The sequence below is a fragment of the Microcoleus sp. B7-D4 genome (genome assembly GCF_036705125.1).
Classification (GTDB): domain Bacteria; phylum Cyanobacteriota; class Cyanobacteriia; order Cyanobacteriales; family Microcoleaceae; genus Microcoleus.
In genome coordinates this window covers 1-57,671 of record NZ_JAUBTT010000053.1, presented here as the reverse complement: position 1 = coordinate 57,671, position 57,671 = coordinate 1, and the positions used below count along the sequence as shown (strand labels likewise).

At 46.0% G+C, this 57,671-nt stretch carries 52 protein-coding genes (1 of these 52 running past the window's edge); 19 read left to right on the top strand and 33 right to left on the bottom strand.

Features of this window, described 5'->3' with window-relative positions; translation table 11 throughout:
* The 4 genes from QUB12_RS21210 to QUB12_RS21195 form a co-directional block, all read right to left on the bottom strand.
* Positions 1-1,398: the start of a tetratricopeptide repeat protein gene (locus tag QUB12_RS21210; protein ID WP_333308257.1), read on the bottom strand. 1,545 nt of this gene lie to the left of the window's left edge; the window shows 1,398 of its 2,943 coding nt (coding positions 1-1,398); it begins with the start codon at positions 1,396-1,398; its stop codon lies beyond the left edge, outside the window.
* A 109-nt stretch (positions 1,399-1,507) separates the two neighbouring features.
* A complete protein-coding gene (locus QUB12_RS21205) occupies positions 1,508-1,927 on the bottom strand; it encodes a type II toxin-antitoxin system VapC family toxin (protein WP_333308255.1) in 420 nt (139 codons plus the stop codon).
* On the bottom strand, positions 1,924-2,466 hold the full coding sequence (locus QUB12_RS21200; RefSeq protein WP_333308253.1) for a hypothetical protein: 543 nt from the start codon (positions 2,464-2,466) through the stop codon (positions 1,924-1,926). Before QUB12_RS21200 ends, QUB12_RS21205 begins: the two co-directional genes overlap by 4 nt.
* Before the next feature lie 222 nt (positions 2,467-2,688).
* Positions 2,689-3,291, bottom strand: coding sequence for a hypothetical protein (locus QUB12_RS21195; protein ID WP_333308251.1), 603 nt, complete (start codon positions 3,289-3,291; stop codon positions 2,689-2,691).
* Between the two features lie 83 nt (positions 3,292-3,374).
* Here QUB12_RS21195 and QUB12_RS21190 point away from each other — a divergent pair, with 83 nt between their 5' ends.
* A complete protein-coding gene (locus QUB12_RS21190) occupies positions 3,375-4,265 on the top strand; it encodes a hypothetical protein (RefSeq protein WP_333308249.1) in 891 nt (296 codons plus the stop codon).
* Positions 4,266-4,601: 336 nt separating this feature from the next.
* Here QUB12_RS21190 and QUB12_RS21185 read toward each other — a convergent pair whose 3' ends face one another.
* Positions 4,602-5,084, bottom strand: a complete 483-nt coding sequence (locus QUB12_RS21185) for a hypothetical protein (protein WP_333145374.1) — start codon at positions 5,082-5,084, stop codon at positions 4,602-4,604.
* Positions 5,085-5,279: 195 nt separating this feature from the next.
* Between QUB12_RS21185 and QUB12_RS21180 the strand changes: the two genes are divergently transcribed.
* Entirely contained in the window at positions 5,280-5,465 is a 186-nt protein-coding gene (locus QUB12_RS21180) for a ribbon-helix-helix domain-containing protein (RefSeq protein ID WP_333108588.1), read from the top strand.
* 314 nt (positions 5,466-5,779) lie between these two features.
* Here QUB12_RS21180 and QUB12_RS21175 read toward each other — a convergent pair whose 3' ends face one another.
* The 5 genes from QUB12_RS21175 to metK all read right to left on the bottom strand — a co-directional run bounded on the left by QUB12_RS21175 (position 5,780) and on the right by metK (position 13,583).
* Entirely contained in the window at positions 5,780-7,744 is a 1,965-nt protein-coding gene (locus tag QUB12_RS21175) for a HAMP domain-containing sensor histidine kinase (RefSeq protein WP_333308247.1), read from the bottom strand.
* A gap of 180 nt (positions 7,745-7,924) precedes the next feature.
* Positions 7,925-8,230 carry a hypothetical protein gene (locus QUB12_RS21170; protein ID WP_333145376.1) on the bottom strand — a complete coding sequence of 102 codons (306 nt, stop codon included), beginning with the start codon at positions 8,228-8,230 and terminating at the stop codon, positions 7,925-7,927.
* 238 nt (positions 8,231-8,468) lie between these two features.
* Complete coding sequence (locus QUB12_RS21165; RefSeq protein WP_333308245.1) at positions 8,469-10,385, bottom strand: HEAT repeat domain-containing protein; 1,917 nt, start codon at positions 10,383-10,385, stop codon at positions 8,469-8,471.
* A 559-nt stretch (positions 10,386-10,944) separates the two neighbouring features.
* On the bottom strand, positions 10,945-12,117 hold the full coding sequence (locus QUB12_RS21160) for a family 10 glycosylhydrolase (RefSeq protein WP_333145381.1): 1,173 nt from the start codon (positions 12,115-12,117) through the stop codon (positions 10,945-10,947).
* Positions 12,118-12,320: 203 nt separating this feature from the next.
* Positions 12,321-13,583, bottom strand: coding sequence for a methionine adenosyltransferase (gene metK, locus QUB12_RS21155; protein ID WP_333145382.1), 1,263 nt, complete (start codon positions 13,581-13,583; stop codon positions 12,321-12,323).
* Positions 13,584-13,885: 302 nt separating this feature from the next.
* On the opposite strand from metK, the gene QUB12_RS21150 reads away from it, so the two are divergent.
* Complete coding sequence (locus QUB12_RS21150) at positions 13,886-15,613, top strand: AAA-like domain-containing protein (RefSeq protein ID WP_333145384.1); 1,728 nt, start codon at positions 13,886-13,888, stop codon at positions 15,611-15,613.
* Positions 15,614-15,705: 92 nt separating this feature from the next.
* Here QUB12_RS21150 and QUB12_RS21145 read toward each other — a convergent pair whose 3' ends face one another.
* Both QUB12_RS21145 and QUB12_RS21140 read right to left on the bottom strand, forming a co-directional pair.
* Positions 15,706-16,053, bottom strand: coding sequence for a rhodanese-like domain-containing protein (locus QUB12_RS21145; protein WP_333145386.1), 348 nt, complete (start codon positions 16,051-16,053; stop codon positions 15,706-15,708).
* A 205-nt stretch (positions 16,054-16,258) separates the two neighbouring features.
* A complete protein-coding gene (locus QUB12_RS21140; protein WP_333145387.1) occupies positions 16,259-16,888 on the bottom strand; it encodes a hypothetical protein in 630 nt (209 codons plus the stop codon).
* Positions 16,889-17,081: 193 nt separating this feature from the next.
* On the opposite strand from QUB12_RS21140, the gene rpsD reads away from it, so the two are divergent.
* Entirely contained in the window at positions 17,082-17,690 is a 609-nt protein-coding gene (gene rpsD / locus QUB12_RS21135; RefSeq protein ID WP_193975783.1) for a 30S ribosomal protein S4, read from the top strand.
* A gap of 272 nt (positions 17,691-17,962) precedes the next feature.
* Here the strand turns inward: rpsD and QUB12_RS21130 are convergent, their stop codons facing one another.
* The 5 genes from QUB12_RS21130 to QUB12_RS21110 all read right to left on the bottom strand — a co-directional run bounded on the left by QUB12_RS21130 (position 17,963) and on the right by QUB12_RS21110 (position 22,390).
* Positions 17,963-18,187 (bottom strand): hypothetical protein, encoded by a 225-nt coding sequence (locus QUB12_RS21130; protein ID WP_333145388.1) that lies wholly within the window; start codon positions 18,185-18,187, stop codon positions 17,963-17,965.
* Between the two features lie 34 nt (positions 18,188-18,221).
* A complete protein-coding gene (locus tag QUB12_RS21125) occupies positions 18,222-19,265 on the bottom strand; it encodes a CBS domain-containing protein (RefSeq protein WP_333145390.1) in 1,044 nt (347 codons plus the stop codon).
* Positions 19,266-19,287: 22 nt separating this feature from the next.
* The gene (locus tag QUB12_RS21120) at positions 19,288-20,217 is read right to left on the bottom strand and encodes a CBS domain-containing protein (RefSeq protein ID WP_333145391.1); all 930 of its coding nucleotides are present in this window, start codon (positions 20,215-20,217) and stop codon (positions 19,288-19,290) included.
* 13 nt (positions 20,218-20,230) lie between these two features.
* A complete protein-coding gene (locus QUB12_RS21115; protein WP_333145392.1) occupies positions 20,231-21,682 on the bottom strand; it encodes a P-loop NTPase fold protein in 1,452 nt (483 codons plus the stop codon).
* A 120-nt stretch (positions 21,683-21,802) separates the two neighbouring features.
* Positions 21,803-22,390, bottom strand: a complete 588-nt coding sequence (locus tag QUB12_RS21110; protein ID WP_333145393.1) for an adenylate kinase — start codon at positions 22,388-22,390, stop codon at positions 21,803-21,805.
* Positions 22,391-22,647: 257 nt separating this feature from the next.
* Here QUB12_RS21110 and QUB12_RS21105 point away from each other — a divergent pair, with 257 nt between their 5' ends.
* Positions 22,648-23,070, top strand: a complete 423-nt coding sequence (locus QUB12_RS21105) for a DNA-binding response regulator (RefSeq protein ID WP_333308243.1) — start codon at positions 22,648-22,650, stop codon at positions 23,068-23,070.
* 437 nt (positions 23,071-23,507) lie between these two features.
* Here the strand turns inward: QUB12_RS21105 and QUB12_RS21100 are convergent, their stop codons facing one another.
* Positions 23,508-24,941: an MFS transporter gene (locus tag QUB12_RS21100; protein WP_333145395.1), complete on the bottom strand. Its 1,434-nt coding sequence runs from the start codon at positions 24,939-24,941 to the stop codon at positions 23,508-23,510.
* Positions 24,942-25,820: 879 nt separating this feature from the next.
* Positions 25,821-25,961: a hypothetical protein gene (locus QUB12_RS21095; protein WP_333108289.1), complete on the bottom strand. Its 141-nt coding sequence runs from the start codon at positions 25,959-25,961 to the stop codon at positions 25,821-25,823.
* Between the two features lie 125 nt (positions 25,962-26,086).
* On the opposite strand from QUB12_RS21095, the gene cbiD reads away from it, so the two are divergent.
* The 6 genes from cbiD to QUB12_RS21065 all read left to right on the top strand — a co-directional run bounded on the left by cbiD (position 26,087) and on the right by QUB12_RS21065 (position 31,394).
* Complete coding sequence (gene cbiD / locus QUB12_RS21090; protein ID WP_333145404.1) at positions 26,087-27,244, top strand: cobalt-precorrin-5B (C(1))-methyltransferase CbiD; 1,158 nt, start codon at positions 26,087-26,089, stop codon at positions 27,242-27,244.
* A gap of 335 nt (positions 27,245-27,579) precedes the next feature.
* Positions 27,580-29,193 carry a glutamine-hydrolyzing GMP synthase gene (gene guaA, locus QUB12_RS21085; protein WP_333145396.1) on the top strand — a complete coding sequence of 538 codons (1,614 nt, stop codon included), beginning with the start codon at positions 27,580-27,582 and terminating at the stop codon, positions 29,191-29,193.
* A gap of 360 nt (positions 29,194-29,553) precedes the next feature.
* A complete protein-coding gene (locus tag QUB12_RS21080; RefSeq protein ID WP_333054638.1) occupies positions 29,554-29,769 on the top strand; it encodes a hypothetical protein in 216 nt (71 codons plus the stop codon).
* 244 nt (positions 29,770-30,013) lie between these two features.
* On the top strand, positions 30,014-30,562 hold the full coding sequence (locus tag QUB12_RS21075; RefSeq protein ID WP_333145397.1) for a hypothetical protein: 549 nt from the start codon (positions 30,014-30,016) through the stop codon (positions 30,560-30,562).
* The gene (locus QUB12_RS21070; protein ID WP_333308263.1) at positions 30,552-30,665 is read left to right on the top strand and encodes a hypothetical protein; all 114 of its coding nucleotides are present in this window, start codon (positions 30,552-30,554) and stop codon (positions 30,663-30,665) included. The genes QUB12_RS21075 and QUB12_RS21070 overlap by 11 nt, the downstream gene beginning before the upstream one ends.
* A gap of 330 nt (positions 30,666-30,995) precedes the next feature.
* Positions 30,996-31,394 carry a hypothetical protein gene (locus QUB12_RS21065; RefSeq protein ID WP_333308241.1) on the top strand — a complete coding sequence of 133 codons (399 nt, stop codon included), beginning with the start codon at positions 30,996-30,998 and terminating at the stop codon, positions 31,392-31,394.
* A 548-nt stretch (positions 31,395-31,942) separates the two neighbouring features.
* Here QUB12_RS21065 and QUB12_RS21060 read toward each other — a convergent pair.
* Both QUB12_RS21060 and QUB12_RS21055 read right to left on the bottom strand, forming a co-directional pair.
* Positions 31,943-32,878 (bottom strand): isoaspartyl peptidase/L-asparaginase, encoded by a 936-nt coding sequence (locus tag QUB12_RS21060; RefSeq protein WP_333308239.1) that lies wholly within the window; start codon positions 32,876-32,878, stop codon positions 31,943-31,945.
* 64 nt (positions 32,879-32,942) lie between these two features.
* Positions 32,943-33,059 (bottom strand): DUF2256 domain-containing protein, encoded by a 117-nt coding sequence (locus QUB12_RS21055; protein ID WP_445300673.1) that lies wholly within the window; start codon positions 33,057-33,059, stop codon positions 32,943-32,945.
* Positions 33,060-33,188: 129 nt separating this feature from the next.
* Here QUB12_RS21055 and QUB12_RS21050 point away from each other — a divergent pair, with 129 nt between their 5' ends.
* The 4 genes from QUB12_RS21050 (at position 33,189) to QUB12_RS21035 (ending at position 37,695) form a co-directional block, all read left to right on the top strand.
* Positions 33,189-33,977, top strand: a complete 789-nt coding sequence (locus tag QUB12_RS21050; RefSeq protein WP_333308237.1) for an RNA methyltransferase — start codon at positions 33,189-33,191, stop codon at positions 33,975-33,977.
* A gap of 262 nt (positions 33,978-34,239) precedes the next feature.
* Positions 34,240-35,862, top strand: coding sequence for a serine hydrolase (locus QUB12_RS21045; RefSeq protein ID WP_333300423.1), 1,623 nt, complete (start codon positions 34,240-34,242; stop codon positions 35,860-35,862).
* Positions 35,863-35,927: 65 nt separating this feature from the next.
* A complete protein-coding gene (locus QUB12_RS21040) occupies positions 35,928-36,323 on the top strand; it encodes a hypothetical protein (RefSeq protein WP_333145403.1) in 396 nt (131 codons plus the stop codon).
* Between the two features lie 706 nt (positions 36,324-37,029).
* Entirely contained in the window at positions 37,030-37,695 is a 666-nt protein-coding gene (locus QUB12_RS21035; protein ID WP_333143517.1) for a DUF1295 domain-containing protein, read from the top strand.
* Between the two features lie 119 nt (positions 37,696-37,814).
* On the opposite strand, the gene QUB12_RS21030 is transcribed toward QUB12_RS21035, so the two are convergent.
* The 5 genes from QUB12_RS21030 to QUB12_RS21010 form a co-directional block, all read right to left on the bottom strand.
* Positions 37,815-38,054 carry a hypothetical protein gene (locus tag QUB12_RS21030; protein WP_333143516.1) on the bottom strand — a complete coding sequence of 80 codons (240 nt, stop codon included), beginning with the start codon at positions 38,052-38,054 and terminating at the stop codon, positions 37,815-37,817.
* 185 nt (positions 38,055-38,239) lie between these two features.
* Complete coding sequence (gene obgE, locus QUB12_RS21025) at positions 38,240-39,280, bottom strand: GTPase ObgE (RefSeq protein WP_333143515.1); 1,041 nt, start codon at positions 39,278-39,280, stop codon at positions 38,240-38,242.
* 623 nt (positions 39,281-39,903) lie between these two features.
* A complete protein-coding gene (locus QUB12_RS21020; RefSeq protein ID WP_333143514.1) occupies positions 39,904-40,797 on the bottom strand; it encodes a Mo-dependent nitrogenase C-terminal domain-containing protein in 894 nt (297 codons plus the stop codon).
* 418 nt (positions 40,798-41,215) lie between these two features.
* The gene (locus QUB12_RS21015; protein WP_333143513.1) at positions 41,216-42,289 is read right to left on the bottom strand and encodes a class I SAM-dependent methyltransferase; all 1,074 of its coding nucleotides are present in this window, start codon (positions 42,287-42,289) and stop codon (positions 41,216-41,218) included.
* Positions 42,290-42,797: 508 nt separating this feature from the next.
* On the bottom strand, positions 42,798-43,109 hold the full coding sequence (locus QUB12_RS21010) for a 30S ribosomal protein PSRP-3 (RefSeq protein ID WP_278187374.1): 312 nt from the start codon (positions 43,107-43,109) through the stop codon (positions 42,798-42,800).
* A gap of 348 nt (positions 43,110-43,457) precedes the next feature.
* Between QUB12_RS21010 and QUB12_RS21005 the strand changes: the two genes are divergently transcribed.
* Positions 43,458-44,246: a TIGR01548 family HAD-type hydrolase gene (locus tag QUB12_RS21005; RefSeq protein ID WP_333143512.1), complete on the top strand. Its 789-nt coding sequence runs from the start codon at positions 43,458-43,460 to the stop codon at positions 44,244-44,246.
* Between the two features lie 256 nt (positions 44,247-44,502).
* Positions 44,503-44,739: a hypothetical protein gene (locus QUB12_RS21000; protein ID WP_333143511.1), complete on the top strand. Its 237-nt coding sequence runs from the start codon at positions 44,503-44,505 to the stop codon at positions 44,737-44,739.
* Positions 44,740-45,470: 731 nt separating this feature from the next.
* On the opposite strand, the gene QUB12_RS20995 is transcribed toward QUB12_RS21000, so the two are convergent.
* On the bottom strand, positions 45,471-46,289 hold the full coding sequence (locus QUB12_RS20995; RefSeq protein ID WP_333143510.1) for a tetratricopeptide repeat protein: 819 nt from the start codon (positions 46,287-46,289) through the stop codon (positions 45,471-45,473).
* Between the two features lie 81 nt (positions 46,290-46,370).
* Between QUB12_RS20995 and QUB12_RS20990 the strand changes: the two genes are divergently transcribed.
* Entirely contained in the window at positions 46,371-47,138 is a 768-nt protein-coding gene (locus QUB12_RS20990; RefSeq protein ID WP_333143509.1) for a cobalt-precorrin-6A reductase, read from the top strand.
* A 250-nt stretch (positions 47,139-47,388) separates the two neighbouring features.
* On the opposite strand, the gene QUB12_RS20985 is transcribed toward QUB12_RS20990, so the two are convergent.
* The 6 genes from QUB12_RS20985 to QUB12_RS20960 form a co-directional block, all read right to left on the bottom strand.
* On the bottom strand, positions 47,389-48,027 hold the full coding sequence (locus QUB12_RS20985) for a Uma2 family endonuclease (RefSeq protein ID WP_333308235.1): 639 nt from the start codon (positions 48,025-48,027) through the stop codon (positions 47,389-47,391).
* A gap of 110 nt (positions 48,028-48,137) precedes the next feature.
* Positions 48,138-48,764 (bottom strand): prepilin-type N-terminal cleavage/methylation domain-containing protein, encoded by a 627-nt coding sequence (locus QUB12_RS20980; RefSeq protein WP_333308233.1) that lies wholly within the window; start codon positions 48,762-48,764, stop codon positions 48,138-48,140.
* Between the two features lie 58 nt (positions 48,765-48,822).
* Positions 48,823-49,905: a hormogonium polysaccharide secretion pseudopilin HpsC gene (gene hpsC, locus QUB12_RS20975; RefSeq protein WP_333308231.1), complete on the bottom strand. Its 1,083-nt coding sequence runs from the start codon at positions 49,903-49,905 to the stop codon at positions 48,823-48,825.
* Between the two features lie 55 nt (positions 49,906-49,960).
* Entirely contained in the window at positions 49,961-50,662 is a 702-nt protein-coding gene (locus QUB12_RS20970; RefSeq protein ID WP_333308229.1) for a prepilin-type N-terminal cleavage/methylation domain-containing protein, read from the bottom strand.
* A 2-nt stretch (positions 50,663-50,664) separates the two neighbouring features.
* Positions 50,665-55,725: a hormogonium polysaccharide biosynthesis protein HpsA gene (hpsA, locus tag QUB12_RS20965; RefSeq protein ID WP_333308228.1), complete on the bottom strand. Its 5,061-nt coding sequence runs from the start codon at positions 55,723-55,725 to the stop codon at positions 50,665-50,667.
* A 399-nt stretch (positions 55,726-56,124) separates the two neighbouring features.
* Entirely contained in the window at positions 56,125-56,424 is a 300-nt protein-coding gene (locus tag QUB12_RS20960; protein WP_333308226.1) for a hypothetical protein, read from the bottom strand.
* A gap of 297 nt (positions 56,425-56,721) precedes the next feature.
* Between QUB12_RS20960 and QUB12_RS20955 the strand changes: the two genes are divergently transcribed.
* A complete protein-coding gene (locus QUB12_RS20955; RefSeq protein ID WP_333308224.1) occupies positions 56,722-57,486 on the top strand; it encodes a sulfotransferase domain-containing protein in 765 nt (254 codons plus the stop codon).
* Positions 57,487-57,671 lie beyond the last annotated feature (185 nt).

Sequence of the window (57,671 nt, the reverse complement as noted above, 5' to 3'; positions counted from 1 at the left end):
TAAAGCTTGGCTATAGTATTTCAAAGCTTCTTGGGGTTGAGAGATGCTGTTATAGACTGCACCGATATTATTCAAAATAGTAGCAACGCCTGCGAGATCGCCCACTTCCCGCATAATCGGTAAAGCTTGGTTATAGTATTTCAAAGCTTCTTGTGGTTGAGAGATTCTGTGGTATACTGCACCGATATTAGTCAAAGTAGCAGCAACGCCTGCGAGATCGCCCACTTCCCGCGTAATTGGTAAAGCTTGGTTGAAGTATTTTAATGCCTCTTGGGGCTGAGAAATGCTGTTGTAGACTGCACCAATATTACTCAAAGTAGTAGCTTCCCCAGAGCGATCACCTACTTTCCGCTTAATTGGCAAAGCTTGGTTATAGTGTTTCAATGCCTCTTGCGGCTGTCCGAGCTCGTTGTAGACTGCACCGATATTATTCAAAGTAACAGATTCCCCAAAGAGATCGCCTACTTCCCGCCTAATTGGTAAAGCTTCGTTATAGAATTTTAATGCTTCTTGCGGTTGGGAGGTGCTATCGTACACTCTACCAATATTACTCAAAGTAGCAGCTTCCCCAGAGCGATCACCTACTTCCCGCCTAATTGGTAAAGCTTCATTATAGAATTTTAATGCTTCTTGCGGTTGGGAGATGCTATCGTACACTGCACCAATATTATTCAAAATAGCAGCTTCTCCCGCCCGATCGCCGACTTCCCGCATAATCGGTAAAGCTTGGTTATAGTGTTTCAAAGCTTCTTGCGGTTGGGAGATGCTCTGATACACTGCACCAATATTACTCAAAGTAGTAGCAACGCCTGCGCGATCCCTGACTTCTCGGCTAATCGGTAAAGCTTGGTTATAGTATTTCAAAGCTTCTTGCGGTTGGGAGATGCTCTGATACACTGCACCAATATTATTCAAAGTAGTAGAAACGCCTGCGAGATCGCCGACTTCCCGCTTAATTGGCAAAGCTTGGTTGAAGTATTTCAAAGCTTCTTGCGGCTGTCCGATCTCGTTGTAGACTGCACCGATATTATTCAAAGTAACAGATTCCCCAGAGCGATCGCCCATTTCCTGCCTAATCGGTAAAGCTTGTCTATAGTATTTCAAAGCTTCTTGTAGTTGTCCGATGCTGTTGTAGTTAAAACCAATGCTATTGAGTGCTGGGGCTTCAAGTTCTCTAATTTTAAATAGTCGCGCAATGGTTAGAAGCTGCTGCCATGTTTCTATTGCCTGTAGTGGTTGTCCTTGTTGTTGCTGGCGCCTTGCTTGCTGTATAAGTCTCTCTATTTCTTCAACCTGTGAATTTTGACTTTGCCCCCAACTCGGTTGAACCATCACCGGCACAGTCAGAGGAGTCAAACACACACCCAAAGTCAAAACACTGCTAATAAATCGTTTCATCACTTTCATAATTCACCAAATTCGATTAATAGAATAGACATCAAACGCATAATTTTTACTTAATATGGGTATTCCTTCCACCATTGCTTATGCTATGATAAGGCGATATTTACACATACCAATTTTCTATTGATAAGTCGAGAAAATCTGCAAAGTCTGAAACATTGTTCGTTACGAGTATCAATTCGTTAACTTTAGCGATCGCCGCAATTTGACCGTCTGCAAATGCTGGGGTTTTGCCAATACTGGAGAGACGCGCTCTTTCTGTCGCGTGCCAGATGGCAGCATTAGCATCATAAGGCAGCAGAGGAATTTGAACTCGAACTGTCTCATAGAGATAACTTTCTAGAATTCGACGTTTCTTTGATTCAGGAAGTCGCTTACACCCAAATAAAAGTTCGTGAAATACAACTGTTGCCGTCGCAACTTCTTCTTTGTGTCGCTCTAACATTTTGACCACATTTGCATTCGGAATTGGTCGAGTTGGTTCCGAAAGTACGTTAGTATCTAATAAAAATCGAAAACTCACAAAATAACCTCGCGCCCTGGTGATGAATCTCTCAGACCCTCAAAAACTTCTGCCTCAATTCCTGCTTCTTCTAGATTGTTTTCTTGACGAAACTTTTGGATTGCTTCCCAAAAATTTTGAGGTTGCTCAATCTGGCGTTCTTTCTCAATCTTAGCAATGATTTCAGTTAACTCAGCAGATACTTTAGTCAATTCTTTAGCTTTTTCCAGCAAGCTATTGACTAACGGTGATGGCAATAACTCCAGCGGTTCATCAAAGTCATCAGAAGTTGTAATTAGTCCTCGATCGCTCCCAAATCGGCTAAATGTAGGTGAAGATTCTTCAACTTCATGCAAAGTTTCTGCTTCAACTGTTTCTGTGATACCTTTAACTTTAATTGATTGAGATGGCATCCTTTTTCTGAGATAAATTGCAGATATCAGGTCTGACCAAGTAAAGTTTTCAGGTAATTTATCGATTATGCTGCGGACTTCTTCTTTAAGATTGATGGTTTCCATCGGTTTTAGTAAAGAGAGTTTGTATTTGAATTCTAGTGCCACTGATATTTTACATTTGTTGCAACAGTCCGGCAAGGGTTAAAACCCCTGCCTCAAAGCTTAAGTCCTCGGTCGAGGACTGCAAGATCGAGAATCATGCAAGATTTGAATTGAAATAGACAGGAATTACGCACTCCGACCAAAGAAACCGGGTTTTTTAGCGAATCTGCGCGCTAAAACAAAATATTTTCCTAAAAAAACCCGGTTTCTGACCTCCCGACGGACTCAATACGGAGTCGCTGCAATTGTCATCGTCTTTTTCTGCACATCAAATTGCATTTCATCCACGACAAATTGCCGTTTATTTTTCCCATCTCCAATCATAACTGACCTGATACTGTCCAACTTGTCAAGAGAAAGAACAGACTCTAGCTTCACATCCGCTTGACCTTTATTCGGATCTAGCAAGCGAAAAGCGTTCATGGGAATACCGCGCCAAGTCTCTGGACGGCCTTTCGCTGGAGTGCCATCGCCCCGAATAAACTGCACCTCATTACTGCGATAAACCACCGCACTTTTGGAAAACACGATTTTATCAATTTGACCCAAGGGGATAGATCGCTTTTCCTGTCCTAGCTGTATCCATAATTGTTGCACTTTCTCGTCAATCTGCACAACTCGACCGTCTCTTTTTCCGCCCCCTTTCATCACAATTTCCGCTTGCGTCGGCAACGCTAGGGGTATCTGCCCGCTAGCGTTAGCCTGTGCTTGTACGGATGGCAAATTCTGTTTCTGGACTTCCTGACTGGCGGCATTAACGTGTGCTGCCATACCCGCTGTTACGGTAAAAAGTGCTACAACTAGAAAAGAAAGTGTTTTGCGTTTCATAGTCCTCTAGACCCCCTTCAAGGATAAGCGTTACCCGTGCTACTGTCCTAAAATTGTACTCCACATCCCTTGAAGGTGATTCCGTGACCGCTTCTCCCCAACCTACTCCCGAATCGAATATTTTAGGCAACTTTGCCAGTGTTGTTGGCTTACTCGGTGCCGCTTTGTTTTTCACGGGCTGGATTTATCGCTGGTCTTATTTTTACTGCTTTCAGCTAAATGTAATTACCCTCGATTTACCAGTAGAATCGTTTTTCCTAGTACCGCTTCAGGTATTTTTAGGCGATGGCTGGACAATACTCAGAAGTGCGATCGCCCTTCTGCTGACAGCCCTGGCGATTTACCTCAGTTTGTGGCTGGTTAATAGTATAAACAAGACAGTTGCTGTTAAAATTAATCGCAGAGCTAGACGTTGGCGTTTCTCTGCTCGCAGAAGAAGATTAGGGTTGCTTCATCGCTTCCTGAAGTCTTGGCAGCGATTTAATATCAATAGATTGAACTCAATCAAATTATTGCGATCGCTCGTTGACGAAATTATCATCGTCGGTTGGGTATTGCTAGTGTTGTTTTGGTCAGCATACCACCAAGGTATTGCCGATGCCCGACGCGATGCCGGGGAAAATTCATCTTTACCCGCCGTTGCCTTAATCGCCAAGCAAGACAACATTGCTTTAGGCAGAAAACTCGACGATCCAACACTCCGACTAGACCCCAAAGGATTTAAGGCGATCGGCGATGCAGGTCTATTTGCAGATTTGAGCAAAAGAGATTATACTGATATCAATAATCCCAAAGAACCTAGAGTTTGGCGGTTGCTTTTGGAGAGAGGAAACTGGATTTATCTGTTTCCGGCTTTAACAAAAGAACAGCAAAAAGACCCTAACGCTCGCCCGCCAGTGATTGCCATTCAACAAAGTCAATCCGGCGATCAATTGTTAATTGTAAGTCCCGAAGCTTCTAAACAGTCTAAATAAATTTGGGGCTGGTTTTCATCCATGATTATACACAGGTGGCCAGAAACCTTGGTTAGTCCGATAGTCCGCCAGTCCGCCAGTCCGCCAGTCCGCCAGGGGTTGAAACCCCTGTCTCATAGCTGAAGTCGTCTGAAGACGACTGAAAGAGTGATTTGTCATTTATAGTCCTCATAGCGAGGACTTTCGCTATGAGGCGGGGGTTTCAACCCCCGACGGACTTAATGCGGAGTCGCTACAATTGTCACCGTCATTTGTGTTTATTAGACATTTCCAGAAAAGCCAGTCTTGAACAGGCAAGATGCCTGTTCCACAATGATTATTCGAGAGGTTTATTGATTAGGTGCGATCGCACACAACTTCAAACACACCCCCTGGAATAAACCGACACAAAGCCCTCCGCCGATCGTCCGCATCTTGGCGATTGACAAAACGCGCAATTGTATAGTGCTCAGCATTCGGTAAAATTCGGACGATCGCCCAAGAAGTGCGATCGCCCTGCTTTGACTTTTCAGGTGTTTTCCCTCGCGAATTTGAGTTGAGTTCGATCGCGGGGCGATCGGCGATCGTCGGAGAATTTGCTTTTCTGAGAGTGTTGAGGTAGCGGGCGATCGTACTTCCTTTGAGATTCGCCCCGACGCGCAGAATCAGAAACACCGCAAAGCTTTCGATCTCTGGCCCAGTCATGCGCGCGCGATCGGCCTCAAAATCCTCATCAGAGTAGCTGCGGATACCCGACAGCAGTTGCGTGATGCCAAAGTCATCTAAAGCTTGTTGATAGCCGCGAGTATATTCGCTGCCGTCGCTTCCAGGCTGTACCATAGAAATTGTCTCCTTGCTTATTTAGGGGCCATCAGCCAGCGAAGAACTTTCCTAGGGCTCGCGCTGGCTTTTGACTTGTTCAGCTTATAGCATGAATATAGCATACATATATGCTTTAAATGAGCCATATTCGACAGGATGGTCTAGATACAGCACAATGACGATCGGCTTAAACTAAAAAATAATGAATCTTTTATGACCAAACGCTTAGCGACCTATTTAGCCGATGGAATCTATGACATCCTTGAAGAGTGGGCAAGTCAAGAACGCCGTTCAGTCAGCAGCTTATCAGCATTCATTTTGGAGCAAGCAGCCAGAGAACGCCAAAAGGAAATGAAACAACAGCCCCAGCCATCGGATGACAAGCAGGAGAAGAGTTGAGTGGACGCATCAAAGCCCAAGAAACCGGGTTTTTTGCAGTTTTTGCCGGCTGTAACGAAGTATTTGGCAAAAAAACCCGGTTTCTGACCATCCGTGCGTCCAGAACTATATGAAATTTATCGGCATAGACTTAGGTTGGAGTTCAGCAGCAAGCGGTTTGTGCTGTTTAAATTGGCACAATAACCAGTTAGAATTTATAGAGTCCGATCGCCCCCACTGACAAGACTAAAGCATTTCGACATACAGCCAGAGGTTTGAAACATACATTTTCGCCCCTCTGCCTACCCCCTACATCTCTCGCCCCAAAAATTACATCACCCGTTTCCTGCTGGTATACGGACAGTGAAAATAGACCCTTTCCCCTCTTGGCTTTCTACCAAAATTTCCCCACCCATTATCTGACAGTAGTAGCGGCTAAGTGTCAGCCCTAACCCGGCGCCGTCGTAAGGTCGCGCTGCTGAAGAGTCAGCTTGCACAAAAGCTTCAAACAATTTGTGCTGTTGTTCTTCCGACATTCCAATTCCGGTATCTTTAACCGATAAACAAATCCAATCGGTGTCTTGAACATTCAGCAGGGGACAAGCAATTGCCCCAGAAGAAATTTCATCGGCAGCCATTGAATCGTCAATCGCCTCACGCCCTGCTGCATTCAATTTTCCACTTCCTGCAATGCGCTTCACAGTCACTTTCACCCTACCGTTTTTGGTGAACTTCGCAGCATTACTAAGCAGATGTATCAAAACCTGTCGCACTTTTTTGAAATCTGCGTGCATTATGCCCACAGTTCGATCGCACTCAATCTCCAAAACATTGCCATTTTTCTCTACCAACGGTTTCGCGGCACTCGCAACATTATCAACCAGGGATTCGATGTCAAACTCCTGGATTTCGAGTTTCATACCCCCCGCTTCAATTTTTGACAAATCAAGGATATCGTTAATCAAAGATAGCAGATGCGCGCCTGCTTTTTCAATCTTCTGCAAATCGGGTACAAACTCATCAAATCCCGCATCCTGGGCATCTTCTGAAAGTAGTTGACTGTAGCCGATAATCGCATTTAGAGGCGTCCGCAATTCGTGGCTCATAGTTGCTAAAAACTGGCTTTTAGCAGTGTTAGCGGCGACGGCGACTTCCTTCGCTTGTTCTAATTCTTTTGTATGTCCCGAAACTCGCTCTATTAGGTGATTGAGAGAGGCAGCCAGAGAGCCGATTTCGCCTTGTCCGGTGACGGGTGCTCGCAAGTCAAAATTAGACTCAGCGGCTACTTGTTGGGCCACCTGAGTGACGCTGATAACAGGTTGGGCGATCGCCCGACTCGTCCGGTAAGCCACAATTCCCGCCACCACTACCGACAGCAGCATACTAATAATAATTATGGCTTTTTCCATGCCTTGGGCGTCTTCCATCACTTCACCACCTTGGCCCTCTTGCCGCTGGGCAATCTCAAGGATTTTGCTCAATTCTTCAAGGCTGCTGTTGAGCTGTTTTACACCTTCTCCGCTTTCGATTGCGAGCAATTTTCTCGCCGACTCTATCTCCCCAGGCGACAGTTGCGATTGCTGGATTTCCTGCAAAGTTGACTTGAGACTATCGGCGTATGCTTCTAAATTTTTCGTGCAATCTTGCACTAAAAACTTGATAACTTCCGGTTTTGCTGCCAGCCAAGCGGGTTGGCTGTCGGCAAACTTTTCTATATGCAAACGCAGATTTTTTGCCTTAACAATACTCTTAACCAACTGCTCTTCTTGCTGTTTTAGCTTGACCGAATTATCTACAAAAGAATCAAGCTGTGAACCCTGCAATTGGGCCGCCAGCGCTGCCTCTTTAAAATTGCCGAGCAATTGCGCTTGTAGGTGAGCATCATTGAATTGCTTTAATCCTTGTCCTTGGTAGTAATCGGCAATCACCAGTCCGCTCAGCGAACCCAAAAAGCCGATTCCTATTGCCAGCAAATACCCGTAGCCAATTTTTTGATGGATAGGCAAACCGCCAATTTTCGATGGCAAACTTTTGCGGACTTTCCAGGATACTTTTTCTAGAAAATTATGGGTAATTTTTTTTGTTTTCACGGTTTCTACAGCACCCACTTCTTCCGAAATAAAAACTGGCATCTGTTTACCTAAATTCGTATCTTTTGGGTTAACATTTCGCGTTTTCACGTTTTTTTTCGGCGGGTTCAATGGTTCTAAGTCTGGATTCAATTCCCCCTGGTCTTCCCAAACGGCAACCGAGAAACTTGCTTCGTGTCCTGTTTTTTTTAGCAAGTTAATTTTTGACATATGCAACCCCTGTATTCTGTTAAAATCTATCACTATCTTAAGTTCTCCAAACGGAAAAGCTTGTCTATTTGACGGTAGACATCTGCGAAAAAGCATCTGAAACTCTGGTCGAGTCAGAGGAGAAACTTAAATTCGGTTGATGTCTAAGAGATAATTAGGCTGTTGAGGACTGTTGCCAAATTACTTTTTCGACTCGTAAAAGTCTGCAGCAGGCAAAAGAAATAAAAATTTATCCCCGCAGTGAATTATCCCCGCGTGGAATGTTACAGGCAGAAAATTCTCTCTGACCTGTTTTGCCTGTGAGTAGCCCAAAGCTGATATTGTCTGTTGACAATGCACCCGATTCCTTCGCTTTGGACTTTGGCTACCAGCAATGCGACGATTGCTTGACGGTTTTTGTTGAGCATCCGACAACTTCATAGCACAGAATGTCACAAATGCAGCAGCCGATCGAACTTTTGCACCCTGGCGATCGACTTTTGGCATCGTTGCCCCGCAAAGACAAGTCTGAGGTGAAGTGTCGTTAATTGAGTATAACTGTAGGGCTTGCGAAAAGAAACCCGGTTTCCGCGAGTCAATCGATTTTAGATTTTAGATTTTAGATTTTAGATTTTAGATTTTAGAATTGACCCCACGGATAAATACGTTCGGCAAGTTTTATCGGATACAGGTTTTTTATTTCTGGACGGATGAATCACGTGGCGGGTATCCTGGATGCTTTATGTCAATTTTTGGCAATTGCGAGTTCTGCAGTTACGGTAGTCAATTCGATCGCCAGTCCTAGCTTACCGTCTCTACCCAAAGCTTCATCGGCCAAGTGTACCATCCAGCGATTCGGCTTGGCTTGGGGTCTGGCAGCGAGCACCAACGCCCAAGCTTCCCGTTCTTTGCCACGACCCAACAGCGCAGCACAAACAGTCAAAGCTGTGGCCGTTGAACGGCTGATCCCACTTTGGCAGCAGATGAGCAAACTGCCTCCCTGCGACGATATTTTAAGGGCGAAATCAATAATTTTCAGTATATCCTCAAGGGTAGGCAAAATTTGATCGGGGTCGTCAACGGGGGTGTCGAGGTCGTTAAACTCCAGGCACATTCGGTTCGGGATTTGATGAAAATTTTTGGGTTCGGGCACACCCGGACTGCCGATCGAGATCAGGTATTTAATCTCGCGCCCCGCAGCGCGATCGACAATGTATTCACTGGCTTCTACTTGCGAAGCAATCAGGATTTTCGGCAGTTTTTCACCCGATAAATCTGGGGAAACAGAGGGATCAAAATCAACTGTTTCTGCCTCAATCCTGACATCCGCCAAGTATTGGGCAGCCAGCGCACGAACGTCAGCAAATTCGCGATTTAAAGCTGTTTCCAGAGCCAAAATAGCAGCCGTTGAGCCAATTTGACCGAGGGATTTAACAGCCTTTTGGCGCACTCCAGAAGCTTCGTCCCCCAGCAGCCGTACCAAACCTGCCACAGCTTCCTCTGTCCCAATTTCCCCCAAAGCAGCAGCAACTCTCCACCGCACATAAGATTCGCTGTCGCCAATTGCGCTCGCCAGTCCCGCAACCACCATTTTTGGCAATTTCGCATCTCCCTCTGTATTGATGTTCCCAAGGGCAACCGCCGCCCTGCCGCGCACGAAAATATCTCGATCCGAGAGCGACCCGATTACGGCCACCATAGCCACCTCGCTGCTGATTTCTCCCAACGCAGAAACTGCACTGCCGCGCACGTCTGAATCGTCATGGTTGAGGGCTTCCACCAATCCCGCCACAGCCGTTTCCGTGCCAATTTGTCCCAAGGCCTCGGCGGCCCTCAAAGAAACTGCATAGGAGTCGGGATCATCGTGAAGCAATTCTACTAAGCCTGGTACTGCCTCAGAATCGCCGATTTTCCCCAAAGCCGCCGCCGCCCTAGCGCGGACGATGTGATTTTCGTCTCTGAGGGCATTCAGCAGCCCGGGAACTACCTCAGAAACACCGATTTTCCCGCAGTTGACGGCGGCCCGCCAGCGCACCTCGGAGTCTTGGTGTTTGAGGGCTTTCAGCAGCGCGGGGACGGCTATTTTCGGGTTAATTTTGCCCAAGGCCCAAACAGCCCAGGCGCGCACCCTGGAATCTGGGTGTTTGACGGCTTTGAGCAGTGCTACGGCGGCTGGTTTAGAGTCAATTTCTCCTAAAGCCCAAGCCGCCCAAGCTTGGATTTGGGAATCTTTGGATTCGAGCGATCGGGCTAATTCAATTACTGCTGCTTCGGAGCCGATTTTCCCGATCGCTCGAATCCCATCCAGGCGCACTGCACTTTCTTTGTGGTTCAATGCGGCCACCAACATCGGAATTGCCATATCGGAACTTGTGAGGGCCAGCAGTTTAATTTTGAGCAGCGGTGAAGTGGGGATTTTGTCGATTAATTTTATTGTGGCTATTTGAAATTCTGGCTTTACCGTTCCTGCTAGCTTCGAGCCGAGTTTTAAATTTACTTTTAGAGCTAACTTTACTGCCCGCAAAGCCAGACTTTGCTGTTCTACTTGCGGCAATATAGTCGCCAAGGTGTGCATCCCTTGTTTTTGTTTCAAATATTTTTGATGGAATTGAGCATCGCTGAGTTCGGGTAGCTGTTGGATGAGGCTTGCTGCTGATGTCACTGATTTATCCTAATATTGTGGCGAGCGGTTGAGATTGCTCTTTTAAACTGTCTTTAAAAAATATGCCGTCTACAAAACGCTACTTCTAAAAAAAAGCTTGCACCACTTCTAAAATATGTCTTATTCCACTATTTTTGCAACTCCCCAATTATTAATTATTGGGTTTGTTTGGGCGATCACCTTGACAATGAGTAGCGCTTGCTGCTTGGCATCGCTGTGCTATTAACGGGCATAGCTCTGCTATATCATTTTATACTCACATCTTGAACCATTGTCAGCAACAGGCAAGATGCCTGTTCCACAAAGAGTGAATTTTCTTGTGGAACAGGCATCTTGCCTGTTCATAAAAGCTTACTGAGAATGGTGCCACATCCTAAGTTTATACCAACTTGGCTGGAAATAGCGATCGGCACGGTTGACAATCAAGCATCCAGGATACAAGCCCCCGGATTCATCCGTGGGGTCAATACTTCAATTCTAAAATCTAAAATCTAAAATCTAAAATCTAAAATCGATTGACCGCAGCCAACCGCCAACTCCTTGATTCCGGGACAATCTCTCAACGAGCATAGGGCCCTTTTTTTAAAACCTTAGCCAAAGCATTATCGTTATCTCGCAAACCTTCGTAAAAAAACATCACTTCTCCTTGAATCCCGCAAGACCGGTTGTAAGCAATTACTTGCAACAACAGTTCGGGAGTTATGCTATATTTACTGCCTCGATTCGTCAACAAAATACCGGGCGACACGCACTTTACTTGCTGCCCGCTAAGCTGTCCCGAAATCATTTTATCGACCAATTGTTTGTAAGCATTAAAATCGCGGCGATAAAACTGCGGGTGAAGCAGATCCACCAAATTTTTGTCAACCCAAGCTTTAGAATCTTGCAAATATTCCACCAGCCCCCAGTCATAAGGACTCGGCGACATCGATAGCAACAAATCAGGATTAATCGCTTTCACTTCTCGGTATAAACGAGCTACAAACTCAGTAATAATATTAGCACGCCACTGCACCCAATGTTGCTCTTTACAATCCGATGGTGCTGCTCTACCGCACTCTTCTCGATAGCGTTTAACCGTTTTTTCGTCGTAACCGCCTTCTACCGGGAACGCAATGCGATCGTCTCCTTGAACGCCGTTTACCGGATAATTCTTAGCAACTTCCAGCATCAACCCCAGCACAAAGTCTTGCACTTCCAGGTCAAGAGAATTCATCCATTCAAAGTTATTTTTTTTAAGTAAATTGCCGCTGGCATCACGGGCAATCCACTCAGGTTTTTTCGCCAGCAAATGACCGCCCTTGCGATTGTAAGAACTCACAAATCCGTATTCAAACCAAGGAATCACTTTTAAACCAACTCTCTTGGCCTCAACAATTAATTCTGCCAAGGGGTCGCGACCGCGATACCGCACGTCAATTTCCGCCCCAAATTGTTGCCACATAATTTGAGAAGGATAAGCCGTAAAACCCCCGTTCCAAACTACAGGAAAAACGGTATTAAATCCCGTATCGGCGAGAAAGTCCATTGCCTCAGCAATTCGCTGTTTTGAGGTGAGAACTTTGCAGTCAGTGCTGGGTATCCAAACGCCGCGAATCCCACCAGGATTGTCAGCCGGTAACGAACTTGGCAGCCCTGGTGGATTTGGTGCAAAAAATCCAGTCGCCAACCGCTGTTGGAACGAAGAGACCAAACTGCGAATTCCAGATTGGAAAGGTGTGAAAAATCGCATTTATTTATTCTTTTTTTTTGTAAGGTGCGGAGTACGCACGCTACGTTATTAATTTGTAGCACCCGATATTATTTATGGATAAGGTGCGCCGAAGAACACCCGATATTATTTATGAATAAGGTGCGGAGTACGCACCCTATATTGATTGGTAGCACCCAATATTATTTATGGATAAGGGGCGCCGTACACGCCCCAAAATTGTACTATCCAGCTACTCCCGACAACTTCTGGCTCAAAGCTTCTTTCAAAAGTTCCGCCTTATCGGTTTCCTCCCAAGGCAGATCTAAATCAGTGCGTCCGAAGTGACCGTAAGCCGCCACATCTTGATAGAAACGGCCGCCTCTTTCAGCAGGCAAATTCTGCAAGTTAAATGCCTGAATGATGCCCGCAGGACGCAGTTCAAAATGCTGCTTCACAACTTCTAAAAGGCGATCGTCATCAACTTTTCCAGTGCCAAAAGTTTCGATCATCATGCTAACAGGCCGCGCAACGCCGATCGCATAACTCAACTGCACTTCGCACTTTTGGGCCAAACCAGCCGCTACGATATTTTTAGCAACGTAGCGACAAGCATAAGCCGCGCTGCGGTCTACCTTAGTGGGGTCTTTCCCAGAAAAAGCGCCGCCGCCGTGGCGGGAATAGCCGCCGTAGGTATCCACAATAATTTTGCGGCCCGTCAAACCCGAATCTCCTTGAGGCCCGCCGACCACAAATTTGCCAGTGGGGTTGACAAGGAAGCGAGTTTCTGCATCCGGCTTCACGCTAATATCGGCAAACACGGGTTGGACGACTGCAGCCCACAGGTCTTCTTTGATTTTGGCTTGAACTGCGGCTGTTTCTGTGATGTCGCCGATCGTCTCGGTGTGCTGCGTAGAAATTAAAATCGTATCTATGCCAACAGGTTTGCCGTCCTCGTAAATCACCGTAACTTGGCTTTTGCCGTCGGGACGCAGGTAAGATAACTGACCGGTTTTGCGGACTGCGGCCAGTTGACGGCAAATCCGGTGCGCTAAACTGATCGGCAGAGGCATCAATTCCGGCGTTTCGTTGCAAGCAAAGCCGAACATCAAGCCTTGGTCGCCTGCTCCAATGGCGTCTAATTCCTCTTCACTCGATTGTTCCCGGCTTTCGTGGGCTGTATTCACCCCTTGAGCAATATCGGGAGACTGAGAATCAAGAGCCACCAACACTGAGCAACTATTGGCCGAAAAGCCGTTGTCAGCGTGGATGTAGCCAATATCGGCTATTTTTTTCCGGGCTAATTCTATGTAATTTACCTGAGCTTTAGTGGTAATTTCGCCCGTCAGCAGCATTAAGCCGGTGTTGACGACAACTTCGGCTGCGACGCGGCTTTTGGGGTCTTCAGTCAGTAAGGCATCTAAAATCGTATCTGAAATTTGATCGCAGATTTTATCGGGATGGCCTTCAGTGACCGATTCAGAGGTAAACAGGTAGCGGCGTGACAATGATTATTTCTCCTTAGATAGGGGCTCTTCCTGCGCGACCTCGACGACCGACGAGTTATTTTTCCGGTAAAGGCCAAGAACGATCGCGTCTGGGCTACCGTCTAATTTTTGTCGATCTGCAGAGCCGTGTTGAAGCAGGGTTTGAGATTGGGTAAAGTGACACTACTATAGCAAAGTGAGTTCCGGGAAGTCCCTAAAAACTTAGATTTTGTAGGATTGTAGATCGATCTCGGACACCGCTCCTCTACCCCGTAACCTGACAAAGGTAAGATACAGTCAGGGTATCGCCTTGTGCAAGAACTATGGCAGGACTCCAAAAATCACCAAACTTGATGATCCAAACAGTTGCCGACCTAGAATTTCCCGGCGGCCCCATACCGCTTGACTCTCGATTTTATATTGAGCGCTCAGGGGCCGAAGCCCTCGCCTGTGCAGAAATTAGCAAACCCGGAGGCCTTGTTCGCATTAAAGCTCCCAAAAAAATGGGCAAAAGTTCGCTGATGCTGCGGATAATTCACGCGGCAGTCGATCGTGGATACCGCACAGTAACTGTAGACTTTAAGCAAGCCGACGCAGCGGTTTTTGCTAGTTTAGATAAATTTTTGCGCTGGTTTTGTGTCAATGTCGCTCGGCAACTCAAACTCGAACCAAATATTGATGAATTCTGGGATGAAGATATGGGCAGCAAAGTAAGCTGCACTATTTACTTTGACAACTATTTGCTCAAACAAATTGACAGTCCCATTGTCTTGGTTATCAACGAAATAAATCGCGTATTTGAACGCACCAACATTGCTCAAGATTTTCTTTCGATGCTCCGTTTTTGGTACGAACAAGCTCGCGCTAGCAAAACTTGGCAAAAACTCCGCACCGTTGTCATTCATTCGAGAGAAAATTATATTGCTTTGAATGTTAATCAATCTCCATTTAATGTAGGAATGCCGATTAAACTATCAGAATTTACTGCTGAACAAGTTCAAGATTTGGCGTGCAGACACGGACTGAACTGGAGCAATAGCGATCCGATAGAGCAATTAATGAACATGGTAGGCGGGCATCCTTATCTAGTACATTTAGCGCTGTATCACCTGGCAATTTTGCAACAAAATCGCCAGTCGGGCGATCGGGATGAGCCTGGGGAGGAACTGGGGCGAGCCGAGTTGGCAGAACTGTTAACAGCAGCTCCTACTCACAGCGGAATTTATAGCGACTACTTGCAAAATCAGTCGATCGCCATTCAACAGCAGCCCGAACTCGCCTCCGCATTCCAACAAGTTGTCGATGCTAAAAATAGCATTTACCTCGAACCTTTGATGGCTTATCAGTTAGACAGCATGGGACTTGTCAAATTAGAGGGAAATAACTGTAGTTTGTCTTGCGAATTATATCGCCTGTATTTTCAAGGGCAAAATTTGTGCGAGGAGAAGTTGTCGGTGGTTGGTTTTGAGGAGTTGCTGCAGGAAAATCAAAGGCTGCAAACTTTGGTGAATGTGGACGAACTTACTCAAATTGGTAACAGACGGCATTTTGATAGTTGCTTGCGAGCGGAATGGAAACAGATGGCTCGTGAGGGGTGTCCGATATCTTTGATTTTGTGCGACCTGGATTATTTCAAAATATATAACGATACCTACGGACATCAAGCAGGAGATGAGTGTTTGCGAGCGGTAGCTCAGACAATTCGCCGATCGCTCCAGCGTCCTGCTGATGTAGCTGCTCGCTACGGGGGCGAGGAATTTGCTGTGATTTTACCGGAAACTGATGCGTCGGCTGCTCTGGTTGTTGCCGAACAAATTAGAGCGAAAGTGAAAGCTTTGAATATTGTTTTTAACCCGGAGACTGTTGACGGTCTACCTAATTCTGTGGTAACGATTAGTTTGGGAATTGCCAGCGTTGTTCCGGGGCCGGAAAATGATGCGACAACGCTGCTACTGGCGGCTGATGAGGCTCTTTATGACTCGAAAAGGCACGGGCGCGATCGGCTCACTATGAGTACGCTTTTAAATTTTCGATTTGCTGCTGTTAATTAGCTAATTCCGGGGAAATATAATTCGTTTCTACACATACAAAGTCCGCCCGCGCGGACTCTGAAAAAAATGATAGTTAAGAACTGGATTTGATGTTAATAGCGGGGGACGGTTCGATCGACCACCATTGAGTAAGCATCGATACCACCAACGATATTTTTAACGTTAGTAAATCCTTGAGTGGCTAACCAGTGGCACATTTGAGCCGATCGCACTCCGTGATGGCACAGAACGAGGGTTTCTGTGTCGCGATCGAGTCTAGCGTCAATTTCACCAGACCATTCGGCAAACTCGCTCAACGGAAAAGCTACAAATCCCGGCAGCGCCGCGAGTTCAATTTCGTAAGGTTCCCGCACATCTACAAGCTGCAATTTCTCAGCATTGGTTTCTGCTAATTGGCGAGCTAATTCTTCGACTGTAATTTGAGCAAAAATTTCTGACATTTGATTAAAAAAAAGTAGTCATTAGTCATATCATGTCCGGTCGAGCGACCGCGATTTTTGTAGGGGCGGGTTCACCAACAATACCTGCCAATAATGGACAATCTCAAAAACCCGCCCCGACCAGGATATTATTGTTAATCGATCGGACATCAGTCATCAGTCAACAGTCATCAGTCAACAGTCAACAGTCAACTGTTAACAGTAATTAATTGAGAGGCGCAGGCGGTGAAATTAGCTCCACAGGAGGGGTAGGTGCAGGGCGCCCGTCCAACTGGCTCACGCTGCCCCTCGGATCGAGACAAGTTGCGATTAAGCTGTCAGTGGGAAAGTCGAGCCTGCCGCTCAAACCGACTACGCATTCAGCAAACTCTTGTGGCAATAAACTGCGGCGGCATCCATCGAGCACTAGCAGGGGATCTGCCGGTTGAGTTCGAGTTTTGCCGTTAATATTCACTACGCAAGTAGCCAATTCTTGGGGACGCCTCACCCGCCGACAGCTAGAGAGCGCTTCGACACCCGAAATATTGGTTTTGCGGTTGATTTGGAGGGCACATTTAGATATGTCACGGGGGTGGAGGGCGTCAGCACAAGCGGCGGCGGCGGCCTCTGCCCCCACTCCGGCTTCGATTAGTTCCAGGGCGCAGACGCGATAGGGATTCCTAGAGCGAGGGATTCTAATAGTAATGGCTGATGCTGGTGAGATTGGCAGTGCTGCTGCCAACAAACCTAGTGCTGCTAGCTGCGTGCCGAGAGCCAATATCCAGCGCGCGGTAGGCTTTGAGCCTGTCGGTGCTGGCTTTGGGGAAGAAGTGCGGGAAAAATTGCGGTTGTGCATGGCAGATCGAGTAGTGAGTTTTTTTGGCTGATTGGGGCGATCGATCGGCTTTTCCTTCAGAATTTACCGCACATTATGGATCGCGCTGCGGTCGATCGTTTTTTTATCGATCTTTATTTTAATTTTGACCGTTACCAACATATAATATAGAGTCTGCATAAATATTGCATACAGATATTAGAGAGGAAAATAAATGTCTCGATATCGAGGCCCCCGATTGAGAATCGTCCGTCGCCTGAAAGAGTTGCCGGGTCTAACCCGCAAAACCCCCAGACGAGATTATCCGCCTGGACAGCACGGTCAAAACCGCAAAAAGCTCTCTGAGTATGCGGTTCGCTTGCAAGAAAAGCAAAAACTCCGTTTCAATTACGGTGTGACGGAACGCCAACTGCTCCGTTACGTCCGCAAAGCCCGCCGTGTCACGGGCTCCACAGGTCAAGTGTTACTGCAATTTTTGGAAATGCGCTTGGACAATACTGTGTTTCGGATGGGAATGGCTCCAACCATTCCGTCCGCTAGACAATTGGTAAATCACGGTCACATAACTGTCAATGACCGTGAAGTCAATATCGCCAGCTATCAGTGCAAGCCTGGTGATGTGGTTGCTGTGAAAAATAGAGAGCGCTCGCGCACAATGGTAGAAGCTAATCTCAAAGACCCAGGCTTGGCTCACTTGCCAAATCACTTGGAATTTGATAAGCAAAAACTAATTGGCAAAGTTAACGGCGTTATCGAACGCGAGTGGATAGCTCTACAGATTAACGAACTGCTAGTCGTGGAATACTACTCACGGCAAGCTTAAGTTATTAGTCATCAGTCGTTGGTCATTAGTCATCAGTTGGTTGCTAGCAGAATAATTAATAATTGGGTAGGAACCCAGTTATTGATTAATTGCTACTGAATAATGAGGACTAAGGACTGAGGACTAAGAATTAAAAATTTTCAACACTCCCACCCCCTAAAAAGGGATGGGATTTTTTGAAGGTTTCGCTTGTTAAGTTCTTTGAGTTGCCATTTGCTCAGACGACACCTGGCTGATGGCATTAAATGATGTCCCCACCTCAAATTATTTCCTTAAAATGTTTCTTCTCCGGTTGGTTCTTGGTGGACAAGACCTCGCTTTTGAAGGCGATAATTCGCTACAACCGGGTAAACAACACCGCGTATCCGATTGATCGCACCTACTGGACGATGAACTGCTAAGCCGTTCCAAGGAGAATATCTAAGGTTTTCGTTGAAATCAGATTGTTTTTCATAATCAATAATCTGATGCTTGACGGTGAGACGACCTACAATCATTTTTGGAGTTGGTTTGCGTCAATTCGTTTGCGGTTTATTGGGGATTTTCAGGAGTTGGCGAGCCTGGATTTATAAACATTAGGAAGCCTCGAAAAATATCAGTATAGCTGATTATTCCATCGAAGGTAAATTTACCACTATCAGAGTCTTTTGTGCAAACTACAAGAGCAGTAGGTCTATCCTTAGAATTATCTGGAACAAATGTTTCAATCACTTCAGAGGTACGATCTCCAGGACTTACGCTGTTTCTCTCATTCACCGGAAGCATAATATATTTTAACGGCAATTTTGAGTATTGAGTCAAAGTTATATCGTGTAAAAAAGTATTAACAATTACATCATCAACTATTCCTGTCACAAATCTACCATCTGCTGTTGTGATAGGAATATGAGTAAAGGAATTTTCCTTCAAAATTCTTCGGGCACGCAACAAATTGTCATCCTCAGTTAATACAGTAAGATCCTCTCTTTTCTTAAATAGGCTATTTTGACCTATAGTTGCCCTTAAGAACTGTGTATGACTTGTTGGATCGTTGATTTTACGCAATACATCGGTGTAGGATATTGTTCCTACGATAAGCTTATTATCTCCATATACACATAGAGTCCGATATCGTCGAGTAAAATTTTCTCCTTCGGGTTTTACAGGATTCATTAAATCCTTAAAAACATCTTTAACTTTACTATTTTTGAGAGAAAGAGTCTTGACAGGTATCGTCATAAGTTTTGCAAAATCCTCAATTTCATTAAGACATTTTGCACTAATTTCTTGATTGAATTTTCGCAGTTGTAATTTTTGTTGAGGTGTCAGAGGGAATTCTGGCGGATATAGTTCGTTGGGAGGAGTTAAAATTTTCACTAGGTCTGTCTTGCTAATGACAGTTTTTAACTCCCCTTTTGGTTCATCACTTTTAGGATCAATAGGCTCAATAATTGGGACGTGCCTGATTTTAAATTCATCCATCATAGCGTCTAAATAGTCCACTGTGTCAGTTGGCTGTAACCACCATAAGGGTCTATTCTGTTGGAGTGCAGGGAACTCCTGATCGATACGTGCTTCCATATTATTAATAGACATGATTAAAATCCTCCTTTATTGTTTAATTTTGACGGTAAACTTGTACGCGGAATTGTAAAATATCAATAGGTGTTACTACCATTTTTGGGTAAATATTGCCTAGCAATTGTTCAACAATAACTACTTCCTTAAATTCCAAATTTAAGTAAGCATTAATACACTCTTGCAAGGTTTTACTTTTCTCAACCAAACATAATTTAGTTACAGGTTTCATTATTTCCGATAAAGATATACCCATTAAACTAAAATACATGGGATGAGTCAGTGTTGTCACCTGCTTTTTATCAACCATTCCTAGCAAATTGCCATCGCGATCGCAGATAGTTATATGCTCTATCGGCAAATATTTCATCGCAAATCGGGCTTGAGCTAGGGTATCTGATGGTAGTAGAGTATATGGTTGTTCCATACCACTCGCTTCCGGTAACGCTAAAAAGCGTTCGGCTTTCAATTGACAAAATTTTTGATTAGATTTAATGTGACTTAAGATGCTTTCGGGAGAAGCTACGCCATAAACTGTTTCGTCCTCATTGATAATAGGTAAAACTCTGATTGCTGAAGTTGATTTATAGGATTCCACTAATTTATCGATCGCATAAATGAGCCTCTGATTTTTAGAAGTATAAGGCTGGATTTTTTCTAGTTTAAATACCTCTTTTATCTGCTTTTTTAAACTATTAACCACTTCCTCATTTAACTGTTTGCGAAGTTTAGGGGGTTTAATTCTAAACTTAACAGGTACATCTAAAGCTGGCGGTGGTAATGATCGTAAAATTGATAAGTCAGTTAGGATACCCGCAAATTTTTTATCCTCATCTACAATAACAATTTCACTCGCATTTTGCAGAGTAACTAAAGCTAATGCTTCTGCTACTGTATCTGTATCTTTTAAGATACAAAAATCATTGGTTATGACCTTCGTATCTTCTATACTTCCATCGCTATTTTCCATGATTTTTCAACGATTACATATAAGTTACAGATTGAGATAATTTTTGAATCGCTTTCCAGTCATCACTATTTGTGATTTTACCATCATTATAGTAGGTAACTATAAAGTCTATTAAATTTCGATTTTCTAAGAATTGTGCAAATATTGGATGTTTGTTCGTAGACTTGATTAAATTATCTATGCCAATATCTATGCTATCATCTGTTCCACATTCCTTTTGCCAAGCACTGTATATTTGATCCATAAGTTGATGATTGTTAGCTAAACGATCGTAAAAATCAGGAAAATTTAACTGAAGTAAAATTATTTTGCAAAATTTATACTTGTCATCAGTATTCCAGTCTATTTTTTTATTTTCAAGTATGCTTCGATGATCGTCGGTTAATCGGGGTTGTGCGAGCTTATCAGCAATCGTCGAGTTGTGTTTTTTTACAATCTCTTGAATCATATAAAAAGCCGTAATAAATTGTTGCATTTTACGGATATTTGAATTAGTCGCTTTAGAAATCATCCCCCATATTTTTTCATCATTACTATACTGAGCAGTTAAAGAACCTTGAAGCAGTCTATCTTTAACTTCATCTCGATTTTTATCAGATAGAAAAAAGTTAAGATTGATTATTTTTTCTATATATTCCCTACCAGTAATACCAAGCTCTTTAGGGTATCTTTGTCCCACCGCTTGCTCAATAATTCTTTTATCAAGTCCAATGACAAAGATACAGTTAGACTGATCTAAATGCAATTTCAAGCATTCTAGGACAGATAAAGCATTTTCTGGTAAGCAACGATCCAAATCATCAATAAATATCATCAATCTACCATCGTTACCCACATAACTTTGCACTGCATTTTTAAAGACATTTTCAAAGTTGTTGATAAATTGATAAGGATTAATGAGGTGAGGTTTTCCATCGGGATTAGCCCACATTTCTAATTCTTTAGCTATGTCTTGTGTATTAACAAGACCTGCTGTTTGAACATTAATATATCCTCTGGCTAAAATGCCAGCTAATTTTAAAGCGCAAACTGAATAGGTTAAAGCCGCTTTTGTAATATTCTTGCGCTCTTCTACATTAATACTTGTGTCTTCACATATTTGACTGAGAATAGTCTGGATTATGGCATTTTTAATGTCCTGTTTATCGTCATATTTCCAAGCATTAAACCAAACCGTTTTATATTTTTGGGCAGAACGAGTTCCTAATTGTTCAAAGTCACTTCTCATTCGTGCCATGAGGCTGGTTTTGCCGCTCCCCCAAGAACCAAAAATACCAATGGTAAAAGCACTTTCTTTATGATATTGATTTTGCATCAAAATACGATGTCGTTCTTGTTCCGAAAGTGGTTGTGTAGCCTCGATCGCCATATTACACAGTAATTCTGCGTAAATATCATAATTAAGCTCACTGCTACTTCCTGGGCCACCACGAATGATATTTCTATCAACTTGATTAAAAGACATAACTTGTGTACTCCTTGATTTATCAATTAAAGGACTTACCCAGTACGAAAAACATGGGTTTGAGATGGCGACGCACAGCGAACAATGACAGAATTACGCTAGGTATGCGTAAGTCTTGAATTAGGACTTAGTGGGCTTTTTTACTTCTGACAAAACTTCTTTAATTGCTGATGTAACTGCCTCTTTAGACATAAACCCGTTGATGGTTTCTAGCAACAACCACTCACTATATAAGTTGATTAAAGGTGCAGTTTCTTCCTGAAAAATTTGGATGCGTCGCCGAATAACTTCTGGAGTATCATCTGTACGATTTTCCTTAATGGCCCTCTTTCTCAGTCGCTGAACTAAAACTGAGTCTGGTACATCAAAATTGATAACACAATCACAACTTGGCCGATCTAAATCCCTTAATAATTTGTCTAAAGCTCCTACTTGAGCGACGTTCCGAGGAAATCCGTCTAATATCCAACCTGGTGTTGCTTCTTTTTTAGTTAATTGTTCTTTTACAATATCTAGCACAATGCTATCAGGGACTAATGATCCTTTATCTATATAAGATTGTGCTTTTTGGCCTATCTCAGTTTTGTTTTTTCGCTCCTCGCGCAGTAGTTCGCCGGTTGAAATGTGATGAATCCCGAAGTTCTTGGCTACGATCGCAGCTTGAGTGCCTTTGCCTGCGCCATTCGGGCCTAAAAATATAATTCGCATACTTTTTATGATTCAACTGTTGGATAAGCTAGGATTGTTTTGTTGATAACGAACTTAAAGCTAACAAAGACTACCAAATTACCCTATCATTACATTAGCATTTTCCCAAAGCACTAGAAACGGTCACAAAAAAATATGACCAGAAGCATGAAAGACCAATGTAATATCTACCTTAAAACAAAAAATAATCATCCGCAACTATGGAACATTATCAATTTATGCTACCATTACGTTAGCAATTTCCACCAAGACTAAAAATGGTTACACGAAAACCTACTAGAAAGGATCTATTTGCCGAAGCTGCCCAAACTTGGGACTTGAATCGCATCTATGAACTATTTACCGAAGCTAAACGCCGCATTTTCCCCAACGCCCGCCAAGGGCTCACTGATACAGAAAAATTATATTTGCGTGGTCTTTTGTGCAATTTCAGCCCTAGTGATATTGCGCGTCAATTGTCGAAAAGTGCTAGGGGGGCTGAGGTTTATATGTGCAAAACTCTCTATCAATATTTTAAGGGTATTCCTGAAACTCCTAGTGATGATGTTGGTAATTGGCGCAATGTTCATCAATGGTTGGATAAAGCTGGTTATAAAGTAGATTTATCGGGTGATTCTACTGTCGGTAGGTCTTTACCAAAAGACGCTAAAATACATATAACTGATATTAATTTTTTTTAATGACAATAATAATGCAACAATTTCTATAGATATCAATATTAAGTTATCGTTTCCTTCAGATGTGACAAATCAAGGTGAGGATAAAATAGCAAATGATTAAAGATAAATTTAGGAAAACAACGTGAAACAGGCTACATTTAAAGGGTTTGGGGAACGCCAAAAATGAGAATGATACCAAATCCGGTCTTGTTACCCCCTGTATGATTCGGCGGTTGAAACCGCTACTACAAAAACGAAGTCCGCCTCCGCAGACTAAGAAATAAACGGGGTTTTTAACTCGGATTTGATATGAAACAGCCTTGGAGTAAAAAAGGGGATTTGGTATAACTAATCCGACTTTTCCCCAGACACCAAAATTCCGATCGTGAAATCGTAATTTTTTTAACAATGTGTGGGCTTTTCTGGTTTCTCGATCGGCAAATTTGTGCGAAAATTTCCTAGCCCCGGTTAAATTTGAAACGTCCAAAAGTGGGGACGATCGACCGCAGCGACTGGCTACGAGGTTCTCGCACCAAAACCAAAGGCAGCAAGCCTACCAACCGCACAGCAGCCGAGAGGGCAAACAGTGAACCCAAACTCATGCCCGGAAGTTCGGCAAGAAAGCCGCCGACGGTAGTTCCCAAAGCCCCAGCTACTCCCGCAACCGCTGCGGCGATCGCAAAATAAGTCGAAGGTTGCTCGATCGACGCTATCTCCATTTGAATATTGTTAGTACACAGCCCGATCGCCCCTAAAGTCGTTCCCCCCAGCAAGTGCAGCAGCGGCAGCCACACCCACACCGCAAACGGGTAATTCCCCGTACCCAACCACAGCAAAGGCGTTAGGGCCACCACCAGCCCAACCGCAATTAGCAGGGGGCGATTTCCCCAGCGATCGGCCAACTTACCCCAAAACATCAGCAGCAGTAGATTTGCGCCGGAACTCAAGCTGGTGTAAATCGTTACCAAACTCACATCCAAGCTTAAATCTTTCAGCAGGTAGATATTAAAAAAAGGCGCGCTGAGATTAATAGCAAATGTCCACACACTGAAGTAAAGAATAAACATTAAAAAATTATAATCTTTCAGCACAGAAGGCACAAAATCTGTTATTTTTTTTGCTTTTTTCTCTGTAAGTCGATCGCTCTGTGTATCTTTTTTGTATACCTGGGGATTCACATCAACCATGAAGGATTGACAGCCCAAACTAATCATTCCCGCCAAAACACCCACCAATAAAACAATACCGTAGCCCACAATTGGACCGCCGTCCCAAGTTGACACTCCCAATCCCATCAACGGCACTCCCAGCAAAGTGATGAGGCTGACAGCACTGTTGCGAAAGCCAAAATAGCGTCCCCGCAAGCGCTGAGGAACCACAGCAGCCATCCAACTGAACCAGCTAGAATTGGCAAAAGCTGCCAGCACGCTAGCTGCTACGACTGTTACCAGTGTCCAGTGCAGCAGTTGGTGGGGATCTGCGTGCTGGGAACCCCAAACAATTGCCACCGCCAGTACCAGCCACAGCAGCCGCGAAACGCCGAAGACAAATAGGTTGTACCAGCGGCGGCTGGTTGTCTGATCAGCGATGTAGGCTCCTAATGGTTGCAGGAGATTTACCACCATCGGAATAGCAGAGAATATACCTATTTCCACGCTACTCGCACCGAGTTGCAGCAAGAAGTTGCTCAGCAGCACGCCGGTGGTCGCCGACTCGAAGATAGTGGCAAAAACGCCGTCTAGAGTTGAGGCTTTCAGGGTCGATCGAACGTCTTTTTTGGAAAATTTGATATCTGTTTTTGGAGATAAAACGAGCTGAGATATTTGATTGTCTAGTATTTCAGGAGTCGGAAGAGATAGAGGTTCATTTAACTCTGCAACTGGTTCAAACATAAGTAATAGGATTTTAGTCGTAGATTAAAGAATTGCCCAATCCTGGTGTGGCAAGGGTTTGAGGCTGGCCGATCGTTAAATTATTTTTCACGCGCAGGTGTCAATAAAATTTAATCTTTATGCTCAAAATTTCTGAGCTAGCCTCTTAAGATAAAACCAGCCCAGCCTTCAAGGTGTGAGCTTGAAAGCTAGACTGGCACTTCCGGGTAATGGTTATTAATATAGATGGCAAGCGATCGCTGGGACATCAACCGCTTGGGAGATTTGACACTCCCCAGCCTAAAGGCGTAGGGATTCTTAATTCATCGACTGACCTTTAAGCGCTATGTCCTTTCGGCACTTCTTAAACCTTTCAACCGTACAAAATACCAATTGACGAGTTCAACTCACAGCAACCCCAGAGGGTCTATCTCCAAAAGCGTACTAGGATATTTACCTAGAGTTGGGGTATGCCCTACCCTACTTAACAACACTAAATAGTTTGTTTCTGTGGTTAAAGGAACTGTGTTAAGCCCCTAGCTGTTTAGAGAGTTTTCGCCGCTCTTTGTCCCCCGGTTTACGCCTGAAAGTGTGTCGTTAACTGTTTTTATGCACTCCGGGCGCAGGAGTCTAACCTTGACAACTCTAGTATACTAGAAATTTCCTGACTTTTAGGAAGGGATTTAAGAAATTAAAGCCGTCCTAGAAGGACAGGGTTTTAGACCCAATTTCCTTGATAAATTTGCCAGTTGTAAAAAAGTAGGTTTTAGGGCTTAACAAGGAAGCGATCGCAGCATTTCGCCTGCCAAAAATAGCTCGAGTTCGGCCTCAAACAACTCCTCCCAAGGGCCAAAACAATTTTCGCCCCAGATCCTCGACTCGGCTCTCAAACCTTTACGGCTAGCTAAATATTGTGAAAAGCGCCCGCACCGGCCCGTAAGCCTTCGGAGTCGGTTGTTGGCGATCCTCTAGGAGAGTTCCGCTAACGCACCTCAACAAAAGTGTGGCTGCGATCGGCAACTGGCAGGACAAAATTATCACTTGACAAAATTTACGCTAACTGATAATAATAGCAAACCCTAGAATTAAACTTAAATGTTTGAGGGCTATCAGTGCTAAGGCGTGATGTCGATCGCCCGCAAACTTACAGATTTCTGCATTTGATCGTGACTAAAACTCAACCTTTATCGGGGTATACGTTGCCAGTATTTGCCTGTGCGGCTGCACTTGCAGCTTTGCGGTGCTTGCGTGAGGGTATTCAGTCTCTAGATAGCGTATCAGTAAATTTACTGGAACCGCAAATAACGGCAGAAATTCCGATCGAACAGGCGTCTGTACTCAAAACTGGTACGGCTTTAGGCGTGACTCGCTCCGATCCGGGGGACAATCTCGATCTGACTCGCAATACCCCCGTTTGGGCAATGGTGGAATTGGGGAATTGGGAAGAGGGAGAGAGGGAGAGAGAGGGAGAGAATCGGGGAGAGGGAGAGCAGATTGTGATTCTCGGCGGTGAAGGTATAGGGCGTCACACAGTCGGTGGAGGGGCGGCGATCTATGATTACGCAATGCGGCTGCTGCGATCGAATCTGAGCCTAGACCTCGCACCGTCCGAAAAAATTACTGTCACCCTGATTCTGCCGTCAGGGCGCCAACTAGCCACCCGCACTTCTAACGAAGCTTTCGGCGTGGTAGAAGGACTTTCGCTGCTGGGTACAACTGGCATTTCTCAACCGCTGAGTGCCCCTGGACAGTTGGAAGTTTACCGCGAACAACTGCAACAAAAAGCCGAACTGTTTGACTGTTTGGTTTTTTGCATCGGCGAAAACGGCTTGGATTTAGCGCGACAACTGGGGATTAATCCTGATAGGCTCGTCAAAACCGCTAACTGGCTCGGCCCGCTGCTGGTAGAAGCAGGATATCAGGGCGTGCAGTCAATTTTGCTGTTTGGCTATCACGGGAAACTGATGAAATTGGCGGCGGGGATTTTTCACACTCACCACCACCTCGCTGACGGGCGCAGGGAAATTCTCACAGCTTACTGTGCTAAAGCTGGAATGCCCGCCGATGCGTGTTCCGCAATTTTTGCCGCAGCGACAGCCGAAGAGGCTCTTGGGCAACTGCGGGCTTTAGACGCCGAGTTTGGGAGCAATTGGGTCGATCGAATTTACGGCGACATCGCCCGACAAATAGACTTGCGCTCATCGGATTGCATTTTTACTCACACTAACTTGCAAATCCCCGTGGGCTCGGTCATGTTCGGGCGCGATCGCAAAATTATTGTTAAAAGTGATATAGGAGATACATTTTTGACTCAAATTTGTTAATCTAGTGTGAATATCCCTGAATTCTGTTTAAAACATCGCTCAGGGATAATATTTAACAAGTAATAATTCTTTGTCCCTAGACCTTAATTATACTAGGTTGCTTCGGGAAGTTATTTCTGAAGCAATAATTCTATTAATTAGGGTAAGGCTCGAAGTAAATCTATGCTTGCCCTGTACCCGATTAATCGACTAACATCGCTGACTGCAATCTAGTATGAATAAGATTTATTCCTAGCGACTAATGGTTCCTCGCCTTCCTTAGAATTGTACTGAGACCGCGACAGATACCTCCGCTACTTTCGACCCAATTAGCAATTAGCAATTACGCAATAACCGTGACTACTCAAATAAAAACTGAATCAGACCTCACAAACTCTTCTCTGGGGAAGATCGATCGCCAGATGATCGTGATTCTCGACTTCGGTTCGCAATATTCCGAACTGATTGCTCGTCGCATTCGCGAAACTCAAGTATATTCCGAAGTTATTTCTTACCGGACTACGGCAGAACAGTTAAAAGCTATCAATCCTAAAGGAATTATTCTTTCAGGAGGCCCGAGTTCTGTATACGATGAAAAAGCACCCCAATGCGACCCAGAAATTTGGAATTTGGGAATACCGGTGTTGGGAGTGTGTTACGGGATGCAGTTGATGGTAAAGCAGCTCGGAGGCACGGTTGAGCGCTCTAAATTAGCGGAATACGGCAAGGCATCGCTATTTATTGACGATCCTACGGACTTGCTGACAAATGTCGAAGAGGGCAGCACGATGTGGATGAGCCACGGAGACTCCTGTACTCAACTGCCGACGGGTTTTGAGATCCTCGCTCACACGGACAATACTCCGTCTGCTGCTGTTGCTAACCACGAGAAAAATTTGTACGGGGTTCAGTTTCACCCAGAAGTAGTTCACTCGATCGGGGGAATAGCTTTAATTCGCAATTTTGTTTACCACATTTGCGAGTGCGAACCGACTTGGACGACTGCTACTTTTGTGGAGGAATCGATTCGGGAAATTCGAGAGCTAGTCGGAGAGAAACGAGTTTTGCTGGCTCTATCCGGTGGTGTAGATTCTTCTACTTTGGCTTTCTTGCTGCACAAGGCGATCGGCGACCAACTTACCTGTATGTTTATCGACCAAGGGTTTATGCGGAAGTATGAACCAGAACGGTTGGTAAAATTATTTAAAGAGCAATTCCACATTGACGTTGAGTATGTGAATGCTCGCGAACGCTTTTTAGCTCAACTTGAAGGGATTACTGATCCTGAAGTAAAACGCAAGCGGATTGGTCACGAGTTTATCAACGTATTTGAAGAAGAATCGAAGCGTCTAGGCCCCTTCGACTACCTGGCACAAGGTACTCTTTATCCTGATGTGATTGAGTCGGCTGACACTAATGTAGACCCGAAAAGTGGCGAGCGAGTTGCTGTTAAAATTAAAAGCCACCACAACGTCGGCGGTTTGCCGAAAGATTTGCGATTTAAGCTGATTGAACCGCTGCGAAAACTGTTTAAGGATGAGGTGCGAAAAGTCGGCCGGTCGATCGGGCTTCCCGAAGAAATCGTCAACCGACAACCTTTCCCCGGCCCGGGATTGGCGATTCGGATCATAGGAGAAGTTACCGCAGAGAGACTAAATATTTTGCGGGATGCTGACTTCATTGTTCGCCAAGAAATTAATCGGCACGGATTGTACGGTGAACTTTGGCAAGCTTTTGCAGTTTTGCTGCCGATTCGCAGTGTAGGCGTGATGGGCGATCAGCGCACTTATGCTTACCCGATCGTCTTGCGATTTATTAAGAGTGAAGACGGGATGACGGCTGATTGGGCGCGGGTTCCTTACGATTTGTTGGAACTGATCTCGAATCGGATTGTGAATGAGGTTAAGGGGGTCAACCGGGTGGTTTACGATATTACTTCTAAGCCACCGGGAACGATCGAGTGGGAGTGATTTGTAGTTAGCGATTAGGTAGGCGGACTAATTTTTTGTCTGTCTACTTATTTTGATTTTGGATAAAAGGGCGATTCCCCATATTCCGCCCTTTGACTCTCACATTTAGGTATTTTTGACCAAGCCATGAGGTTTGCGTCAATTTTGAGGGAATTCCCAGTCAACAGTGGCTCAAAGGGCAGAATGTGGGTTCTAATTGTTCCAGCGCTGCATTGGTTTCAATGTTGTGACTTCGATCACTGGTAAGACGGACTTGGTTCACCGAAGATTTTCAGTATTATCACGGAAAAAAACCAGCACCATCACTTGCTCTTAGGAGAAACCACGAGATGATTAAGGTGTCGAGTTCAAAACAATCCCATGTATCCAGTTAATCTTCTCCCCGGCGCTATCAACGAATTAATCGCCACTGTCACCGATACTCACCGCGTTACCAAAGCTGACCGCTACGGCATGATGGCGGCCATCCTTGATGAGTCTATCAGTGAAGAAGAACGTGGCTCACTCGATCGTCTGATTCGCTCCCTGGTCAAAGGTAGGATTCAAGTCAGTGATGAACTCTCCATCGTCTCGTAAGCAGAAAGCTCGTTAAGAACTCGACACTCTACAAGAGCTTTCGATTGGGAAAGTTTAAAGAAGTCACTGATACAATTTTCTAGAAAGAGCTTTTTGTATAATGCAGTTTTGACATAGACAATTAGCCCTTCCCGATGAATACGAAGAAACCGACCCCTGGTTTCGGCATCATCCGGCAACTGAACTTCCTGTTTGGGAGGATGCAGGAGGGCTGACACCCGTAGAAAAGCGGCATCTCTGTGGCTTGCTGTGCGGCTACAGCCCAGCCGAAATTGCGGTTTTTCTCAACAAACAAATCAAAGGTGTAGAAGTTGATTTGTCAAAAACTTTGTACAGATATATAGAATTATTGACAAATCGGCCCCGAAATGCTCTAAAAAATTGGAGAGATGCGATCGACTGGCTGGAAATAGCCGGATATAAAACGCAGCCAAAAACCTCAACCGGCGCCATATTAAAAGCTACTCTCCACCATTCAGACAGGATTTTGTCTGCGGCTATCAGTCCCGACGGACAATTCCTCGCAACGGGTTCTGAGGATAGTACAGTGAAAATTTGGAGTTTGCACAGCGGTGAACTGCGGCAGACGATTTTCGGACATTCAACAGCCGTGTTGCTAGTGGCTTTCAGTCCCGCCAGCAAAACGCTGCTGACACGATCGCGCGCGGGCACAGTCAAACTCTGGAACCTGCAAAACGGCGAACTGCTGAAGCGTTTGGCAGAGGTGCACCGCCACGAATCCGTCGCCGTTACGCCATGCCTGTGGGTTTTATCTAGGATCTATTGGTCATGACACCATAGCTATTCAGGCTTATCTGGGACACAAGAATATTCAACACACTATTCGCTACACGGAGTTATCGCCAGACCGCTTCCAGAATTTCTGGCTCCACTGAAACTATTTTTGGTTCAAAATCTCTACAAATCAATGGTTTCAACTGCCTTGCTTTACAAAATTTTACAACCTGTCCTCTTTGGCGCGTATCCCGGCTGAACCCCATTGAGACTGTGGTTTAATTAATGTCTAAAAAGTTACCCAAATTTTTTTTGCTTCTTCTAAAAAGCTTTTACAGCAATGGTTTTAGCCTATCTTGCCTCTGGTAACAGCTTCGCTAGCTCCTTGCCACCCTGCAATTTTCTTGACATCTTCCTTAAGGAGGAAGTATATTTGTTTATGTTGTAGTAATGCTACTTCGGTTTTTACTAATATCCCTCACTAGACTCTAATGATGAAAAATCTATACAGCTTGCCTTCCTTGACAATGAATTATTCAGTTCCAATCGCTAAAATCCTTCAGAGTTTAATGGTTGCTACGGCCTTAGCCTTACCACTATCCGTAATGACAGCAAAGAGTGTTTTAGCTGAAGCTTTGGGGTTTAATATTATTAACAAGACGGGTACTAATATAACAAAATTTTATACCAATCCCACAGGAATAGATAGTTGGGGGGAAGACATTCTTGGTATAGATATACTGAGACCTGGAGAATCTGCACTCATAACTATTCGCAACAGTCAGAATGTCTGTACTTACGATATCAAAGCTGTTTTTGATGATGGGGAAGAAATTATAAAATATAAAGTTGATCTTTGTACAATAGAAAACTATACGTTCACCGACTAATAACGCAAGTTGCTAGTTATGCGAAGCGGTTTCCGAGCGCGTAGGGCCTGTCGTCGGGCGCTACGCGCTGTCAAGCTGTTCAATAAATCGCTATAAGATGCTTCGCTTGAGTCATTTAAGCAATACAATTGGATCTATAGCCTTTCTCAGTAACATGAGGTGCTCATAGGGCATAGGGCATAGGGCATAGGACATAGGACTCGCCCCCATACCTCACCACGCTTGAGAACCGCTATGGGATTGCTGATTCTTGTAGTACAGTCGTTGCCACTGCTTTTTCTCTAGGCTTACCTACGGCAATTGTTGACTCAGATTCATTTCTCTTACTCCCTTTTTTTCATTTTACCTCTCTCTATATTCTTTGGGCGGGAAGGGAGTAAGGATCTGCAGATGAATTGTATGGAAATGGGACGGCGCCTTGTCATGAGTGTGGGTAATATTTATTCTGATGTCGCCAGATTTGATATAAAACTAAGGCCGATGGAGATACCCGAATTATTCCAAAAGTCGGGTATCTGAACCGCATACTGACAATTTATATCGCCCTTTTAAGCAATAAAAATCAGCGTTCCCTTGCTCATTTCCAAAGTATCGCCCATTTGCATACCATTGTGAAAAGCACCCAAAATCACCTCGCTAGTTTTGCCAAAAGCGATCGCACCGCTAGCATCAATTCCAATTGCGCCAAAATCCCGTTGACGTTCGTCAGCTTCAGCAAAAGAACGCTCAAAAGCAGTTTTCAAACTCAAACCATCCGTTACCCGAATCACAATTCGCGCCGCCAAACACTCGTCCATAATGTGCTCGCCAATCCCCGTACAGCTTACCGCCGCACTCCCTGCCGCGTAATTTCCCGCCGGCATCGCCGAGTCGCTAACCCGGCCAATGCGCTCAAAACCCTTGCCACCAGTCGAAGTCCCAGCAGCCAAGCGTCCATGCACATCCAAAGCTACGACTCCGATCGTACCCATACCGGCCGGTTCGGCAACCACATCAGCCATTGCTTTGCTAAAATTGCCTTGGCGTTCCTGCATCCACTCGTGCAAACGCAAATCCGTCATCGGATCGTAAATCGGCAATTGAAGTTCTCGCAGCAATTCCGCCGAACCAAAATCAGAGAGAACCCGATCGTCCGAATTCTGCAAAAATTGAGCAAGTTCGATCGGATGTTGAACGCGAGAAACATTAATCGCCCCGCTGAAACGCTGCATCAAACCGTCCATCAGCGAAGCACTCATCCGAATTTGACCGTCCGACTGCACTACAGAACCAGTACCGGCATTGAATCGCGGGTCATCTTCCAACAATTGGCAGCCCCGCACCACTGCATCTACGGCACTTGCACCGTCTTTCAGCAGCGGATAAACTTCCTCCAAAACATCGTAAAGCGATTTCCGCACCGCCTCAATTCCGCCTTTACTGTGTAGAGAACTGCCGGCACCGCCGTGAATAACTAGCTTTGGTTGCACCTGTTGCGATGCCATACTTTTTAACCTAAAATTTTTCCTTTGCAATCTTAGCTTCGATCGAGCAACTTGCCCTAAATTCTTAATCTTGAGCCGCCAAACGGCGGCGACGACAACGTTCGGAGCAGTATTTGACCTCATCCCAGCAGTCCGCCCATTTTTTGCGCCAAGTAAAAGGTCGATCGCACACTGGGCACATTTTTGTCGGTAAATCAGATTTCGATCGTTGCTTTGCCATGCTAATTTGGACATTACATTAGTTAGTGATTAAATTTTAATCAAAACAAACAAAACAACCAATTTCTGCCAAACACCTCCCCAAATAAAAATGCTCGCAACGGCCGACGCCAACATCCGAATAATCTTAGTCGAACCTGCCGGCCCATTAAATGTCGGTGCTGTTGCCCGCGTCATGAAAAATATGGGTTTGCACCAATTAGTTTTGGTAAATCCCCAATGCGATTATTTAGGGGAAGAAGCCCGACTGATGGCTGTTCGCGCCGCCGACATATTGGAAACGGCCAAAGTAGTCGAGAGTTTGCCCGCTGCTTTGGTTGGGTGTGTCAGAGCGATCGCAACTACAGGGGATGATAGTCGATCGTTGCCAACACAACTAGAAGAACCCGCAGATGCCTTGCCTTGGCTCCTAGAAGCCCCCAGCGCCCTAATTTTCGGCCGAGAAGACTGCGGCTTAACCAATGCCGAATTAAACCGCGCTCAACGCCTGATCCGCATTCCCAGCAGCGATGCCTACACATCTCTAAATCTCGCCCAAGCCGTCGCTATCTGCTGTTACGAACTATACAAGTCAGTTGTCAGTTGTCAGTTGTCAGTTGTCAGTGGCCAGAAGGAATCGGCTCCCTTGGAAAATTTAGAGGGATATTACCAGCAACTAGAAACGCTGTTACTCAAAATAGGATATTTGCAGCCGCACACAGCAGCAAGCCGGATGGAAAAATTTCGGCGTTTGTACAACAGGGCTTATCCGACAGTGGATGAAGTCGCCATGCTGCGGGGCGTCCTCCGCCAAACAGAATGGGCAATCAAAAGTTACCCACGAGAGACAAATTCTGATACTCTGGATAGGGCGTTACCGGAAAATCCAACGGATAGCTAGCAGAAATGCTGATAATTGGGGATGTGAGATTGAGTATTTTTTTCACAGAGAACTTTTCTGCACCCACTTGTCACCTTCATAACAGCGTTTCTTGACTAAAAACCTAAGCTTTGCGATAATTTGCGAGCAATAAACCCGGTTGCTGATACCATGCAGCGTCTGGGGTAAATCTAAAATCTAAAATCTAAAATCTAAAATTGATTGGCTGACAAGCTGAAAAATCTTAAACTTGAACTTTACATTAGTGATGAAGGAGTAAGACGTGGCAGAGCGGTTTCCCAAAGGATCGATATTATCGGTGATATCCTCGATATCCTCTCCCAACTCCGGCTCAAAGCAGCCTAAGTCCGGCAAAGCAAGTCAGTCTGGCAACTCCGGCCGCCGCCGCCCTCCCCAACCGCAAAACGGCAACCCAGAAATTCGATCGCCCGAACCTGCGACTGTGCCACCGCAACAAAGCCGCGGCAGCAGAATTGGAGCCAATTCTCCCACATCTTCGGAAGAATTTACTACACAAGACTTTTTATCCGATCCTCGATCGGCAATTAACCCCAGAAAACCCAGAACCAGCAAAACTCCACAGTCGAAGACTCGCCAACCACGCAAAAAAGGCCTCGCTGCTGTCGATATGTTCGAGTTTCCGAACCCGACTCTGGAGCGGGAAAATGTGAGTGCGATCGCCAGCAATCCCAACAACCAGCCCCCAACAGCCACTCCCCCTACCACCCGTGGAAGTCTTCCCAGTTCGCCCCCAGTTCGCATTCCAGACACGGTAATCCCCCCAGATGCCAAAAAACCCCCCGTGCCTAAACCGCGCCCACAAGCGAGCCAGAAGCCGGGTAAACGACCAGCATCTGCGAGCGTGCCGCCGTTGGTGTATGCTACTCGCTTGCTGATTTTGGGAGTTGGGATAGCGGTGATTGGCGGGACGCTGCTGTCGGTGGTAAATGCTGTGAGTCGAGCATCCACTGTAGCGACAGAAGAACAAACCAGCACAGGGCAGAACAACCCAGCCGATAGCGCATCTGCGGCACCTGCAGCCCCAGAAGTGCTGCAACTGAATCAAGAATTAGCGGCTTTGAAAACGCAAGTTCAGGTTTTAGCAACAGAAAATTCTAGTTTGACAGCCGGAATATTTCTAGTCGATTTAGATACTGGAAGCTACCTAAATTTTAATGGCGATACTGCTTTTGCTTCAGCTAGCACAATTAAAGTGCCAATTTTAGTAGCTTTTTTCCAAGCAGTCGATGAGGGCAAAGTGCAGTTAGATCAGATGCTGACTCTGAAGTCGGAACACATTGTCGGCGGTTCTGGGGATATGCAAGACGAATCTCCGGGCAAGAAGTATTCGGCTTTGGAAGTGGCCCAAAAGATGATTGTTGTCAGCGACAATACAGCGACAAATATGATGATTGAGTTGTTGGGAGGTGCTGAGGTTTTGAATCAGCATTTTGCAAATTGGGGTTTGAGTACCACGGTTCTGCGTAATAATTTGCCAGATTTGGAGGGAACTAATACTACCAGTCCGAAGGATTTGATTAATATCATAGCCCAGATCGATCGGGGTAATTTGGTATCGGTGAAATCGCGCGATCGCATTTTGCAAATCATGCGCCAAACTAGAAATGATTCTTTGCTGCCGAAAGGTTTAGGCGAAGGTTCAGTTATTGCTCACAAAACCGGAAACATTGATACACTGCTTGCGGATGCGGGGATGGTGGATTTGCCGAACGGTAAGCGTTATTTAGTGGCGGTGATGGTGAAGCATCCGCCGGAAACGGAAAAGCCAGCTCAAACATTGATTCGGGAGATTTCTCGGATGAGTTACCGCTATTTGTACGGTGGGGAAACGCCAGCCGATTCACAAGTGAAAATTAAAAATTGAAAATTTAACCGGGTTTTTTAGGGCAAGTGTTGTAGACTTTATCAAACTATAAATCAGTTTGTATTATGAAACTAAACATTCGACTTGCTTGTCTGGTAGCGCTTTCAACTTTAGCTGTTGGAGTCTCCCCCGCCTTGAGCAATCCTGCTCCTGAATATGAAACCGACGGCGTGACAGTGATTAACAATAATATCGAACTCAATCGGGCAAAAAACTTAGCCCGTCAAGCAGCAGAAATTGCTAATGGGGGTTTAGGCAACTATCGAGCTGAAGCTTCTATGCACGGTACTTCTAAGGAATCGCCGTTTGTTGACAATGGCGATGGAACTTGGACTTTTACTTTTAAGGGTAACAAGCCTGGTTCGTCTGTCTATACTGTAGAAACGGTTGTTACGGTTTCTCAAGATGGCCGAATCAGAGTTGATTATAATGGGCGAATCCGCGAGTCAAGCGGAATTTAACAATACTTCGGACTTATATAGCAATCCTAAATCATTCTCATAATTATTGTAGGGGCAATCCGACCCCTACTCCCCGTGGTTGCCCGATAGATAGGGGGTAGGCACGGGGAGTAGGGGTAGCACTACCCCTACAAATTTATCTGAATCATTTAGGATTGCTATAGCAATCCTAAATGATTCGTGTAATTCTTGTAGGGGCAAACCCCCCGTGGTTGCCCCGCTTGACTGGGGTAGGCACGGGGAGTAGGGGTAGCACTACCCCTACATATTTTTACAAATGATTTAGGATTGCTATATATCAATTCCGGTTACACCGGAATGATGGGGAGTGGGGAGTGGGGAGTGGGGAGTGGGGGAATGTGGAATTATTGACTTTGACTTTATCATTCCCATGCAACCGGAAACGATATGAACTTTTGAAATAGCGATCGCCCGATTAGAGAAATCCTTGATTAAGCTTTCGTCGCGGGCGATCCGCGCAACATTCTTTCGCTACTGAGCTCGCGAGCAATTTTCTTTGTTAAGCCGAGAGCCGGAGCTGTCAAATAAACGAACGAGGGCACTCCGGTCACGCTTTCAAGTTGCTTGTTACCTCGTCAGGCAAAATAGAAGCAGGTTGATAAGTTTGCTCGTGATAAGTAGTTATATCTAAAAAAGTGTAATATAAAGAGAGATAGAGTTTACTAGATAGAGATTAGCAAAAGCTATGAAACTCAAGCATTTTATCAATCTGCACAAAGGACTCACCTTTCCATTTGTTTTGACACTGATGTTCATTTACCAAAATTTTAATTTGGGTGCTTGGGTTTATCTCGCCCTGCACGGTACTTATGGTTTGTTGTGGCTGCTCAAAGACCAGATATATCCAGATAAACAGTGGGAAGAAGAAATCTCTGTCGGAACGGGAATATTCGGCTTTGTGTTACTTAGCCTCTATTGGATAGCACCTTTTATTTTGATTAGCAGCGGCTCACAACCACCTCTGCCGTTAGTGGCAGCAGCAATTTCCCTAAATATTATCGGTGTCTTTCTACACTATACTGCTGATGCACAGAAGTATTACACCCTTAAGTACCGTTCGGGACTAATAACTGAAGGATTTTTTGCCCGATCGCGCAATACGAATTACTTAGGAGAAATCCTAATCTACGGAGCGTTTGCGATGCTAGTTCAGCACTGGCTACCTTTTTTAATTCTGGCAGCTTTTTTTGCTGGTGTTTTTATTCCTAACATGATAAAAAAAGATCGTTCACTCGGACGATATCCTGAATTTGCCGACTACAAAATTCGGTCTGGACTTTTACTACCTCGACTATTTGTATCGACAGCTCTCGAACAAAAAAAAGACTGTTTAGAGGAGAAAGTTGGTTAAAAATGGTAATTTAGGGCGTTGCGGAATTACAATATGAGTTGATGAGGGATAATAAGGCGAATTTTTAGGAAATGCCCTGAATGCTGCTCAACTCATATCCGCAAAATAAGATAAAGCTTCTAATAATAAATTTCCCGCCTTTGCCACACAGCATGGGAGCATCTCATATTTGTAAAAATACTTCTTCTGGCTCCTTCCTTCTGCCTCTTTCCTTCTGCCTCTTTCCTTCTGCCTCTTTCCTTCTGCCTCTTTCCTTCTGCCTCTTTCCTTCTGCCTCCTGCCTCCTGCCTCAAAACTCCAATTTCTAGCGGAGGGCTGCAAAGGTGAGATGCTCCCCACAGCATTAGCGATTGCCCCATACCCCTTTGGGAACTTTAACCGTCACGCTTGTAGGCGATTTAAAGCAGTCGGTAGATACTTTTAAACGATCGTTTTTTTCAGCATAGAGGCTCAAACCCTTGCCGCACAAGCCATACAGCCGAAAGATTTGACCCCTCAAAAAAACACCTACCCATTCACGGAAATTCCAGGAACCAGAAAGCGATTAAACACTCGCGACTGCTAACTGTTCCGCCACCTCTTTCTCGTTCATCTCGTCGAGTTTCTGCCAAACTTGCTGCATCAATTCATCCAACCCAACTCGACTCACAGCGGAAATAAACAAAATCGGAACACCGCTAATTTCTTTAAGTCGGCTGATTAAATTAGCGATTTCTTCGCTTTCGAGGTCGATCGCATCTACTTTATTAAAAGCCAAAATCTGCGGTTTATCGGCTAAACCACGCCTGTAAGCCTTTAATTCTTCCTGAATTGTGACGTAATTGGCGATCGGATCTTCATCGGTAATATCGATCAGATGCAGCAGCAACCGAGTCCGCTCAATGTGTCGCAAAAACTCGTAGCCCAAGCCAGCACCTTCGTGAGCTCCCTCAATCAATCCCGGAATATCAGCAAAAACAGTACCGTCGCCGGTCGGTTTTCTGACTACGCCCAAATTCGGGACTAAAGTTGTAAACGGATAATCTGCTATCTTGGGGCGAGCCGCAGACAAAGCTGAAATTAAGGTGGATTTGCCAGCATTCGGCATCCCCAGAATTCCCACTTCAGCTAATAGCTTCAATTCCAAACGCAAAAATTTGTGTTCTCCTTCTTTTCCCGGCATCGCATAATCTGGAGCGCGGTTGGAATTGGTCAGAAAACACTTGTTTCCCAAACCGCCTTTGCCACCTTGGGCAACGCAAAAAGTCTGTCCGGGCGTCACTAAATCTGCTAAGATTGCCTGAGTTTCCGCGTCGTAAACTACTGTACCGCAGGGAACTTCGATCGTGCGATCGTCCCCAGAAGCCCCAGTCATATTCTTCGGCGCGCCACGCTTCCCGTCTTCAGCTTTAAAAATCCGGTTGTACTGAAAATCTAGCAGCGTTTGCAGGCTTTCCACCGCTACCATAAACACAGAACCGCCCCGCCCGCCGGTGCCGCCGCTCGGCCCGCCCGCTGGTACATACTTTTCTCTGCGAAAAGCTACCATACCGTCGCCGCCTTTGCCGGCTGCGACTTGAATATCTGCTCGATCGATAAATTGCATAATTTAGTCAGTAGTCAATAGTCAATAGTCAGTAGTCAATAGTCATTAGTTATTATTATACCAGATGCAAGTACCATATTCCCCATTCCCCTTTTCCTTTAGTCCGCGTCGGCGGACGACGGCCAAGTTTAGTCGCGATTTACAGTTGCCGGAAAATTATAATTTTACCAATTTTTAAAAGGAGTTCAGAGCGAGAGATTGTACGCGAGCATTTGTAGAGAAACGGCACTGCCGTGTCCGGCTCCTAAATCGGCGATTTTTAATAATTTGTATAAGCTTGAGGATAGTACCAAGACTTTTATTGAAGTAGTATTATCAAAGCAGATTTGATATTAGCAAGACTTACCCACAAAAACTGAAGAAACCGGGTTTTTCTACTGGCTTTTTCTACTGGCGCGGATGGGTGTAATGATGTTTTTTCGTAGAAAAACCAGGTTTTTGCGTTCACGACTAATAGTAGTCATTGGTTAATAGTTACAATCATTAATCCAAAATTTCACAAGAATGACTAATGACTAATGACTAATGACTAATGACTAATGACTAATGACTAATGACTAATGACTAATGACTAATGACTAATGACCAATGACTAATGACTACTGACTAATGACTACTGACTACTAACAATATGACGATACATCTTCCTTACATTCATCTGCCAAATAGCAGAGAGCTCGAAAGCGCATCCCGACTAACTGTTCGTAAAGCGGGTTAATCTGGCACATCGCCGGAATGTGGACGATTTTGCGACCAAATAACACGACATCTCGCTCAAACGGACACTGGGGGGGAATAATTTTACAGACAAAGTGTGCTACTTTGGGGTCGTGAATTTCCCAGCCGTCAAGCCAGTCTTTGACGGGTTGCAGGACATCTTTGTGGTGAGGTTTAGGTAGCCGAGATGAAAGGGGTGTTCCGGGGGCGGGGGCGACATTCGCATCAAAGACTATTTGGCTGCTGGGCCCCTGCGGATCGCACTTGCTGTCTTCGATGGTGTGTCGCAGAGCTTCGATCGCCTCTACATTGTGCCCCAAAGCTGTGCAAAACTTGTAGATTACCTCGTCTTCGCTGAGCGAGTATGTACCGTCTGCCAAGGCTACCATTACTGCTGTCCTCAAAAAATTCTCGCCTTTGGCGGTGTCTTCCCCTAACACAGCGGCTAGTTCCTCTGCGGTAATGGGTTCAAAACCCGCGTCAAAAGATACCGGATGTAGTTCATCCTGAGTTAGATTCGCAATCATTTTTTGCTCGTATTCGTCAAAGTTGCCGTCTGCCCAAGCAATTGTCAGCAATCCCCGCAGCCAAGCAGTAATCTCTTCATTGGTGCAGGAAGATTTAGCGTTACTCATTAGCATTTCCACTTGGATGTACCAGTCAATTTGTTCGTTTACAGCGGGTTCAATATTCCCCTCCCAATAATTTTTACTGGTTTTGTGGTCGATGGATGATCTATTTGTGGAAGGTTGGTGCCCGAAGATTGCTCCAAACGCTTGTAGTGGATGTGTTAAAAGCATATTTGTTTTTCAGCAGCATCGCTAACTAGCGAGCTAATCTATTGGTTAATCCTATTCCCTAAAAAGTCATCTATCGGGAGGAATAGGTTTGTTGAATTCATCTTAACTCTAGTTGCACCCATTGAGATGACGATCGACTTTTATTCAAGCCCGATTGCCATTAGCCACCCAATTTTTCGCAAGAAATAAAAGGTTGGCAAGCGTTGGATCTAATCAGACACTGGGTTTGTCACCCAGAGGCGATCGAACTTCGCTCTCTTTACATTTTAATATATATTTTTGTAAATTTTTCTGTCCAGGCTGGACAATATTAACAGCGAGCCGGCTTTAAGCTGTTGAAATAAAAATATCTGAGGAAACTGTTACTGCCTGTTAACAGTTATGATTGCTGTGTCCGCCTAAAAATGACCGATTTTTTTTAACTTCGGCGACACAAAATCCAGCGCAATTCCATTGGCGGGCGTGCGTTTGCCATCGGGAAGACATCTCGACCGGTGGCCCAACTGGGAAACCAGGGCGTCGGTGGCCAGGCTCCTTCCGGCAGGTGGTGGCGTTCGTACTCAAACACCAATTCATCGGATATTTGGACTAAGGGCAACCCTTCCATTGCGGTGGCGAGTTCTTGGGGTGTAAATAAAGTAGACCAGGAGAGTTGGGCAACTTGTCGCACGAGGGCATCAGGCTGGTAGTCGCCGACGGTTAAAAACGTGCTGAACAGCAACAAGCCTCCGGGAGACAGGGAATCGCACATTTTAGCGAGGAAAAGCCGTACTTGATCGCTGTCTCGAAAATGTGAGATGACTTCGGCGGCAACTGCTAACTGGTAGCGGGCCGGTTTCATCCGCATTAAGGGGTCGAGCACGTCGCCTTCAGTCACTGTGACGGGAAGGTTTTCGGCTGTTACTGCAGCTTTCAATTGTTCTGCAAAAGCTGGGGCTAGTTCGATCGCATCTACAGAATAGCCCAATCTCGCCAGCGGCAAGGTATTGCGGCCGGTACCAGCCCCCACGTCCAAAATCCGCACTCGATCGGGTGTACCCAATTTAGCAGCCGTTGTCATCAATTTTGCATCGGGATGAGAACCGAAAAGCGGAGGTTCTCTGGTGTCTACCCAGCTTTTGTACTGTTCTCCAACTGTTGAGGTAGTCACAATCACTTTGCAGGCTAAACCGGTTTGTGGCGGCTGTACTGATTCGTATTGCAGGATCAGCATCGATGCTGTGGAGGTGCGGTAGCCTTGTTCTAACTTGGTGGCTAAAAGCTTGCTGAGTTCGTCTCTGCGGTCTTCGGGCAGGGGTCTGTCGAGAGTGCTAAATAGCTTTTCTATGGACTTGACATAGTGACTTAGCATTCCTGGGACGCAGGGGAAAATTAATTCTCCGCGAGCGATGATGCGAGTATTAATTTTGTAGAGGATAGATTGCTGGAGAATGTCGGGATTTACTACCAGCGGTAGCTGTTCGGTCTGGTCGATCGTACTTTCGGCGCCCATAAATTCCGCGAAGAAGGAAGAAGGAAGTTCGGCAACGGATTTTGTAACGGATGTAACGGATGTAACGGATGTAACGGATGTCGGTCCGATGGAAGTCGGAAGAAGGAAGCCGTGTACAAGATTTAACGAATTTAATCGGTGGATTTTGAGGATCTAGGTTGGAGGTTCGGGGGAATTCCGTTGAGAGCTGACTGTACAATTCAAGAGTATAAAAAAGCCGATTTTAGATTTATTTGGTTTGGTTGCTTAGTCTTTTTAGATTGTAGAAAATCCGATTTGAGAGCTTTATTTTGGATAAATCTCAAATCTCAAATCTCAAATCGACCAAGCCCAAAACGCGAGTAGGTTCCAAAATCGGAGTCACTATCAAGATAAGCTGTAGCGAATTCAAATTTTATCTTTCACGGCGAGGTGGAAAAAGCGTCTAATCCTCTCGCCTTCTCCCCTCTTTCCTTCCCCTTGTCAGCCATAACAGGCAATGTATATGGGTAGCAACTACAAGCTGGGCTTAGTTGCTGCCGGTAAAAGTTACTTGGGGGAACCTTGACTGAGCTTCAGTCATCGGGCGCCGTCTGCCTTCCTCTTGCCAGTAGTTGATTACTTCTGTGGCTTGGTTGAGGATTTCGACGCGATCGTTGTCAGCAATCCAGTGTTTGGCTTCGAGTTCGTTTTTGAGGTCTTCCCAGGCATCTTTGCGAGGCCAGAAAAAGTAGGATGTCAGCGGGCTAGTTCCTTTGCCGACAACTTGGTCAACGGCGAGGGCAACATTCTCTTCTAGCCAGAGAACTTTTAAGATGAACTTGGACAAGCAAACCTCCAGGGTTCCGATCGAACTTGTTAAAAATTTCTACAATCGCTAAGCGTAGCACACTCTGTTCGATAATTGGTCATCGGCTATGAAAAGTTTTGTGGCGCGGCTGGTTTGAGCGCCACTCAGGGGCTGGGAACCGATAAAATTTGGGTTCTCACCGCAATACGCTTGGGCCCGAGCCCGATCCCCCCTAGCCAAGGGCGGGCACGGGGGCACCGCCCCTAGGAAGGGGGGGACAAGAAGTTACTCTTGCGTCCCCCTTAAGAAGGGGGATTGAGGGGGATCACGCCCGGAATAAACAGTTTTCACCCAAGCTTATTGGTTTTCACCGGCCCTAGGTACAAGGATGGTTAAATCGTGAACAGAGTTATTTTAGTCTTCGACATTGACGGTGTGGTGCGGGATGTGTCCGGTTCCTACCGGCGGGCGATCGCCGATGCGGTGGAACATTTCACGGCGGGTGCTTTTCGCCCAAATTCTCTCGATATCGACTCTCTGAAGTCTGAGGGTGTGTGGAATAATGACTGGCAGGCGTCTTTCGAGTTAGTTTGCCGTTATTTTGAGGGGATTGGGCGATCGAGAAACGAACTCGCTCTCAACTATGACGAATTAGTCGCTTTTTTCCAAAGTCGCTATCGCGGGCCTGATGAGAAAAATTGGACTGGTTACATTTGCGACGAACCGCTGCTGTTAAGTCCGGCTTACCTGGAAAATTTAACGGGTGGGGGAGTTGTTTGGGGCTTTTTTAGCGGGGCGATGCGGGATGAGGCTGCTTATGTTTTGTCAGGGAAATTGAGTTTAAATTCCCCGGTGTTGGTGGCGATGGAAGATGCACCGGGAAAACCCGATCCGGCTGGACTTTTCGCGGCAATTGAACAGTTGGAAACTCTGCACGGTTTAGAAGAAAATTTGCCGGTGATTTACGCGGGAGATACTGTTGCGGATATTTACACGGTTGTGAAGGCGCGGGAAGTGCAACCAAATCGGGTTTGGCTGGGGGCTGGAATTTTGCCGCCTCATGTTTTGGATGATGCTGGGCGCTGTGAGGCTTATGCTGCGGGGCTGGAAAATGCGGGTGCTGCAGCGGTTTTTAGGAATGTTGAGGAGTTGACGGCTGCGCGGATTTGGGAATTAGTCAGTTGTTAGTTGTCAGTTGTCAGTTGTCAGTTGTCAGTTGTCAGTTGTTAGTTGTCAGTTGTTAGTTGTCAGTTGTCAGTTAACTAATAATCAATAACCAATGACAAACAAATGTAATTTTGTTAAAAAATTTTGCAGCTTATTCTATTGACAAGTAAATGTAGTTTTGTTACATTTATTTGTCAATTTTTGCATCGTTGAGTTGACAATATCTGCTGCGGCGGCTTAGTACAGAGTAGAGGTCAATCTCTAGGAGAATGCAACTATGTTAGTTTCGCGATCGACTGATAAACAACCTACGCTGGAAGAAACTCGGCAACTAGAAAAGCTCCAAGCCCAAATCGAGCGAGCTGTTGCTAACGGCAAGATATCTAAGCAAGAAATGGAAGACATTAAGAGAGCGATTTGTGCGGACGGAAAAGTTACTGTTGAAGAACTGGAACTGTACAGAATATTGGTGACAGATAGGATTGTTGCTGGAGATGTGGAATACGAGTTTTGATAAGAGAATTCAACGGAGGAAACGGATTTAAGGGATGAATATTGAGGAAATAAGAAACCTGCAAGAAGAGTTTGAATTGTTCTTCAATAGTTTATTTCCTGCTATAGAGATTCTAAATGAATTGTGTAATTGTTGTAGGGGCAAACCCCCCGTGGTTGCCCCGATCCGTCGCAGGGCTGTTTCATTCTCTTGTAGGGGCAATCCCCCCGTGGTTGCCCCGATATCTGAAACGACAACCAAGGAGAAAATTCATCGCCACCCAACAGGGCAATCCCCCCGTGGTTGCCCCGATATCTGAAACCCCTACCCGCTCGTCTATGGGCTGGGCGGGCACGGGGAGTAGGGGTAGCACCGCCCCTACAAAACCCTGGTTTTCCGTAGGGGCAATCCGACCCCTACTCCCCGTGGTTGCCCCGAAACAGCCCTGCGATCCGTGAGGGCTAGGCACGGGGAGTAGGGGTAGCACTACCCCTACATATAGCAATCCTAAATCATTTGTAAAAATATGTAGGGGTAGTGCCCCCGTGCCTACCCCCTATCTATCGGGGCGGGCACGGGGGCACCGCCCCTACAAGAATTACACGAATCATTTAGGATTGCTATATTTGTACAACTGATGGGAGGATTGCTATAGCTTAGGATGATATTTGGCAATTCTTTGGAGCATCCCTTTTAGGAACTATACCCCACAATCATCGGGATGCTCGCAATTTTTTATTGGTGTTTTGAGATTATCTCAAGTGCAAGAATTTGTCTAATGCACTGACTGCAAGTGGCGGCCAGCGGCGGTTATTGGCAACCCAATCAAGGTCTTTGTAGCGGGAGTCGAGGCCGATCGCTGCTACCCAATTACTCTCTGCTTCGCCGCGATTTCCTGTTTCCCAAAGACAGGCGCTGAGGGCGGCTCTCATGTCGGCAAATTGGGGGTATCTGCGGACGATGTTTTTCATGTTGCGAATTGCTTCTTTGGTTTGCCCGTTTTGATAAAGTGCGAGGGCGTGGTTGGCGCGGGCAAAGGCGTATTCGGGGGCTAGTTCAAAGGCTTTGCTGTAGTCGGCTATTGCTGGTTCCCATTTTCCTAAACCTGCTTCGGCGTTGCCTCGGTTGTTGTAGGCGGCTGGATCTTGGGGGTCTAATTCTAGTACATGATTGTAGTCGGCGATCGCTTCTTCCCAACGTCCTAAACCTTCTAGGGCGGTGCCACGGTTGAGGTAGGGATCGGGGGCGTCGGGTGCTAGTTCGATCGCTCTTTCGTAGTCGGTAATAGCGGCTTGTAGTTTGTTTTGGCTGACTCTAGAATTGCCTCGGTTGCTCCAAGCGGCGGCTTGTGAGGGAAATTTGTCAATGATTTGAGTCCAAAAAGTTTCTGCGGCGGGAAATTTGCCTTCATTTGTAGCTTCAAAAGCTTTTTGAACGAGTTCTCCTAATTCCTGTTGGGGATCGGTGATATCTGTTGGTTGTACTTGTGCGGCAACGGGGGCGATATTTCCCAACCATACTAACCCGGTTACAATTAATACTGTAAAAAATGTGAAAAGTGAGCGAATCATTGTTGTTGGTCGTTTAAACTTTGCTAAACATATTATTAACCGAAATTGCGGGCGTTGCTTGGATAAGTTAGGGGTAATTTGGTGAAAAAACGGTTGCTAATTTTGGGGGGGACGGGGGATGCTGCGGAACTGGCGGTGAGAGCGTCTCAAATTGCTGATATAGAGGTGGTATCTTCGCTAGCAGGACGCACTCAACAGCCTTTTACCCCAAAAACGGGTTCGGTGCGAATTGGGGGGTTTGGTGGGGCGGCTGGGCTGGCGGCGTTTTTGCTCGATCGCGCAGCCCTAGGAGAGGATCGCCCGATCGACTTCTTAATCGATGCTACTCATCCGTTTGCGGCTCGGATTTCTGCTAATGCTGCTGTTGCTGCTGCTGAATGTAATGTGCCCTATTTGATGCTGGTGCGTCCAGCTTGGGAGAGGGTGGAGGGCGATCGCTGGATTGAAGTTGCGGGCCACTCGGAGGCTGCAAGGGCTTTATTAGGGCTGTCTCAGCGGGTGTTTCTGACGATTGGTAGGCAGGAATTGGCTGCTTTTGCTGGTTTGGATGCTATTTGGTTTTTGATGCGGGCGATCGATCCTCCGGCACTCAATTCTCCTATTCCTAATGGTATGTTGTTGTTAGCAAGGGGGCCTTTTTCTTTGGAAGAGGAGCGCCAATTACTATTAGAATATCAGATTGATACTATTGTTAGTAAAAACAGCGGGGGCGGTGCTACTTATGCGAAAATTGTGGCGGCTAGGGAACTGGGAATTCCGGTGGTGATGGTGCAGCGGCCGCCGATTGCGGATGTTGAGCAGGTTGCTGATGTTGAAGGGGCGATCGCTTGGTTAGTTAAGCAGTTATGATTTCTATCATCTCCGGTCGATTACCCCTCATACGGTAGGGGCGGGTTCACTAACAATATCTGCCAATAATTGACTATCTCGAAAACCCGCCCTTTTAATCGTTCGATCGCACATAACATGATATCATCTTCGGTCGATTACCCCTAATATCATGTCCGGTGGGGGCGGGTTTATTGGATTTGGGATTTGTGTTGAATATTAGGGTGAACCCGCCCCTACAATAATCACCGGCAAATTTGTCATCGCCCTGCTAAATTTGCGTTTTCACCCAATATCGAAAGGCTTTCATGGCGACGTTTCTGCCGGCTGTTTTGCTTTGTTCTAAGTATTGGGGGATGAGCTCGGTGATGGGGAAGTTGGGAAACTGGAGACTACGATCGCCCTGTATGTATTTTCCATTTTGCAGTACGCTGATTTGCAGGTTGTGGCCGTTGTAGCGCCACAATTCGGGTACTCCTAATGCTTCGTAGTTGTTGAACTGAGTGCGGGAGGTGAGGTCGATTTCTATGGCTAAATCGGGAGGTGGGTCTGTTTCTAAGTCGATGCGGTTTTTGCCTCTGACTGCGGCTTCGTTTTGGATGTAGAAACAGGTATCTGGTTCTACTCCTTGAGCCATTTTTTGATTTTTGAATGTGGTGGAACCTAGAGACCAAAATTCTATACCAAGTTCTTCGAGTAGTGCTTCGACTAAGTTACCAATCAGGATTTTACCAATTTCGTGTTCGGGTAGGGGAACCATGATTTCTAATGTTCCTTTGCTGTATGAAAGTCGGGATGCGCGACTTTCTCCCAATTCTGTTAGTAGGGTTTCAAACATCGGCCAGGTTATGTCTTTGAGTAATAGTTGATTTCCTGGCTGGATGATTATTTGTTTTAGTTCTAGCTGCATTTTTTGACTGTTTTAATAGGATTTGAAATATCAAATAATTTAAGTTAATATTTTTTAGCAATTCTGCATTTATGCGGAATTGCTGTTAGAGATTAAGATTAAATTTATTATTAAAAACTAGGTACAGTCGTGCAAGAATTTCCTTCAGCCGTTCTCATTCCTCCTAAAAGAGTTTCCACAATTACGCACTGTTTTGTACCGCCACCAGCAGGAGCAACTGTGACCACCAGAGGTAATTTTGGATTGGTTGAATTGTCTGGATCGACTAGACCGTTATAATTAAAAGTAAGTGGTGTAGCAGCCCTGCACGACGCACCAACAGGACAGCTAGCAGGAGAAATTTTAACCTGCCCTTTTTTGATTTCGCCTCCAGCATTTAACTGCTGCGTACTACCACCCGTAGCGAGTGGGGGGGTAAACGTAACAGTTGGTGGATCGACAGATGGGGCAGAAAAGGTAACTGTGACACTGCTTTTAGTTCGTTTTGCTTCGCTTTGTGCCAGTCGTAATGATTGGAAAACTCGATCGTTCACAGTGCGAACTCTTTGTCTGTTGATGAATGCCACCCAGCTTGGAGCGGCGATCGAGCTTAATATACCTACGATCAACGCTATCACGATCACTTCTAGAAGCGTGAATCCTGCATCATCTTTTCTAGATGCAGTTTTGTTGAAATTAGGGCTGGGCTTGGCAGCCGAGTTATGCAAAAGTTTTAATAATATAGGTGGCGTTTTCATGGTAATCTCCTATTGTTTATCGGGGGGCGACGATGCGGAAATGTGTTTCAGGCATAAGTTAATTTCCTCGCGCACCTAGACCTTGTACTTGCACGGTTGCTGTTGGGAAATATGCCGAATTATTGGCGCTGGAAAGAACATTAGTAGGTTCACTGCGACGCAGGCTATTTCCTCTGAGGGTAACTCTGGCTATGTTTCTCACTGTATCTACACAAGCGTAGAAGCTATTTCTACCTTCTGTATCAGTTACTTTTAGAGTGGCTTCTCCGATTGGTGTTGAAGTTTTTGGATCGGTAGGATTACCAAGAGCAGTCGTGCATGGAGTCAATATCGACCCTGAACCGTGGTCTATGTAGTTAACCAGTACCTCTGGCTTGGTTGCCCCGGATTTAGGATTTGTTAGTCCCGTCGGATCTGTCACATTTACCGTGGGCTTACTAAAGTCAAAACTTGTATTAAAAGCTGGATCTCGTCGTTGAGTGTCTTTTGTGTCAGTATCACTGTAGTAAATGTCTGCAATACTTGTCGCGTCAGGGTTTTTGATTCCATCCGTAATTTCATAGCGAGCAATGCGGGTAGGACAAGTGCCTCCTGAAGGCTGACACCAAATAGAAGCAGAATCAGTTTCTTTAATCTGGTAGTAGGCAACTAATGATAGTACATAGGTGTCGTTGCATTTACCAGGGTTAGTATCGCAATCTTTTGGTTTTACCGTCTTAGCAACTTCTGGGTTAAAAGGAACAGAATTTTTCCTCGGTTGCTGCTTCCAAAATACAAGGATCGGAGTTCCATTATCAGGTTTAGGAAGTTGGTCTTTGATAGCAGGGATGCCTGTAGGATTCGTGGTGGGAGTGCTGGTAGTAGCGGGATTATTATCGTAAATATAAATAGCTTGACTCAAATCTTGGGAGATGAAATCAGCGGCGGCCTGAAGGTCTTGTTCGGTGTTTGACTTGACTTGTTCTCTCCTGTCGGTATTCAGCATATCGACTACAAAACCGAGCATCGGCGTAATGATTAAAAACGCCATAATTGCTCCCACTAATAGCTCGACCAGAGTCATCCCATTTTCTGTTTGAGTTGGCCCGGAGCGGTTTCGTTGGTGCTGACTTTTTAGAAGCAACCTGAGTAAAGTTTTCATTTTGACTTTTCCTTTGTCAAATGGGGGGAGCGGTTTTAATCTAATAACAAGGAATTTAATTTGTACACTTTTGAGAATCACCTTGGAGGCGAGTGCACAACGATCCATAGGAGGAGGCCTCTCCTGTAGTAGGGGGAATTTCTGATTGCATTACCACCAAAGGCGCTTGAGGATTGCCCAGACCGGAATTAGCTACTGATTGCTGTTTAGTTGTCATCGGCTTTCCGGTAAACCCGTCGGCCCGGTAAACCCGCACAATCAGGTTGTAGCCTGTGTCTGTGGGAATAGTGGTTCCTGTATTTGGGGGACGAACACCCTGAATATAAAAGTCTTTGCTGCTAGCACAACCTCCCCCATCCGTGTCAACGCAGTACAAACCACTGGGGCTTGTAGGAGCAGCAGCAGTGTCGGTAGGAAAACCTACTGGGCTTGTTGCATCATTAGGTCTGATCGCCCCCACTCTCAGAGCGTCAATGTAAGCTCTCCCCGCCATCGCAGCCAGTTCGATCCGCCGCGCTTGGACGCGAGTTGCTACTGAGTAGGCCATCACCGGGGCGATCGCAATCATCAGTACCGAAACTACAATCATCGCTACCAATGACTCGATAATCGTGTAGCCAGAATCTTGTGGCTTCAGTTTTTGGGCGCAACTGCCAGATTTACTCTCAGTCGGCTGGCTGCTGAATCCTGTTTCTGTCTTTGCTCCCTTGAATAACAAGGGTTGCGAGTAGCTGTTGTCTTTTAGTAGTTTATTCATGGTTAGGCACCTACTTTAGATTTGCAGAATGAATCTGTTGGGCGCAAATTGCCAGTGACAGCTTTCGTTGTCCCGTCCTTATCAAGGAAAGCACACAACAATGTTTGTACCCACTCATCATCGCGAGGTACTTCCTGGAAATACTCATCCGGGGTGCGTTTTGTGGGAGGAGTCGTGAACTTTCGGGTAAACAAGTCGGGTGGCTGAGATAGTAACCCCAAGTCATAACCCCAATTCCGAGCAGGAGGGGTGAAGAAGGGAAGGGCACCGGCGCCGGCATCTGTTCTGTATAAAGCTCTTGGAACACCGCCAGTGTAAGTGACTGCGGGTGGGGCTGGGCTCGGTGAGATTGGCGATGAATCGAAAAGACTCCGCAACTTAGTACCTGAAGCTGTCTGCTGCGAAGCCGCCGGATCTAGAATCGGGATATAGGGCGCGGTGTTGTAAGCACTCCGACCGAACTGAATAAAGGAACCCTGGATGTTTGTGGAAACTGCCCCGGAATTCCAGCTTTCCAAGAAGCGGGGCAAGTTTTGCAGGCCTCCGTTAAAGTCACCGACATTACCGAGCGATCGCGAAGGAGTATCGTTCGAGCCTACGACCATATTAAATGTTGTGTTTACAGCCGTCGTTATCCACCCGGTTCCCCTCACAATACCTGCACCTTCTGGCAAACGGGTCGATGAAGCAGCCGCTGGCGCCGCCGTCACAGTTTGGATCTGCAAAACCGGCATTAGTAGCGGCTGCGAGCCTTCAGCTATGGTTCCTGGGGGTGCTGATAATGGGTATTCGGGTAGTGATTTTGCGGCTAATTTTGGCATATCTGCACCGCTCCCGTCCTTCCGCGCCGGGTTAAACACATAGGGAAATTTTTCTGAACCATAAGTCACTGTAGTACCGCCAGCCGCAGCAGTCGTGGCAAACCACAGAGAATTATCTGTTGTTAAATTTGTGCCTGGCCCAGCAACAACTGTTGTGCCACTAATCCCTAAAGGCGTTGGATTGTTGTTTGCATCTAGCACCAGAGCATTTGGAGAGGTGCTTCTTTGAAAAGCAACTCGGCGGGGGAAGCGTTGATATTGGGGCGCTGGGGGAGCAGCAGTTGTTCCGGCTAGCCAATCGGCAGAGGACACACCAACATTTGCAGGGAGCTTAGTTTGCGGATTGACGAACCAGTCTGCATCCTTACAGGCAGAAACCGGGATTTTGGTGCAAACTTCCATTAAATACTCTGGGAATTTCCCGCGTCGCTGCACTGGAGTAACAAAGTTGTTGAAGTAAGAACTTGTAATCGGGGGAGTGGTGGTGACGTAGGTAGCATCTGTCAGCGCTGTAGTGCTAGCACCTGTGGTACCTAGTAAATTTCCGTTGTTTGAAAACGCCCCGCTGGAAAGTCCGTTTGTCACAAAGTTGTTGCTGTAAAATCCTTGCTGTTTCCGATGCATTACAGCAGCAGCACCGGCATTATTTCTCAGGTCAAAATCTCCCTCGTTGCGGAAGCCAAAACGGTAATTTTTTGAAAGCAGGGTGACAGCATCTGCCAGTATGTTTGCGGGACGCCAGGTGTCGCCGGTTGTACATTTACCACCTAATCTGGGGTCGTTTGGGCGACAGGCAAAGTTCTTATTGAGGTTTGCGGCTGTGCGATCGTAAAAGGCACTCCAATCACCCACGGCCTGAGTAAACTCTTCGCCGGAGTGAAGGTTAAATTCGTTTTTAATGTAAACGGGTAAATTAGATGCCAAAGTCAGCCCCTTTTCCATGACTACATCCGCCACAGTAGCGGAGGAACCAGGAAGTCTGCCTAGCTCCTTGCCATTCACAAGGAGAATTCCGTTGGGCTTGCGAGTAGGGTCTAGCCGGGAATCTGTGGGGCTGACTGTTGCGCTACTACTTTGATCTATGCCACCTGCGGCAAGACCAGGGCGAGAACTGCGATCGGGCAGGGCATCGTCGCGAGTGGCATAAATAATCCCGCTGTTTGGCAGTAAATACTCGTCCGTTCCAAATTTAGTCTTTCGCAGTACATCGAGGTCTATCTGAGTGGCACGAATTTCTAAAGGTTGCCTTTCTTCTAAGGGCTGGTTGTAATTCCCTGTTAGTTTTGCTGCTTGGGCACCTGTGGTCGGGCTGCTTAGCGTAAAGGCTTCGTTAACGTTGGTAGTTGGATCATCACGATCGATCGCCTTGATTTCTCTGGCATTCAAAAATGCTACTTCTTGGATAGCCCCGTGAGGAATCAGTGCCGGATTGGCAGCTATCTCGCCATTAAGTATCTGTAGCGCGCAATTCGTTGAGTCAATCGCAGCTTTTTCTGCCAAATTGCGATCGGCGTCTGCTTTCACAAGAGCATCTCTCAACGGCTTATTAGCAAACCGACCGTCGGGGAAGACTAAATTAGCTTGCATATCTAAAGCGGCTTGTCCGCCACTAAGCAAGCCTGTTGTAGCAGAAAGCGTTGAAGCGCCACCGGGTCGCGCTTTCGGGGGGGCGTAGGTGATGCCGTTGTTGGAGCCGATAAAGGTCTGCCGTGTTCCTAGCCCAGGTGCGCGTGTTGCGCTATCTGGTGCGAGCGCTCCCTGGCCGCTGACATCGAGTAGGCTTCCCGTCGAAATGTTTCTCGCTGTGGAAGCGTTGCTAGGGTCGTAATAGCTGCTGACGCAGGCCAGCGGTTTGTCATTCAACTCTCCCTTGGCCGGGGGATTATCTTTATAGTGATAAACTACCGTCGCCCGCATCCGCAAATCGCCTTTGGCATATTTCCTAGCGGTAGTGCCTTGCTCAACAATACCTGGAAGTAGAGTAGTAGAGGCGACTGCTGGTGGGAGAGTGGCGCTGATATCGGTAGAAATAGACCAAGCTGGGTTCCAGGTAGTCCAGTTACGGGCAACATTATCATATACTTCTGACCCCGGCCCCAGTGGTGACATGGGCATGGAGTCTGGCCAGACGACACGGTACTGCTCAGTGGCGGTCGTTGTTGGGTCGTCGTAAGTAGCAGTAGGGTCTGATTCCCCGCCTGTGAGCGCACCACTCGAAGGATTTATCCAGCTAGGCGGTGGCAGGAATGAATTAGTGCGATCGTAAACCCCTGCACCAGTAATGACGCGCAAACCGCCCATGCCATCCAAGGGATTTTTCGGGTTTCTTGCTGCTTCTTGTTCCCAAAAACCGTTGCGATCTGTCGCTCCTACATCAGCGATCTTTGTCACCTGAGACGATCGAGTGCGCGGAAAATTAGGATCTGGGGGGTCGATCGAATTCCACTTCGCTGCTGGTATTTCTTCCGGCTTACTGGTAAATTCGGATTTGGTGGCGTCCCATCTCTTGGCTGGTAGGTTGTTGCCTACCACAACGCGATCGCCCAGAAATTGTTCTTCTTCAGGTTCTTTTGAGGGGTCTGTTGCTTCTAGCTGATTAGGAGTTAGGGTGATTTTGGTTTCGGAATCTTTGAGCAAACTCCATTTGTCTACGGGTCTTAGGGTCTCTTTGCTTTCTAGAATGGGTGGGGTTCCGGCTGGTGTTGACCACGGAAGACCGTAGCCCGCCGTTGCGTCTCCTCCAAGCGGCACTTCCGCATAGGGAACCTTGCGGAGCATCTGCTTAAAATATTCTGTCAGCGCTTGTTTGCGATCTAGGGTTGGCGGTCGCTGCCGCACTGACAACGGATCGTTAGCCTCCGGGTTGGGACTGGCGGGGTTTCCCAACTGCGCCTCTACTAGCAAATTTAGGCGCTTTGTATAGGCTTCGTCGTTGTAAAGAACATTCAATCTAGAATCGCTTGTTGATTCCGTACCCGCCTTAATTTCTAATTTTTTACTCAGCATGAATGCGTTTTTTCCGCTCGTAGGGAGGCTACCTTGTTTGAAAAGGTGCACGTCCACTGCATTCTTAACCGTGTTGTTACCAGACCAACCATTTACTACATTACCAGCCACAACAATTTTGCTACCTTCTTGTTCGTAGAAACAAGAATCTGGGCTGCTGACCTGATACAGTTTTATGCTATTGGCAGCATTAAACCCTGTCACTAGCAAATTACTGTTTGTGAATATCCGCCCGTTTAGATTCAACGGAGGTCCCGGCGATATGTCTAGATCGTTTTCATAAACAACCGCGTTGTTGGGGATCGGAATAAGAGCTTGGTCTTGCTGATATTCCAGGGCTGAAATGCTAGAATTTCCTGTGAATGCTTGATACTTAGTAGGATTGATAGCAGCATCTGTGGCTGTCATCGGTACGTTAACTGTATAAACAAAAAAACTTTTTTTAAGTTTCCCGTCTATCCTGTACCAGCCTGAGTCCCCCGCTAAAGTAGCGACAGTACCTCCACCCTGTTCGCAACCAGCCTTAAGTTTCCTCTGCGGTGGCTTTCTTGCTTCCAACGGCTCTCTTTTTCTTAAGAAGTCCCCCAAAGTAGGGGCTTGCGTGCCCCTTGGGGGGGTGCGGAAGAATATGCCGTAGAGGGTAAAACTGTCAAATTTGCCATCGCCATTTGTATCGACGGGATATCTCCAAGCAGTATTTATCGATTCGTTGGTTTCGATATCAAAGCCAGTATCGTTAACCTTAAGATCGGGACTTATGCCACCGCTACCATCTAGGTCATACTTAAGTCTCAGGCGTTCTTCGTCCCCAAAGGTATAATTATCGGGAACTGCACTTCCACTTGATTGGGGGTTGGCGATCGGCAAGTACAAGTCTTTATCAGAAGGGGTACCCCGATTCTGGGTTTGCTCCAGCAGGAACTGAATTTTCGCTTTCGCCCGATCAATCGCCGGAGTCGCGGCCGCCAGCACCTGCTGGTTCACGCGCACGTTACGCGCCGTATTCGCCCGATCGAACGATCGCAGCGTAATCGCCACAGTCAACAAAATCACTACCAGCAACACCATCGTCACCGTCGGCAGCACAAACCCCGCCACCGGCAGTCTCGCCCTCCGGCCCATAGCCATCAGGGTTTGCAGCATTGCTCTCATCAGCCGCTTAGCCCCGGATCTGGTAACACCAGCAATCCGCCGCAGCAGGGATACGATAATTTTGGATAATTTGCTCTTAAACATTGACGCCTTCCTGAATAATTTCAGAGATGGTATTGCTGGTAGTGACTGCTCGACAGTACAATCCCATCTTTATATTGTTCCCATTTTTTGCAACTTGCATATCAGCCTCTTGCACAAATTTTAATTTGTACTTTGGCTGAAAAATAAAACCCACAAACCCGCAACCAAAATCGCCGCCGATAATATATTTTTCAGCGAAAGATTTGCCCCGCAGGGATTAGATCTTCCTTACTCCACTCTAATCTAGTTAAATTGAAATGTCAGTGGTCAGACCCAGAGTGAATTCGATCGCCCAAAAACAGCGATCGCGAGCGTATCCCATGTATTTCCCAGCCCTTATCTGGCGGCCTTTGTTGATGTGTTCGCCTTGCTAGCGCTTGCCACCACCGGAATCTACAATCACGATCGGCCCATCGAGAGGTTATGCCTGTCAGCGCGATCGAACTGAGATATTGCACTATTCTCAATTAGCCGTAGGGGCGGGTTCGCCAACAGCCTTAAAGCTTGCAAATAGGTTCTATAAACCCGCCCGATCCCACGAAAAATCCTCTTATTGATATTGCTGCAAGATGTCAGATCAAATATAAATTGGGCGATCGAATTTCCGTAATGCCCCCAAGTGCGATGAATTGCCGTAATGCCCCCAAGTGCGATCTCAACTGTTGCACCATAGTCAATCAGCCTTTTAGGGGCGGGCAAGATGCCCACCCCACAATAAAATTAACTGGTTCCCAAGCTCTGCCTGGGAACCGATGTAAGCGAGGCTCTGCCTCGGCCCAGACTATGGAGGCAGAGCCTCCGGATATGCGTTACCAGGCAGAGCCTGGTAACGAGTATAATCATTTAGGATTGCTATATATAAATACATCTTCAGTCCTTTTCAAAGGACTTGCGCTATGAGACGGGGGTTTTTAACCCCCGGCGGACTATCGGTACAAATGCCAAATCCGAAACACTGTCAGTACAAGTGCCAAATATAAACCTAGCATCCCACCCATGAAACAACCCTCCAAACCCCCCGACTTCATCATCATCGGCGCCCAAAAAGGCGGCACAACATCCCTGTACAATTACCTAATCCAACATCCCCAAATCCTCCCCGCCGCCCAAAAAGAAATCCATTACTTCGACTTGAACTTCGACAAAAGCCCAGACTGGTACTACGCCCAATTTCCCCAGCCCCAAACAGGCGAAAACCTAGTAACCGGAGAAGCCAGCCCCTACTACATCTGTCACCCCCAAGTTCCCCAGCGAATTTATGATTTATGTCCCAAAGTAAAAATAATCGCCCTGCTGAGAAACCCAGTAGAACGCGCAATCTCCCACTATTATTACTATATCAAAATAGGCTACGAATCGCTATCATTAGAAAGTGCGATCGCCTCCGAACCCGAAAGACTCAAAGGCGAAATAGAAAAACTCCAAACCAACCCAAACTACTACAGTTACGAACACCAACACCACAGTTATCTAACCCGCGGCATATACGCCGATCAACTCCCAGCCTGGATGAAACTTTTTCCCAAATCACAACTTTTAATCCTCAAAAGCGAAGACTTGTATACCAATCCCTTCGGCACATACAACAGCGTCTTACAATTTCTAGAATTACCGCCGCACCAACTACAAACCTACGAAAAATACAACGCCACCCAATATCCCCCCATCAACGACACAATATACGACCAATTGAGAGCATATTTTCGATCGCACAACCAAAGACTAGCCCAATTGTGCGATCGAGACTTCGGCTGGGATTAATCATTTCGGGAATTGTAGGGGCGGGTTCACCAACAATATCTAACAAATACAAACAATCTAAATAAACCCGCCCCCACCCCACCAATAACCTACATGAACCTTGATTTTATCCTCCAAACGTATAGATCGATTTACCGTTGGGTGGGGGCGGGTTTACGAGATTGTGGATTATTGACGATGATTGT

What these genes read in the sequence shown, in the direction of transcription:
- QUB12_RS21195 (WP_333308251.1), bottom strand. Translation starts at nt 3,291, where the DNA reads ATGAAACGCAAAACACTTTCTTTTCTAGTTGTAGCACTTTTTACCGTA.
- QUB12_RS21185 (WP_333145374.1), bottom strand. Translation starts at nt 5,084, where the DNA reads ATGGTACAGCCTGGAAGCGACGGCAGCGAATATACTCGCGGCTATCAA.
- QUB12_RS21180 (WP_333108588.1), top strand. Translation starts at nt 5,280, where the DNA reads ATGACCAAACGCTTAGCGACCTATTTAGCCGATGGAATCTATGACATC.
- QUB12_RS21175 (WP_333308247.1), bottom strand. Translation starts at nt 7,744, where the DNA reads ATGTCAAAAATTAACTTGCTAAAAAAAACAGGACACGAAGCAAGTTTC.
- QUB12_RS21170 (WP_333145376.1), bottom strand. Translation starts at nt 8,230, where the DNA reads ATGCCAAAAGTCGATCGCCAGGGTGCAAAAGTTCGATCGGCTGCTGCA.
- QUB12_RS21160 (WP_333145381.1), bottom strand. Translation starts at nt 12,117, where the DNA reads ATGCGATTTTTCACACCTTTCCAATCTGGAATTCGCAGTTTGGTCTCT.
- QUB12_RS21150 (WP_333145384.1), top strand. Translation starts at nt 13,886, where the DNA reads ATGGCAGGACTCCAAAAATCACCAAACTTGATGATCCAAACAGTTGCC.
- QUB12_RS21145 (WP_333145386.1), bottom strand. Translation starts at nt 16,053, where the DNA reads ATGTCAGAAATTTTTGCTCAAATTACAGTCGAAGAATTAGCTCGCCAA.
- QUB12_RS21140 (WP_333145387.1), bottom strand. Translation starts at nt 16,888, where the DNA reads ATGCACAACCGCAATTTTTCCCGCACTTCTTCCCCAAAGCCAGCACCG.
- rpsD (WP_193975783.1), top strand. Translation starts at nt 17,082, where the DNA reads ATGTCTCGATATCGAGGCCCCCGATTGAGAATCGTCCGTCGCCTGAAA.
- QUB12_RS21130 (WP_333145388.1), bottom strand. Translation starts at nt 18,187, where the DNA reads ATGATTGTAGGTCGTCTCACCGTCAAGCATCAGATTATTGATTATGAA.
- QUB12_RS21125 (WP_333145390.1), bottom strand. Translation starts at nt 19,265, where the DNA reads ATGTCTATTAATAATATGGAAGCACGTATCGATCAGGAGTTCCCTGCA.
- QUB12_RS21120 (WP_333145391.1), bottom strand. Translation starts at nt 20,217, where the DNA reads ATGGAAAATAGCGATGGAAGTATAGAAGATACGAAGGTCATAACCAAT.
- QUB12_RS21115 (WP_333145392.1), bottom strand. Translation starts at nt 21,682, where the DNA reads ATGTCTTTTAATCAAGTTGATAGAAATATCATTCGTGGTGGCCCAGGA.
- QUB12_RS21110 (WP_333145393.1), bottom strand. Translation starts at nt 22,390, where the DNA reads ATGCGAATTATATTTTTAGGCCCGAATGGCGCAGGCAAAGGCACTCAA.
- QUB12_RS21105 (WP_333308243.1), top strand. Translation starts at nt 22,648, where the DNA reads ATGGTTACACGAAAACCTACTAGAAAGGATCTATTTGCCGAAGCTGCC.
- QUB12_RS21100 (WP_333145395.1), bottom strand. Translation starts at nt 24,941, where the DNA reads ATGTTTGAACCAGTTGCAGAGTTAAATGAACCTCTATCTCTTCCGACT.
- QUB12_RS21080 (WP_333054638.1), top strand. Translation starts at nt 29,554, where the DNA reads ATGTATCCAGTTAATCTTCTCCCCGGCGCTATCAACGAATTAATCGCC.
- QUB12_RS21065 (WP_333308241.1), top strand. Translation starts at nt 30,996, where the DNA reads ATGATGAAAAATCTATACAGCTTGCCTTCCTTGACAATGAATTATTCA.
- QUB12_RS21060 (WP_333308239.1), bottom strand. Translation starts at nt 32,878, where the DNA reads ATGGCATCGCAACAGGTGCAACCAAAGCTAGTTATTCACGGCGGTGCC.
- QUB12_RS21055 (WP_445300673.1), bottom strand. Translation starts at nt 33,059, where the DNA reads ATGTGCCCAGTGTGCGATCGACCTTTTACTTGGCGCAAAAAATGGGCG.
- QUB12_RS21050 (WP_333308237.1), top strand. Translation starts at nt 33,189, where the DNA reads ATGCTCGCAACGGCCGACGCCAACATCCGAATAATCTTAGTCGAACCT.
- QUB12_RS21040 (WP_333145403.1), top strand. Translation starts at nt 35,928, where the DNA reads ATGAAACTAAACATTCGACTTGCTTGTCTGGTAGCGCTTTCAACTTTA.
- QUB12_RS21035 (WP_333143517.1), top strand. Translation starts at nt 37,030, where the DNA reads ATGAAACTCAAGCATTTTATCAATCTGCACAAAGGACTCACCTTTCCA.
- QUB12_RS21030 (WP_333143516.1), bottom strand. Translation starts at nt 38,054, where the DNA reads ATGGGGCAATCGCTAATGCTGTGGGGAGCATCTCACCTTTGCAGCCCT.
- obgE (WP_333143515.1), bottom strand. Translation starts at nt 39,280, where the DNA reads ATGCAATTTATCGATCGAGCAGATATTCAAGTCGCAGCCGGCAAAGGC.
- QUB12_RS21020 (WP_333143514.1), bottom strand. Translation starts at nt 40,797, where the DNA reads ATGCTTTTAACACATCCACTACAAGCGTTTGGAGCAATCTTCGGGCAC.
- QUB12_RS21015 (WP_333143513.1), bottom strand. Translation starts at nt 42,289, where the DNA reads ATGGGCGCCGAAAGTACGATCGACCAGACCGAACAGCTACCGCTGGTA.
- QUB12_RS21000 (WP_333143511.1), top strand. Translation starts at nt 44,503, where the DNA reads ATGTTAGTTTCGCGATCGACTGATAAACAACCTACGCTGGAAGAAACT.
- QUB12_RS20995 (WP_333143510.1), bottom strand. Translation starts at nt 46,289, where the DNA reads ATGATTCGCTCACTTTTCACATTTTTTACAGTATTAATTGTAACCGGG.
- QUB12_RS20985 (WP_333308235.1), bottom strand. Translation starts at nt 48,027, where the DNA reads ATGCAGCTAGAACTAAAACAAATAATCATCCAGCCAGGAAATCAACTA.
- QUB12_RS20980 (WP_333308233.1), bottom strand. Translation starts at nt 48,764, where the DNA reads ATGAAAACGCCACCTATATTATTAAAACTTTTGCATAACTCGGCTGCC.
- hpsC (WP_333308231.1), bottom strand. Translation starts at nt 49,905, where the DNA reads ATGAAAACTTTACTCAGGTTGCTTCTAAAAAGTCAGCACCAACGAAAC.
- QUB12_RS20970 (WP_333308229.1), bottom strand. Translation starts at nt 50,662, where the DNA reads ATGAATAAACTACTAAAAGACAACAGCTACTCGCAACCCTTGTTATTC.
- hpsA (WP_333308228.1), bottom strand. Translation starts at nt 55,725, where the DNA reads ATGTTTAAGAGCAAATTATCCAAAATTATCGTATCCCTGCTGCGGCGG.
- QUB12_RS20955 (WP_333308224.1), top strand. Translation starts at nt 56,722, where the DNA reads ATGAAACAACCCTCCAAACCCCCCGACTTCATCATCATCGGCGCCCAA.